Genomic DNA, 55,641 nt, shown 5'->3' on the forward strand with positions numbered 1-55,641 from the left:
TCTGCCCTGGCCCGAGTTGCCCTCCTCCTGGGAGAGCAGGGCGCCCGCGACCTCGGGCTGGAGCAGGATGTGGCCGGCGTGCACGGAGCGGATGGCGCCCGCGAGGGCGTCGGGGTCGACGTCCTTGTAGACGTATCCCGCCGCTCCGGCGCGCAGGGCCGGGACCACGGTGCGCTGCTCGGTGAAGCTGGTGACGATCAGCACGCGCGCGTGGTTGTCGAGCTCACGGAGTCTGCGCAGCGCCTCGACGCCGTCCATGCCCGGCATCTTGACGTCCATGAGGATCACGTCGGGCTTCAGTTCCTCGGCGCGGTCGACCCCTTCGGCGCCGTCCGCGGCCTCGCCCACCACCTCGATGTCGTCCTGCACCTCCAGGAAGGTGCGCAGGCCCCGGCGGACCACCTGGTGGTCGTCGACGAGCAGCACCTTGATTGCGTCAGCCACCTGGGACCTCCATCTCGATCGTGGTGCCCTTGCCGGGCGCCGATTCGACGGTCAGCGTGCCCCCGGCGCCGTTCGCCCGGTCCCGCATCGAGACCAGGCCCAGGTGGCGTCCGGCGCGGCGGGCCGTGCGCGGGTCGAAGCCGCTGCCGTCGTCGGTGACGCGCAGCACGGTCGCGGCGCCTCGCCGGTGCAGGGTCACGGCGACGTGTTCCGGCGAGGAGTGCCGCAGGGCGTTGTGCAGCGCTTCCTGGGCGACGCGCAGCAATGCCTCCTCCTGGGCGGCGGGCAGGGCCTTGACCCCGTGGCCGGCGAAGGTGACGCGCGCGCTGTGGGCGCGGTCGAGGACCTGTATCTGGGTGCGGAGGGTGGCGACGAGGCCGTCCTCGTCCAGGGCGGCGGGACGCAGCTCGACGACGGCGGCGCGCAGCTCCTCGGCGGCTTCCGCGGCGAGCGCGGCGACCTGCTGCAGTTCGCCCTTGGCGCGCGCGGGGTCGCGGTCGACCAGGGTCGCGGCGGCCTGGGCGGTCAGGCGCAGTGAGAACAGCTTCTGGCTGACGGCGTCGTGCAGTTCGTGGGCGAGGCGGGAGCGTTCCTCGGCGATGGTCAGCTCGCGGCTGCGTTCGTACAGGCGGGCGTTGGTGAGGGCGATGGCGGCGTGCTGGGCGAGGATGCCCAGCAGTTCCTCGTCGTCCGCGGTGAAGCCGCAGCCGCCCTCGGGCTTGGGGCAGTTCTTGTTGGCGAGGAAGAGGGCGCCCATGACCTCCTCGCCGTCGCGGATCGGCAGCCCCAGGAAGTCGACGAGGTCGGGGTGGGCGGAGGGCCAGCCCTCGAAGCGGGGGTCCTTGCGGACGTCGCCGAGGCGCTCGGGCCTCGCCTCGCGCAGCATCGAGGCGAGGATGCCGTGCTGGCGGGGCAGCGGGCCGATGGCCTTCCACTGCTCGTCGCTGACGCCGTCGACGACGAACTGGGCGAAGCCTCCGTGGTCGTCGGGGACGCCGAGCGCCGCGTACTGCGCGTCGAGCAGCTCGCGGGCCGAGGCGACGATCGTCTTGAGGACGTCGCGCACCTCGAGGTGCCTGCTCATGGCCAGCAGCGCGGAGCTCACCGCGGCGAGGCCGGACCGGGGGCCGTGACTCATGTCCTCACGGTACCGGCGGGGGGTGACACCGGGATCGGACCTGTGGCCGCCGTCGCCTAGGGCGGTGGGCCTAGGCCGGAGGTCCCGTCCGCCGGTCCTAGGGCGAAGGCCCCCGCACGGTTGCGGCCCCTGCCCGAGGCGGCCGGTGCGGCCCGGTCCCTACGTTGAGGATCACGCCGGACCGACCGGGAGGGCGTGGACGACGAGGGGACGTGGATCATGCCGGTTGCGATCATCACGGGGGCTTCGAAGGGGCTGGGCCGCGCGCTCGCCGAGGCCCTGGCGGAACGGGGCTGGGACCTGGTGCTGGACGCCAGGACGCCGGAGGTGCTCAAGGAGGCCGCGACGGCGCTGGAGGCGTACGGCACGCGCGTGACGGCGCTGCCGGGGGATGTCACCGACGCGGGGCACCGGGCCGCTCTGGTCTCGGCGGCCTGGCGGCTGGGCGGGGTGGACCTGCTGGTCAGCAACGCGAGCGCGCTGGGCGCGGAGCCGCTGGTACGGCTGGAGGAGCTGCCGCTGGACGGGCTGCGGCGGGCCCTGGAGGTGAACGTCGTGGCCGCCCTGGGCCTGGTCCAGGAGGCGCTGCCGTTGCTGCGGGTGGCTCCGGCGGGCGCGGTGCTGACGGTCAGCTCGGACGCCGCGGCGGAGGCGTACGAGACCTGGGGCGGCTACGGGGCCTCCAAGGCGGCCCTGGACCAGTTGGCGGCGGTGCTGGGCGCCGAGGAGCCGGGGCTGCGGGTCTGGGCGGTCGATCCCGGGGACATGGCCACCGACCTGTACGCGGCGGCCGTACCGGACGACGACGATCCGCGGCCCGATCCGGTGCGTGTCGTGCCGGCGCTCCTGCGGCTGCTGGACGAGCGGCCGGCCGGCGGGCGGTACGGGGCTGTGGCGCTGCTGGAGGGAGTGCGATGACCCTCGTGCTGCGCGTACCGGAGGAATTGTCGGCCCGGGTGCCCGTCGAGCAGCGGGGGCCGGGGCTGGACCGGGACGGCGTACGGCTGCTGGTGTCGCGCGGCACCGAGGTGTCGCATCACGGGTTCCGGGAGCTGCCCGGGCTGCTGCGGGCCGGGGACCTGCTCGTCGTCAACACGTCCGTGACGCTGGCCGCCGCCGTCGACGGGCACATCGGGCGCGCGCCCGTGGTGGTGCACTTCTCGACGCGAGGGGACGACGGCCGGTGGGCGGTGGAGCTGCGGGACCCCGATGGCAGGGGCACCACGCGTCCCCGCGCGCGTGCGGGGACGCGCGCGGGGAAAGAGCGACAGGCGCCTCCTCCGGCGGACGGCGGCGGGGGCCGCGCCGGCTCCCTGCGGGGGACGGAGGTGCGGCTGCCGGAGGGGGCGCGTCTGGTGCTGGAGGAGCCGCTGAGCGCGCGTGGGGAGCGGCTGTGGTGGGCGCGGGTCTCGGGGGCCGACGTGCCCGTGGTGCTGCGGGAGCACGGGCGGCCCATCCGCTACTCCTACACGGAGCGGGACCAGCCGCTGTCCGTGTACCGGACGGTCTTCGCGCTGCCGTCCGAGGACGGGGCGGGCAGCGCGGAGATGCCGAGCGCGGCGCGGCCCTTCACGGCGCGGCTGGTGGCGGAGCTGGTGAGCCGCGGGGTGCAGTTCGCGCCGGTGACGCTGCACACGGGGGTGGCCTCGGCCGAGGCGCACGAGCCGCCGTATCCGGAGCGGTTCGTGGTGCCGGAGGCGTCGGCGCAGCTGGTCAACGCGGCCAGGGCGGGCGGCGGGCGGGTCGTGGCCGTGGGGACGACGGCCGTGCGGGCGGTGGAGTCGGCGGCCGGCGCGGACGGGGTCGTACGGGCCCGGGCCGGGTGGACCGACCTGGTCGTGACGCCGGAGCGCGGGGTGCGGGCGGTGGACGGTCTGCTGACGGGGCTGCACGACCCCGAGGCCTCGCATCTCCTGATGCTGGAGGCGGTGGCGGGGCGGGCGGCGATCGACCGGGGGCACGAGGCCGCGATGAAGGGGCGCTACCTGTGGCACGAGTTCGGCGACGCCCATCTCCTCCTGCCGTAGGAGGGCGCCACCAAGCCCCTCACGCACTGCATTGCTTCAGCAACCAATCGTGAGAACGGCGGGGGGTGGATGTGAGCCCTCGCATAGGGCGCACGTCACGTACGAAGGGGAGTAGGAGAACGACTCGTCCGTTTTGAGCGGGGCAGACGGTCCAGTCTGCCCCGTTTTGCCCTTCCCTGATCCACTACCCGGGATCGTACGTCACACCTTTGCCTCCGGATTTTGCGGCCGCTAAGAATTGCTCTCGTCGCTCAGCGCCGTGGGTTGTCGCCCCGCGGCGTTTGTGCCGGAAGCATCCCTGTCCCCACCGGACGAGAGCGACCTCCGCGCTATTCGAAGAGGTCTATCCCGCCATGCCCAAGAACATCTTCACCCGTGGTCATAGTCGTCCCCTGAACCGCACCCACAAGCTCGCGATCGCCGGTGTCGGCACGCTCGGCGCCGCCGCCGTCGCGCTCACCGCGGTCCCGGCCAGCGGGCAGACGACCACGAGCGAGGCCGCTCCGACGGCCAAGGTGGCGTACAGCACGAAGCAGATCCAGGACGTGCACGCCGGCGTCACCGGCCAGCTCGCCGGTGCCAGCCAGAAGGTCGCCTCCATCGAGGCGAAGAAGGAGGCTGCCGCGACCGCCAAGAAGGCCGCCGCGGCGAAGAAGGCGGCAGCCGAGAAGGCCGCCGCCAAGCGCGAGGCCAAGGAGACCGCCAGCCGGTCCGCCCAGCGCACCGAGGTCAAGAAGTCCTACCCGAACAACCTGGACGGCTGGATCCGCGAGGCCCGGGCCATCATGAAGAAGCACGGCATCCCCGGTTCCTACGAGGGCATCCACCGCAACATCATCCGGGAGTCCTCCGGCAACCCGAAGGCCATCAACGACTGGGACATCAACGCCATCAACGGCATCCCGTCGAAGGGCCTGCTCCAGGTCATCCCGCCGACGTTCGAGGCCTACCACGTGCCCGGCACCTCGAAGAACATCTACGACCCGGTCGCCAACATCGTCGCCGCGTGCAACTACGCCGCGGACAAGTACGGCACCATGGACAACGTCGACAGCGCGTACTGAGGTCAGCGCGGACCTCTTCACGCCGGCTCGAACCGGTACGCCGAAGGGCGGCACCCTCCTGACGGGGTGCCGCCCTTCGGGGCGTGGGATCGCGGTCTACTTGCGCATGACCTCCGGCTCGTGGCGGCGCAGGAAGCGCGCCACGAAGAACCCGCAGATCACGCCGAGGGCGATCAGCGCGGTCATGTCCATGGCCCAGGCGCCGACGGTGTGCTCCCACAGCGGGTCGTTCTCGGCCCCCTGCTCGGGCGGGCTGATCCGGTTGAAGTCCAGCGTGGCGCCGGCCGCGGCCACCGCCCAGCGCGAGGGCATCAGGTACGAGAACTGGTTGACGCCCACCGCGCCGTTCAGGGCGAAGAGGCAGCCGGTGAAGACGACCTGGATGATCGCGAACATCACCAGCAGCGGCATGGTCTTCTCGGCGGTCTTCACCAGCGCCGAGATGATCAGACCGAACATCATCGAGGTGAAGCCCAGCGCCATGATCGGCAGCGACAGCTCGACGAGGGTCAGGCCGCCGAGGACCAGCCCCTCCTCCGGGATCTCCCGGGTGGCGAAGCCGATGACGCCGACCAGCAGGCCCTGCAGCACGGTGATCATGCCGAGCACGAACACCTTGGACATCAGGTACGCCGAGCGCGACAGGCCGGTCGCGCGCTCCCGCTCGTAGATCACCCGTTCCTTGATGAGCTCGCGGACCGAGTTCGCGGCGCCCGCGAAGCAGGCACCGACCGCGAGGATCAGGAGCACCGTGGTCGCGGTGCCGTTCGGGATGATCCGGCCGGTCTGCGGATTGGCCGGGTTGGGCAGCAGACCCTTGTCGGCGTCGATGAGCAGGCTCACCGCCCCCAGCACGGCCGGCAGGATCACCATCAGGGCGAGGAAGCCCTTGTCGGACACGATCACCGAGACATAGCGGCGCACCAGCGTGACGAACTGCGACATCCAGCCCTGCGGCTTCGGCGGCTTCATCGCGTGCATGGCGGGCACCTGTACGGCCTGCGGCGCGACGGCGTCGATGTCCGCGGCGTACATCTGGTAGTGCTGCGAGCCCTTCCAGCGGCCCGCCCAGTCGTAGTCGCGGTAGTTCTCGAAGGCGGAGAAGACGTCGGCCCAGGTGTCGTAACCGAAGAAGTTCAGCGCCTCCTCCGGCGGACCGAAGTAGGCCACCGAGCCGCCCGGCGCCATCACCAGGAGCTTGTCGCAGATCGCCAGCTCGGCCACGGAGTGGGTGACGACGAGGACCGTACGGCCGTCGTCGGCCAGGCCGCGCAGCAGCTGCATGACGTCGCGGTCCATGCCCGGGTCGAGGCCGGAGGTCGGCTCGTCCAGGAAGATCAGCGACGGCTTGGTGAGCAGCTCCAGGGCGACGGACACGCGCTTGCGCTGGCCGCCGGACAGGGAGGTGACCTTCTTGTCCCGGTGGATGTCCAGCTTGAGCTCGCGCAGCACCTCGTCTATGCGGGCGTCGCGCTCGGCGGCCGTGGTGTCGGCCGGGAAGCGGAGCTTCGCCGCGTACTTGAGGGCCTTCTTGACGGTCAGCTCCTTGTGCAGGATGTCGTCCTGCGGGACCAGACCGATGCGCTGCCGCAGCTCGGCGAACTGCTTGTACAGGTTGCGGTTGTCGTAGAGCACTTCGCCCTGGTCGGCGGGCCGGTAGCCGGTGAGCGCCTTGAGCAGGGTCGACTTGCCGGAGCCGGAGGGGCCGATGACCGCGATCAGCGACTTCTCGGGTACGCCGAAGGAGACGTCCTTGAGGATCTGCTTGCCGCCGTCGACCGTGACGGTCAGGTGGCGGGCGGAGAAGGAGACCTCACCGGTGTCGACGAACTCCTCGAGCCGGTCCCCGACGATCCGGAACGTCGAGTGGCCGACGCCGACGACGTCGGTCGGACCGAGCAGCTGGGAGCCGCCCTTGGCGATCGGCTGACCGTTGACGTACGTGCCGTTGTGCGAACCCAGGTCGCGGATCTCCATGCGCCCGTCGGGCGTCGAGTGGAACTCCGCGTGGTTGCGGGAGACCTGCAGGTCGGAGACGACCAGCTCGTTCTCCAGGGCGCGGCCGATGCGCATCACGCGGCCGAGCGAGAACTGGTGGAACGTGGTCGGGCTGCGGTCGCCGTGCACCGGCGGCGCCCCCGCCGCGCCACCGGGTCCCTGCTGCTGGGGGAAGTGCGGCGCGCCCTGCTGCGGCTGCGGCTGCTGCTGCTGCCAGCCGGCCTGCTGCTGCGCGTGCGGCGCGGGCTGGTGGTGGTGCGGGGCCTGGTGCTGCGGAGCTTGATGCTGCGGCGTCTGGTGCTGCGGCGTCTGGTGTTGCGGCTCCTGCGCGGCGTACGGCTGCTGTTGCGGCTGGGCTTGCGGCGTGGCGGCGGCGGCCTGGGCGCCGGTCAGGCTCACGCGCGGCCCGTCGGTGGCGTTACCGAGGTTCAGCACCGAGCCGGCGCCGAGCTCCGTCCGCTGGATCCGCTGACCGTGCACGAACGTGCCGTTGGTGCTGCCGTGATCCTCGACGACCCAGACGCGGCCGTCGAAGCTGATCGTGGCGTGCCGCCAGGAGACCCTGGCGTCGTCGAAGACAAGTTCCCCCTGCGGATCGCGCCCGAGCGCGTATGACCGGGACGGATCGAGCGTCCAGGTCCGTCCATTTGATTCCAGTACGAGTTCCGGCACTCCATGCCCCACTGAGTTGTCCCCCGATGTACCCCCGTCGCGGGGAGTCTAGGGATGTCGAACATCGGGGGGAACTATTTCAGGCTCGGCCCCCTGACCGAAAGTCGGGCCTTGTGAAGACCGCGTAGGCGCCCAGCCCCCGTTTCCGCCGAGGGGGTTGAAACCTGTCCGGAGAGTGGTAATCCACGCGAGAGGGACATGCGCGGCAGCTCCGCCGCGTCGCGGATCGGGGGGTCTGCCCATGAGCGCGTCCACGAACACGACCGCCGAGGGGTACGGGACGAGGGTGCCCTGGGGTGACGTCCTGATGTCGGCGATCGCCTCTGTGAGCTGGGCGTTGATCGGGATGGCGGGTACGGCGGCCCTCGGGCTGCATCTGCTGGGGGCGGACGCCGCCGGTTCGCTGGGGCCGATGACCGCGGCGGTCGTGGCCCTGGGAGCGGGTGGCGCGGTGACGCCGGCCGGAGATGTGTCCGCCTTCGGACTGAAAGGGGCGGAGGCGCACACGGCCATCGAGATCACGCCACTGGGCGTCGGCCTGGTCGGTGCCCTGTTCCTGACCTTCTTCTTCCTACGGTCCCTGCGCCTGGCCGGAGTTGTGGTCGCGCCGGCCGAACTCCTCGCGCGCGCGGGTGCGGTGATCGCCCTGTTCGTGGCGATGACGGGCGGGCTGGCCTGGGTGGGGCACGACGTCGTCACGATCGACGGCGGCTCGCTGGGTCTCGACGACCTGCCTGGTGGTGACGGGAGCGGGGGTGGCGCTGGCGGTGGCGGTGGCGGTGGCGGTGGCGGTGGCGTCGAGATTCCGGGTGTCGGGGACATCGGGGACATCGGGGGGCTGCTGCCCGACCGGATCGGTGATCTCGTCGGCGCCGAGGCCGCGGTCGGCTTCACCGTCGACACGGTGCCGACGTTGCTGGGGGGATTGGTCTGGTCCGCCGGGGTTCTGCTGATCGCATTGCTGGCCTCGCGCCGCACTCCCCTGCCGCGTGGGTGTGAGGTCGTGCACCGTGTGGTGCGGCCGGCCGTGTCCGCCCTGGTCACGGTCGCGCTGACGGCGGTGGCGGCCGGCATCGCGGCGGCCGCCTACGCGGCGATCGGCGACGACCATCCGCGACGGATCGCCGGGGCGGCGCTGCTGGGCGCGCCGAACGGGGTCTGGCTGGGCGTTCCGATCGGCCTGCTCGTGCCGTGGGAGGGGCGGGCCACCGGTGAGCTGGTCCGGGTCCTGCCCGACCCGCTGGACGAGCTGCTGACCGCAGGCGCCGACGAGCCGGTCACGCTCGGGCGGCTGGCCGAGCTGGACGGACGGGTGTGGCTGCTGGGCGTGGCGGTGGTGCTGATGATGCTGCTGGCCGGGGTGCTGACGGCGGTACGGACACCGGTGGCACCGGACGACGCGCGCTCCCCCGGTCTCGCCGCGCGGTGCGCGCTGCGGCTGGGTCTGGCGACCGCGCCGGCCTTGCTCCTGCTGGCCCGGCTGACGGAGGTGTCCGTGGACGCCTCGCTGTCGGTCCTCGGCGTCGACGCCTTCGGTGCGGGCATCGACCTGCACGGCCATCTGGGCGCGGCACTGCTGCTGGGCGCCGTGTGGGGTGCGGCGGCGGGGTTCGCCGGGGCGCTGCTGGCACGGGCGACCGGGGCGACCGGGGCACGCGCCACGGCGTTGGCACGGGGTGCCGGGGTGTCCGGGGTGGGCGCGGCGGGCGCGGCAGGTGGGGTGAGCGGGGTAGGCGGGGCGGGCTGGGTGGGCGGGGGTGCGGGCGCTGTGGGTTACGCGGGGCCGCCCCTGGAGCCGTACGGGCCGGGTGTTCCGCACCGTCCGCCCGGTCCCGGCACCCCTCCGTATCCGCGGGCCCCGGAGGAGGCGCGCGGGCCCGAAGACGCGCGACCGCCCGGGTCCCCCACTCCGTCAGCGCCCGAGGGGGCGGGGTGGCCACCTGGTACCGGACGACCGGCTCCCCCGCGCCGGCCGAGCGGGGATACGGGGCCGGGGTCGCGCGACGCGTGGGGACAGGTGCCCGGCAGCGCTGGGCGGGGGCCCGGCAGCTCGGGGCAGGGGCCCGGCAGCTCGGGGCAGGGGCCCGGCAGCTCGGGGCAGGGGCCCGGCAGCTCGGGGCAGGGGTGGAGCGGTGCGCCGGGACCGTCGCCCGGCTACCCGGGGCAGGAGCCTCGCGGCACGCCGGGGCAGGGGCCCGGCCACGCCCAGCAGGAGCGGCGCGGTCCGTCAGGGCAGGGGCCCGGTGACGTCCGGCCGGGGCACGGGCCCTCGGGGCAGGGACCCGAAGGCGCAGGGCACAGCCGGGGTGGCTCGCAGGGGGGAGGCGGTGGCGAGGAGCAGCCCGACCACGGCGAGCGGCGGCCGGGTGACGGCGTCCACGACGCCCCCACCGTGGCCGGGGCACCGTCGCCGGAAACGCCGCGGCGTCCTCCGCGGCCCGGCGCGCGCCCGGGGGACCGTGCACAGGGCCGCTGGGGCGAGGACCCGCCTCCGCCGCCTCCCCCGCCTCCGGCGCCCCCGCGGCGCCCCAGGGGCGGGCGGTGAGAGCAACGGCCGAGCCGATCGGCCCGGCTGAGCCCGGCGGGCTGAGCTCGGTCGCTTCGACCGAGCTCGGCCCTGGCGCGGCCCAGCCCGACGCAGCTCAGCCGAGCCCGACCCAGCTCGGCGCAGTCCCGCTCGGCCCGACCCGGCCGGGCTCAGCCCAGCCCCGAGCAGCCCCGGCCCAGCGCGGCCCCGGTCCGGCCCCGGCCCGGCGTGGCGGCTCCGTCGAGGACCGCGTGCTGAGGATCTCGACGTCCTCCGACCCCCGGGCTCGTTCGGCGGACCGTCCACCGCCCCTAGCCCATCGCACACCGCCCGTGGGACGAAGGGCCGCCCCCGCCTGCGTCGGGCCCGGCGTCGGCCGCCCCGCGCTGTCCGTCAGGCGGACCTCAGCGGCGGGAGGCACCGAGTGCCGGATACGGTTGGACCACCATGAGCGCTTCGCAGACCTCTGACGTTCCCACGCTTCTCGTCAAGATCTTCGGCAAGGACCGACCGGGCATCACGGCCGGCCTGTTCGACACCCTCGCCGCCTACTCCGTCGACGTGGTCGACATCGAGCAGGTCGTCACCCGTGGCCGGATCGTGCTGTGCGCGCTCGTGACCGAGCCGCCCGAGGGTCTGGAGGGGGATCTGCGGGCGACCGTCCACAGCTGGGCGGAGTCGCTGAAGATGCAGGCGGAGATCATCTCCGGTATCGGCGACAACCGGCCGCGCGGTCTCGGCCGGTCCCTGGTCACGGTGCTCGGCCACCCGCTCACCGCCGAGGCGACGGCCGCCATAGCGGCCCGGATCACCGAGTCCGGCAGCAACATCGACCGCATTTTCCGGCTGGCGAAGTATCCGGTGACCGCCGTCGAGTTCGCGGTGTCCGGCGTGGAGACCGAACCGCTGCGCACCGCGCTGGCCACCGAGGCCGCGGCGCTGGGTGTGGACATCGCCGTCGTGTCGGCGGGGCTGCACCGGCGGGCGCAGCGCCTGGTCGTGATGGACGTGGACTCCACACTGATCCAGGACGAGGTCATCGAGCTGTTCGCCGCGCACGCCGGCTGCGAGGACAAGGTCGCGGAGGTCACGGCGGCCGCGATGCGCGGGGAGCTGGACTTCGAGCAGTCGCTGCACGCGCGGGTGGCCCTGCTGGCGGGGCTGGACGCCTCCGTGGTGGACAAGGTGCGCAGCGAGGTACGGCTGACGCCCGGTGCCCGCACCCTGATCCGTACGCTGAAGCGGCTCGGCTACCAGGTGGGGGTCGTCTCCGGCGGCTTCACCCAGGTCACCGACGACCTGAAGGAACGGCTGGGGCTGGACTTCGCCCAGGCCAACACGCTGGAGATCGTCGACGGGAAGCTGACCGGCCGGGTCACCGGGGAGATCGTGGACCGTGCGGGCAAGGCCCGGCTGCTGCGCCGGTTCGCCGCCGAGGCGGGCGTGCCGCTGTCGCAGACCGTGGCGATCGGTGACGGGGCCAATGATCTGGACATGCTGAACGCGGCCGGCCTCGGCGTCGCCTTCAACGCCAAGCCGGTGGTGCGCGAGGCGGCGCACACCGCCGTGAACGTGCCCTTCCTGGACACGGTCCTGTACCTCCTCGGCATCACCCGCGAGGAGGTCGAGGCGGCGGACACGCTGGACGAGGACCCCGGCGAGAACGTCGGCCTGCCGCTCGACCGGATCTGACCCGGAGCGGCCCGGTCCGCCTGGGGCCGACCGGGCCCTTTCGGGTGGGGACGGATCAGTCGGTGGGCGCCCAGTAGCCGGCCAGGGAGGCGATCCCCGGTTCCACGTCCTTCCAGGAGCCCGTGAAGGTCAGGACGGCGAAGGCGGCGGTCGGGAAGCCACGGTGGCCCATCCGCTCACGGACGTCTCCCTCGGCCGAGCCGGCCAGGATCTCGGCCAGTCCCTCCATGCCCGGGTTGTGCCCGATCACCAGCACGTTCCGCAGGTCGTCGGGGGTCTCGTTGAGCACGGCGATCAGTTCGCCGGGTGAGGCCTCGTAGACCCGCTCCTCGTAGACGGTTTTCGGCCGGTGCGGGAACTCCTGGACGGCGAGCTTCCAGGTCTCGCGGGTCCGGGTGGAAGTCGAGCACAGGGCCTGGTCGAAGGCGATGCCGGTGTCCGCCAGCCGGCGTCCGGCCTCTGCGGCGTCCTTGCGGCCCCGATCGGCGAGCGGCCGCTCGTGGTCGGTCACCTGTGGCCAGTCGGCTTTCGCATGCCGGAAAAGGACGATCCTGCGGGGTTCTGCGACGCTCATGTAATCCAGCTTCGCATGAAACAGGCCATGGGGCGCTGGGAGTTGACATGCCGATTCACCACCGGCCTCACCTGCGGACGTGCGACCGGCCGCCGATCCGCGTCAGCGCGCGGTCAGCTCCCGCAACCGCTCCAGAAGATGCGCGGTGGCGGGCTCACCGGCGGCGGCCGCGTGGGCGTCCACGGGATTGAGGATCATCAGGAGCAGCACGACGAAGGCCAGGACGGGCAGGGCCAGGGCCCACCAGGGCAGCCGTACCTCGACGCCGCCCCGGTTCACCTGGGGAGGCCGGGTGGGGGAAGGGGCCGACATGAGTGCCTCCGCTGGTTCGAGCGTCCCTGGTCCGGGCTCCGCGCCCGCCTGTCGCGGGCACAACTCGAAACTACGGAATCCGCGGGCTCCAACCCATCCGGAAGTCCACCCACTTGACCCTGACCCCTACCCCCTAGGGGATGGTGGGGTTAACCCCACCATCGGGCGGGCGGGGCCGGGGTCACGGCGAGGCGATCGTCGCGATGACGCCGATGATCACGAAGATCGCGAGGAAGGCACCGAAGACGATCAGCATTTTCTTCTGGCCGTGCTGGGGGTTCGGGTCGAGGACTGGCATACGGCAAGTCTCGCATCCGCCGCCGGGGCCGGGGCGGGCGGGCCGGTAACGGCACCCCGACCGGGGGACGCGGCCGACGGACCCGTACGTGATGGCCGAGGGGCCCGTACGCAGCGGCCGACGGGCCGGTGCCCGCGGCGACGGCCGGAGCACGGCACAGCGGATCGGCACCGGCACCCCGCACCACCGGCCGGTACGAGCGGGCCGGATCAGCGCGCCGCTTCCTCCTCCACCGTGCGGTCACGCCCCGCCAGGACGCCCACCACGATCTGCGGCACCATCAGGGCGCTCATCAGGGCGATCGGCAGACCCCAGCCGCCGCTGTGCTGGTAGAGCACGCCCACCAGCAGCGGACCCGGGATGGAGATCAGGTAGCCGGTGCTCTGGGCGAAGGCGGACAGCTGGGCGACGCCCGCGCCCGTCCTCGCCCGCATCCCGACCATGGTCAGCGCGAGCGGGAAGGCGCAGTTCGAGACGCCGAGCAGCAGGGCCCAGACCCAGGCGCCGCCGGCCGGGGCGAAGTACAGCCCGGCGTATCCGGCGAGTCCGCACACGCCCAGCACGACCACGATGGGGCCCTGGTGGGGCAGGCGCGTGGCCACGCGGGGGATGACGAAGGCGAGCGGCACGCCCATCATCATGATGACGGCGAGCAGCAGCCCGGCGGTGCCCGCGGAGACGCCCGCGTCCCGGAAGATCTGCGCCATCCAGCCCATGGTGATGTAGGCGGCCGTGGCCTGGAGGCCGAAGAAGACGGCGAGCGCCCAGGCCGTACGGCTGCGGGTGATCCGCAGCGGAGGCTGCTCGGCGGCCTGCCGCGCCGGCCCGTCCGCGTGCGCGGCCCCGGCCTCCCCGGCGCCGTCCCCGGACGCACCGGACGCGGTCCGCGGCGTGGTCGGCCCCGTCCGCTGCCGCACGAACGGGAGCCACGGCAGGACCGCCGCCGCCCCCAGCACGGCCCACACCGCGAGGCCGGGCTGCCAGTCGCCGCCCAGCGCGCTCGTCACGGGCACGGTCGCCGCGGCGGCGATCGAGGTGCCGAAGGCGAGGGCCATCGAGTACAGGCCGGTCATGGAGCCGACCCGGTCCGGGAAGAAGCGCTTGACGATGACCGGCATCAGGACGTTGCTGACCGCGATGCCCATCAGCGCGAGGGCGGTGCCGGCCAGGAAGCCCGCGGTGCCGCCGGCGAACGGACGTATCAGCAGGCCGGCGGTGATGGCGACCATGCCGGCGCAGACCACCGCGCCGGGGCCGAAGCGGCGGGCCAGCCGCGGGGCGGTGACGCCGAAGACGGCGAAGCAGAGCGGGGGCACGGAGGTGAGCAGTCCGGCCACGCTGCCGCTCATGCCGAGCCCGTCGCGGACCTCCTCCAGGAGAGCGCCCAGGCTGGTGATGGCGGGGCGCAGGTTGAGCGCGGCCAGCACGATGCCCAGGAGGAGCAGGCGGGTCGTCCACGTCGTCCACGGGCGCGTACCCGCCGCTTCGGGCGCCTCGCCGGGTGCTCGGGGGGCGCGCGTCGGCGACTCGCCGAGGGGCGTGGACCTGCGGGGTTTCGTCCGCGTCTCCGTCCGGGTTTCGTCACTAGCCATGAGACCCATCATAGAATCATGGGATGATTGGTTGTCCACTCGTGTGCGAAGGTGAGCCATGCCCCTGAGCCATCCCCGCCGTTCGGCGCTGTCCGAGCAGGTCATCGCGGCGCTGCGCCAGCAGATCGCCTCGGGCGAGTGGCCGGTGGGCTCCCGCATCCCGACGGAGCCCGAGCTGGTCGAGCAGCTCGGCGTCGCCCGCAACACGGTCCGTGAGGCGGTCCGCGCGCTGGCCCACAACGGCCTGCTGGACATCCGCCAGGGCTCCGGCACGTACGTCGTGGCGACCAGTGAGCTGGCGGGCGTGATGCAGCGCCGCTTCGCCGACGCCGATCCGCGCCACATCGCCGAGCTGCGTTCCACCCTGGAGTCCGCCGCGGCCCGGCTCGCCGCCGAGCGGCGCACGGAGAAGGACCTCAAGCAGCTCGACGCGCTGCTGGTGCGGCGTGAGGAGGCCTGGCACTCGGGCGACACGGAGGCGTTCGTGACGGCGGACGCGACCTTCCACCTGGCCGTCGTGGCCGCCTCGCACAACGACGTGATGACCGCCATGTACGCGGATCTGGGCGAGGTGATGCGGGACTGGCTGCGGGTGGACGTCGGCAGCGAGCTGACGCCGGAGACGCACATGGACCACACGCGCCTGGTCGACGCGATCCGCGCGGGGGACGCCGGGACCGCCGGGACGGAGGCGGCCGGCTACCCGTTCGTGTGCCGCCCGGGCCGGGTCAGCTCCCGCGAGCGTGGCTGACCCAGGCCGACCGGACCTCGTTCCAGCACCGTCCGTCCAGACGTACGGTCTGCGCGGGGCCCGCCGGGACCGCCGGACCGTCGCTGTCCAGGTCCCACCAGTCGGCGCACTCTATGTGCAGGCGCACGTGGTCGACCTGCGGGTAGGGATTGTGGCAGTGGGCGGTGACGTCGGAGTCGTCGACACGGACCCTGCACTCGGCCCCGAACGGCTCCGCCGACGCCGCGTCCCCGGCGTCCCCGGCGTCCCCGGTGTCCCCGGCGGGCAGGCGCGCGTAGGACACCGCTTCGTACGGCAGGAAGAGCACCCAGGCGAGGGCGACGGTCGCTGTGGCCAGGCGGTGGAGTGGACGCACAAGGGACCTCCTCGGCCGTACGGGGGGAGGGACAGCGCGTGGTGAACCCGTACCCCAGCGTGCGCCGCCGCCCGCCCGGCCGCCCGGCCGGCTGGGCCGAACGGGTGACATGCCGGGGGCCCGCACCCCGGTGGGATGCGGGCCCCGGAAGGACGACCGGTCAGGCACCGATGGCGTGCAGGCCGCCGTCGACGTGGACGATCTCGCCCGTGGTCTTCGGGAACCAGTCGCTCAGCAGCGCGACGACACCGCGGCCGGCCGGCTCCGGGTCCTTGAGGTCCCACTCCAGCGGGGAGCGGTCGTCCCACACCGAGGCCAGCTCGCTGAAGCCCGGGATGGACTTGGCGGCCATGGAGCCGAGCGGGCCGGCCGAGACCAGGTTGCAGCGGATGTTCTGCTTGCCCAGGTCACGGGCCATGTAGCGGCTGGTGGCCTCCAGGGCGGCCTTGGCCGGGCCCATCCAGTCGTACTGCGGCCAGGCGAACTGCGCGTCGAAGGTGAGGCCGACGACCGAGCCGCCGTTCTGCATCAGCGGCAGACAGGCCATGGTCAGCGACTTCAGGGAGTACGCCGAGACGTGCATGGCGGTGGCGACCGACTCGAACGGCGTGTTGAGGAAGTTGCCGCCGAGGGCGTCCTGCGGGGCGAAGCCGATGGAGTGGACGACGCCGTCCAGGCCGCCGAGCTCCTCGCCGACGATGTCGGCCAGGCGGCCGAGGTGCTCGTCGTTGGTGACGTCGAGCTCGATGACCTTGGTGGGCTTGGGCAGCTTCTTGGCGATGCGCTCGGTCAGCGTCGGCCGCGGGAACGCGGTGAGGATGACCTCGGCCCCCTGCTCCTGGGCCAGCTTGGCGGTGTGGAAGGCGATGGAGGCCTCCGTCAGCACACCGGTGATCAGGACGCGCTTGCCCTCGAGAATTCCGCTCATGGTGATCAGTGACCCATTCCCAGTCCGCCGTCAACGGGAATGACGGCTCCAGTGATGTACGAGGCGTCGTCCGAGGTGAGGAACCGCACCGTCGCGGCGATCTCCTCCGGCTGCGCGTACCGGCCGAGCGGCACCTGCGACACGATGCCGGCCCGCTGCTCGTCGGTGAGCACCTTGGTCATGTCCGTGTCGACGAAGCCCGGCGCGACGACGTTGAAGGTGATGTTGCGCGAGCCCAGCTCACGGGCGAGGGAGCGCGCGAAGCCGACCAGGCCGGCCTTGGAGGCGGCGTAGTTCGCCTGCCCCGCGGAGCCGAGCAGCCCGACCACCGACGAGATGAGCACGACGCGGCCCTTCTTGGCGCGCAGCATGCCGCGGTTGGCGCGCTTGACCACACGGAAGGTGCCGGTGAGGTTGGTTTCGACGACGGAGGTGAAGTCCTCCTCGGACATGCGCATGAGGAGCTGGTCCTTGGTGACGCCGGCGTTGGCGACCAGGACCTCGACGGGGCCGTGCGCGTCCTCGATCTCCTTGTACGCCCGCTCCACCTGCTCACTGTCGGTGATGTCGCACCTGACGGCGAGGCAGCCCAATTCGGTCAGGGCCTCCGGCGGCTCACCCGAGCGGTACGTGATGGCGACCTTGTCACCGGCGTCGGCGAATGCGCGGGCGATGGCGAGGCCGATGCCCCGGTTGCCTCCGGTGACGAGAACCGAGCGGCTCAACGGATCACCCTTTCCATAGCGTTCTGGTACCCGCCCGAAACACCCGGTCGACGGGCGGCGATGACAGGCGGCTTCCTCGAAAACCTATCGGTCCGCCCCTGTCCGCAGAGAATCGGGCACCCACAGTGGCTTACGGGGCTGACTGTCGGGTCCCTACAGAAAGGGCGCCGTGGTGGGCGTCCCGCCCGGCGCGAAAGGTGTGGTCCCCGTACGCCCTCACGCGACATGATGCGGCGCAGTCCCCGGTGTCGCGGCAGACGACCGGTCACGTCGACAGAAAGAGACGCAGGTGCCTCATAGCATCGACGAAGCCTTCACGGCACTCCCCCTACGCGCCCTCGCCGACGCCGCCCTGGCACGCGCGCGTGCCCTCGGCGCCGAGCACGCGGACTTCCGGCTGGAGCGGGTGCGCAGCGCCTCCCGGCGCCTGAGGGACGCCAAGCCCGCCGGGTCCTCGGACACCACCGACCTCGGGTACGCGGTGCGCGTGGTACACGGCGGTACGTGGGGCTTCGCGTCCGGCGTGGACCTGACGATGGACGCCGCCGCCAAGGTCGCCTCGCAGGCGGTGGCGATGGCGAAGCTGTCCGCGCAGGTGATCAGGGCGGCCGGATCGGACGAGCACGTGGAGCTGGCCGACGAGCCCGTGCACGCCGACCGGACGTGGATCTCGTCGTACGGGATCGATCCGTTCACCGTGCCCGACACGGAGAAGTCGGCCCTGCTGGCCGACTGGAGCGCCCGGCTGCTGGCGGCCGACGGGGTGGACCACGTGGACGCCTCGCTGCTCACCGTGCACGAGAACAAGTTCTACGCCGACACCGCCGGGACCGTGACCACCCAGCAGCGAGTGCGGCTGCACCCGGTGCTCACGGCCGTGTCGGTGGACGACTCCAGCGGGGAGTTCGACTCCATGCGGACGCTGGCGCCGCCCGCCGGGCGCGGGTGGGAGTACCTGACCGGCACCGGCTGGGACTGGGACGCCGAGCTGGCCGAGATCCCCGAGCTGCTCGCCGAGAAGATGCGCGCGCCGAGCGTCGAGGCGGGGCTGTACGACCTGGTGGTGGACCCGTCCAACCTGTGGCTGACCATCCACGAGTCGATCGGCCACGCCACCGAGCTGGACCGCGCGCTCGGCTACGAGGCCGCCTACGCCGGCACCTCCTTCGCCACCTTCGACCAGCTCGGCACGTTGCGCTACGGCTCGGAGCTGATGAACGTCACGGGCGACCGCACCGCCGAACACGGGCTCGCGACCATCGGGTACGACGACGAGGGGGTCGAGGGCCAGTCCTGGGACCTCGTGAAGGACGGCACGCTGGTGGGGTACCAGCTCGACCGGCGGATCGCGCGGCTGACCGGGTTCGAGCGGTCCAACGGGTGCGCCTACGCCGACTCCCCCGCCCATGTGCCCGTGCAGCGCATGGCCAACGTGTCGCTGCGGCCGGATCCCGGGGGACTGTCGACGGAGGACCTGATCGGCGGCGTGGACCGCGGGATCTACGTCGTCGGCGACCGGTCCTGGTCCATCGACATGCAGCGCTACAACTTCCAGTTCACCGGTCAGCGGTTCTTCCGGATCGAGAACGGGCGGCTCGCCGGTCAGCTGCGGGACGTGGCCTACCAGGCGACGACGACCGACTTCTGGGGGTCCATGGCGGCCGTCGGCGGCCCGCAGACGTACGTCCTGGGCGGTGCCTTCAACTGCGGCAAGGCCCAGCCGGGCCAGGTCGCGGCGGTCTCCCACGGCTGCCCGTCCGCCCTCTTCAAGGGAGTCAACATCCTCAACACCACCCAGGAGGCGGGTCGATGAGCGCGCGCACGAACAAGCCGCACGAGATCGTCGAGCGGGCCCTGGAGCTGTCCCGGGCGGACGGCTGCGTCGTCATCGCCGACGAGGAGTCCACGGCCAACCTGCGCTGGGCGGGCAACGCGCTCACCACCAACGGCGTCACGCGCGGGCGCACGCTCACCGTCGTCGCCACCGTCGACGGCCGGGAGGGCTCGGCCACCGGGGTCGTCTCGCGGTCGGCCGTGACGGTGGACGAGCTGGAGCCCCTGGTGCGCGCCGCCGAGTCCGCCGCGCGTGGCGCCGGACCGGCCGAGGACGCGCAGCCACTGGTCACGGACGTGCCCGCCTCGCCCGACTTCACCGACGCGCCCGCCGAGACCTCGTCCGCCGTGTTCGCCGACTTCGCGCCGGCCCTCGGGGAGGCGTTCGCCCGCGCGCGTGCGGGCGGCCGGGAGCTGTACGGCTTCGCCAACCACGAGCTGACGTCGACCTATCTGGGTACGTCGACCGGGCTGCGGCTGCGGCACGACCAGCCGAACGGGACGCTGGAGCTGAACGCCAAGTCGCCGGACCGCACCCGGTCGGCGTGGGCGGGGCGTTCCACGCGTGACTTCAAGGACGTCGACGCGGCGGCCCTCGACGCCGAGCTGGCCGTACGGCTCGGTTGGGCCGAGCGGCGCGTGGAGCTGCCCGCCGGACGGTACGAGACGCTGCTGCCGCCGACCGCGGTCGCGGACCTGCTGATCTACCAGTACTGGTCGGCCTCGGGGCGGGACGCGGCCGAGGGGCGCACGGTGTTCTCGAAGCCCGGCGGCGGCACGCGCGTCGGCGAACGGCTCGGCGAGCTGCCGCTGACCCTGCGCAGCGACCCGCACGAGCCCGGTCTCGAGTGCGCCCCCTTCGTGGTCGCCCACTCCTCGGGCGGTGACCAGTCGGTGTTCGACAACGGACTGCCGGCCGGGGCCACCGACTGGATCCGCGCGGGCGAGCTGCACCGGCTGACGACCACCCGGCACAGCGCCGGGTTGACCGGGCTGCCGGTGGCGCCGGCGCTCGGCAACCTCGTCCTGGACGGCGGCACCGACCGCTCCCTGGAGGAGATGGTCGCCTCCACCGGACGCGGCCTGCTGCTCACCTGCCTCTGGTACATCCGCGAGGTCGACCCGGCGACGCTGCTGCTGACCGGGCTGACCCGGGACGGCGTCTACCTCGTGGAGGACGGCGAGGTCGTCGGCGAGGTGAACAACTTCCGGTTCAACGAGTCGCCGGTCTCCCTGCTGGGCCGGGCCACGGAGGCCGGGCGCACGGAGAAGACGCTGCCCAGGGAGTGGGGCGACTGGTTCACCAGGGCCGCGATGCCCGCGCTGCGCATCCCCGATTTCAATATGAGCTCTGTCAGCCAGGGCGTATAACCTCGTACCCGCACACGAGACCATTCGAGGAGACACGAGAACCGTGACGGACATCGTCGACGAGCTGAAGTGGCGTGGGCTGTTCGCCCAGTCCACCGATGAGGATGCTTTGCGCAAGGCGCTCGCGGACGGTCCCGTCACGTTCTATTGCGGGTTCGACCCGACCGCGCCCTCCCTGCACGTGGGGCACCTGGTGCAGGTGCTCACCGTGCGCCGGCTCCAGCAGGCCGGTCACCGGCCGCTGGCGCTGGTCGGCGGGGCCACGGGCCAGATCGGCGACCCGCGGCCGACCGCGGAGCGCACGCTGAACTCGCCGGAGACCGTCGCGGGCTGGGTCGAGCGGCTGCGCGGCCAGATCGAGCCGTTCCTGTCCTTCGAGGGCGAGAACGCGGCCGTGATGGTCAACAACCTCGACTGGACCGAGGGGCTCTCCGCCATCGAGTTCCTGCGGGACATCGGCAAGCACTTCCGGGTCAACAAGATGCTGACCAAGGACTCCGTCGCCCGGCGGCTGGAGTCCTCCGAGGGCATCAGCTACACGGAGTTCAGCTACCAGCTGCTCCAGGCGATGGACTTCCTCCAGCTCTACCGGAGGTACGGCTGCACGATGCAGCAGGGCGGCAGCGACCAGTGGGGCAACCTCACGGCCGGCCTGGACCTGCTGCACCGGCTGGAGCCGGACTCCACCGTCCACGCCTACGCGACGCCGCTGATGACGAAGGCGGACGGCACCAAGTTCGGCAAGACCGAGGGCGGCGCGGTCTGGCTGGACCCGGAGATGACGACGCCGTACGCGTTCTACCAGTTCTGGCTGAACGTGGACGACCGGGACATCTCGACGTACCTGCGCATCCTGTCCTTCCGCTCCCGCGAGGAGCTGGAGGAGCTGGAGCGGCAGACCGAGGAGCGTCCGCAGGCCCGGGCCGCGCAGCGCGCGCTGGCCGAGGAGCTGACGACGCTGGTGCACGGCGCCGACCAGACGGCCGCCGTGATCGCCGCCTCCAAGGCCCTCTTCGGCCAGGGCGACCTCGCGGAGCTGGACGACAGGACGCTGGCCGCGGCCCTCTCCGAGGTGCCGCACGTCAAGGTCACCGAGCTGGGCCCGGTCGTGGACCTGTTCGCCGAGGTCGGCCTGGTCGCCAGCAAGTCCGCCGCGCGCCGCACGGTCAAGGAGGGCGGCGCCTACGTGAACAACGTCAAGGTCGCCGGCGAGGACGCGGTCCCCGCCCGGGAGGACCTGCTGCACGGGCGCTGGCTGGTGCTGCGCCGCGGCAAGAAGAACCTGGCCGCGGTGGAGCTCGCCGGCGCCTGAGACCGGACGCGGGGGCGGCCTCCGGCGCCACGAGGCCGCCGGAGGCCGCCCCCGCGCCGTACGGCCGTCGGGCTCGTACGGGTCGCGCGGACCGTCAGGCCCGTTCGCGCCGCTTGTTGCCCCGTACCGCCATGTAGATCGCGTCGCCGACGGCGACGATGATGATCGCGGCCACCAGCTGGAAGATGTGCCGCCACCAGTCGATGCCGGAGGTCGCGTCCACGCCGGCCGCCCGGGCGATCGCGTTGCCGGCGATGGCGCCCAGCATGCCGAAGATGGTGGTCAGCCACAGAGGGCTGTGCTGCTTCCCGGGAATGATCGCCTTGGCGATCAGACCCAGCACGAATCCGACGATGATCGCCCACAACCAGCCCATGACTTCCTCCTCATACGGCTCAACGCGAGCATTAGCGCCAGTCTTCGGTCGTACCGCGATCGGCGCATGCCGGGTACGGCCGAACGGGGGACCGGACCGCGCGTGCCGCGCGGTCCTTGGGAGCGCAGTGGGGGGGTGCCCCGGTCTCGTGGACGGCGCAGGTGCGGCGTAACGTGGAGAGTCGTCCGGGACCGGAGTCCCCGAGCGGCCGCGGACGGAAGCGGGGCGGGGAGAGTCCGATGCGGGCGGATGGTGGAACGAGATGCGGAAGCAGAGTGCCGGCGGCAGCGCCGAGGTGTTCCGGATCACCGGGGCCCGGACGGGCCTCCAGGAGGACGTGCGCGGGCGACAGCGCCGCTACATCATCTCGATGTCCGTCCGGACGGTGTCGGTGGTCCTCGCGGCCTGCCTGTGGAACGTGGAACGGCACGTCGCGATCGTGGCCCTGGTCCTCGGCGCGGTCCTGCCGTACATCGCGGTCGTGATCGCGAACGCCGGGCGCGAGAACGCGCCATCGTTGCCGTCGACGTTCGTGACGATGCCGACGCCCCCGATGATCATGCCGCCCCGGCCCGACGAGGGTCCGGCGGAATCCGGACCGGAGGACGCCATGTCCGATCCGGCGCCGGGCGCGGCCGGTGAGCCGCGCGGCCGACCATGATCGCGGAGCGGCCTCGGACGGGGGCGTCGGTTCCGCGCCAGGCTCAAGAAGTGCTCAGATGAATCGTGTGGTTCCGGTGCCGGGTCATGGGTGACCCATGACATACTTCGTATGCGCTCCGCATCCCCCGTCGGAGCGACGGACCGACGCCGGGCAGCTCCCCCCGTGGCTGCTCGGCGTCGCCTTTTGTGCGGACTTGTGAGACGAACTGTGAGTGACGAGACCACCCCGATCTGCTCCGCCAAGGGCTGCCGCACCGCCGCCGTGTGGGTGCTCGCGTGGAACAACCCGAAGGTCCACACGCCCGAGCGGCGCAAGACGTGGATCGCCTGCGACGAGCACCGGGAGCACCTGTCCCAGTTCCTCGGGGTGCGGGGCTTCCTGAAGGACGTCGTCCCGCTGGCCGAGTGGGAGGCCCCTGCGGGCTCCCAGGGGTGACCTGGCCGCGTGCTCAGCCCCCGATGGCCGACATGGGCCGGTCGGGCTGCACGAAGGTCGGGTCGTCGAGGCCCGCGCCGGCCTTCTTCCCCCACATGGCCAGTCGCCAGATGCGGGCGATCTCCTCGTCGGGGGCGTCGGAGCGCAGGGCGGCGCGCAGGTCGGTCTCCTCCTGGGCGAAGAGACAGGTGCGCACCTGGCCGTCGGCGGTCAGGCGGGTGCGGTCGCAGGCCGAGCAGAACGGACGGGTGACGGAGGCGATGACGCCGACGCGGTGCGGGCCGCCGTCCACGAGCCAGCGCTCGGCGGGGGCGGAGCCGCGCTCCTCGGAGCCTTCGGCGGTCAGCTCGAAGCGGGTGCGCAGGGAGGCGAGGATGTCACCGGCGGTGATCATGCCGTCGCGCTTCCAGCCGTGCTGGGCGTCCAGCGGCATCTGCTCGATGAACCGCAGCTCGTAGTCGTGCTCGACGGCCCAGGCCAGCAGGTCGGGTGCCTCGTCGGCATTGAGGCCGGGCATCAGGACGCTGTTGACCTTCACCGGGGTGAGTCCGGCCTCGCGGGCGGCCTGAAGGCCCTCCAGGACGTCCTTGTGGCGGTCCCGGCGGGTGAGGGTCTTGAAGACGTCCGGGCGCAGCGTGTCCAGCGAGACGTTGACCCGGTCCAGGCCCGCGGCCTTGAGGGCGTCCGCCGTGCGCCTGAGGCCGATGCCGTTGGTGGTGAGGGACATCTGGGGGCGCGGCTCCAGGGCGGCGACGCGCTCGACGATGCCGACCAGACCGGGGCGCAGCAGGGGCTCGCCCCCGGTGAAACGGACCTCCTCGATACCGAGGGAGGTGACGGCGATGTCGATGAGGCGGACGATCTCGTCGTCCGTGAGCAGGTCGGGCTTGGCCAGCCACTGCAGGCCCTCTTCGGGCATGCAGTAGGTACAGCGCAGGTTGCAGCGGTCGGTCAGCGAGACCCTCAGGTCGGTGGCCACTCGGCCGTAGGTGTCGATGAGCACGTGGGCCCCCTCCCTCGACGCGGATCGGTGGAGCACTTCTCTCCTCCGACACCTGCGAGCCTACGTGACCGGTCCGACATCGACAGCGGCCCGATCCCACGACGTGCGGCGCGGCCGCGTCGTAGGGATCTACGAGCGGCCGCGTCACGGTTGTCCGGAGTTTCGTCTCTACGGGGGCTCAGTGCGCTCCGGTGCCGGTCAGGGACCGGACCTCCAGCTCCGCGTACTTCGCCTCGTCGGGCTTCTCCTTCGACAGGACCGTGCCGAGCCAGCCCATGAGGAAGCCGAACGGGATGGAGATGATGCCGGGGTTCTTCAGCGGGAACCAGGCGAAGTCGACGTCGGGGAACATCGCCTTCGGGTCGCCGGAGACCACGGGCGAGAAGAGCACCAGGCCGACGGCGACGATCAGGCCGCCGTAGATCGACCACAGGGCGCCCTGGGTGGTGAACCGCTTCCAGAAGAGGCTGTAGAGGATGGTCGGCAGGTTGGCGGAGGCGGCGACCGCGAACGCCAGGGCGACCAGGCCGGCCACGTTCAGGTCGCGGGCGAGGGCGCCGAGCGCGATGGAGACGACGCCGATGAGGACGGTCGACCAGCGGGCCGCCCGCATCTCCTCCTTCTCGGTGGCCTGGCCCTTGCGGATGACGTTGGCGTAGATGTCGTGCGCGAAGGACGAGGACGAGGCGAGGGTGAGGCCGGCGACCACGGCGAGGATGGTCGCGAAGGCCACCGCCGAGATCGTGGCGAGCAGGATCGCGCCCCAGGCCGAGTCGACGCCGCCCACGTGCAGGGCGAGCAGCGGCGCGGCCGTGTTGCCGGCCGGGTTGGACTCGGTGATCTCCTTCGGTCCGACGAGCGCGGCGGCGCCGAAGCCGAGCGCGATGGTCATCAGGTAGAAGGCGCCGATGATGCCGATCGCCCAGTTCACGGACTTACGGGCGGCCTTGGCGTTGGGCACCGTGTAGAAGCGGATCAGGATGTGCGGCAGGCCGGCCGTGCCGAGCACCAGGGCGATGCCCAGGGAGATGAAGTCGAGCTTGGTGGTGCCGGTCGCGCCGTACTGGAGGCCGGGCTCCAGGAACGCGGCGCCGTGGCCGCTCTTCTCGGCCGCGGTGCCCAGCAGGTCGGAGATGTTGAAGTCGAACTTCAGCAGCACCAGGAAGGTGATCAGGATGGTGCCGCCGATCAGCAGGACCGCCTTGACCATCTGGACCCAGGTGGTGCCCTTCATGCCGCCGATCGAGACGTACACGATCATCAGGATGCCGACGAGGGCGACGATGAGGATCTTGCCCGCGTCGGAGGTGATGCCGAGCAGCAGGGAGACGAGGATGCCGGCGCCCGCCATCTGGGCCAGCAGGTAGAAGATCGAGACGATGATCGTGGAGGTGCCGGCGGCCGTGCGCACGGGGCGCTGGCGCATGCGGTAGGCGAGGACGTCGCCCATCGTGTAGCGGCCGGAGTTCCTGAGCGGCTCGGCGACCAGGAGCAGGGCGACCAGCCAGGCGACCAGGAAGCCGATGGAGTACAGGAAGCCGTCGTAGCCGAAGAGGGCGATGGCTCCGGCGATGCCGAGGAAGGAGGCGGCGGACATGTAGTCGCCGGAGACGGCGAGTCCGTTCTGGAAGGCGCTGAACGACCGGCCGCCCGCGTAGAAGTCGGCGGCGTCCTTGGTCTGGCGGCCCGCCCAGACGGTGATGCCGAGCGTCGCGAGGACGAAGAGCGCGAAGAGCGTGATGATCAGCGGCCGGTGCTCGCTGGCCTCGTTGGCGGCCAGTTCGGCGGCGAGAACGGTCTGTGCGGGGCTCATGCGCCGCCCTCCATCCGGGACTTGATGGCCTCGGCCTTGGGGTCGAGCTTCGCGGCCGCGTGCCGCGAGTACCACCAGGCGATGAGGAACGTGGTGACGAACTGGGCGATACCGAAGACGAAGGCGACGTTGATGTTGCCGAACAGCTTGGTGCCCATGAAGCCGCCGGCGTAGTTCGACAGCAGCACGTACAGCAGGTACCAGGCGACGAAGGCGATCGTCAGCGGGAACGCGAAGGAGCGGAAGGAGCGGCGCAGGTCGGCGAACTCGGCGCTCTGCTGGACTTCGGAGAACTCCTCGGCGGACGGAAGCGGGCGTTCCCCTTTCGCGGGGGGTGGTGCGTCGGTGGCCACGGAGTCTCCTCGTACGACGGACATGACGGCTGGGACCTCGGTTTCTCGCGGGGGCCTGGACGTGCTCGGGCTCCCTGTCCAACGACACGGCGCGTCCCCGGGACCGGTTCAACACGCGGGGCACTTTCCGAAGTCACCGGCGGTGGGTCATTGCTGGCCAGCGGGTGCGGGGGATAGCTTCGCCCTGCACCACTCCGTCATGTACCTGCCCGAGCACCACCTGTGACTCGGGCCGGTTTCGTTTCAGGATGATGTGGAGACCCCATGGCTCATCTGCCCACGCCGCGTTCCCCGCGGTCCCCGCGTTCCAGACGGCGCCTGGCTCTCGCCGTGCCGGTCGTGCTCTCGCTCACCGCGTCGCTCGGTTTCCTGCCGGCGGCCGCCTCGGCCGCCCCGCGCGCGGAGGCCCCCGCCGACGCGGCACGGGCCGGCCAGGCCTCGGACGCGCCCCGTCTCGCCTATGTCGTCAACACCAGGACGGACCACCGCACGATCGCGTCGGTGAAGCGGGCGATAGCCGAGGCCGACGGCAGCGTCGTCGCCACCTACCAGAAGATCGGCGTGATCGTCGTCCACTCGGCGAACCCGGACTTCGGCAGCGAGATACGCAAGGCCCGCGGGGTCCAGTCGGCGGGCGCGACCCGCACCGCGCCGCTGACCGCCGCCGGGACCACGGACCAGGGCGCCGCCCAGACGCTCTCCGCCGAGCAGGCCGCGCGGACCGCGAAGGCGTCCGAGGCCGCCGGTGCGAGCGAGCCGCTGGAAGCGGACCAGTGGGACATGCGCGCGATAGGCGCCGACCAGGCCGCGAAGATCAACCCGGGCAGCTCCCGGGTCACCGTCGCCGTGATCGACACCGGCGTCGACGACACCCACCCCGACCTCGCCCCGAACTTCTCCGCGGCCCAGTCGGCCAACTGCGTGGGCGGCAAGGCGGACACCAGCGAGGGCGCCTGGCGGCCGTACACCGCCGAGGACTACCACGGCACCCATGTGGCCGGTGAGATAGCCGCCGCCCGCAACGGCATCGGCGTCGCCGGTGTCGCGCCGGGCGTGAAGGTGTCGAGCATCAAGGTGAGCGACCCGGACAACGGCCTGTTCTACCCCGAGAACGTGGTGTGCGCGTTCGTGTTCGCCGCCGACCACGGCGTGGAGATCACGAACAACAGCTACTACGTGGACCCCTGGCTGTACAACTGCATGGACGACCCGGACCAGCGCGCGATCGTCGACGCGGTCAACCGGGCCCAGCTGTACGCCCAGCGCAAGGGCACCCTGCACCTCGCCTCGGCCGGCAACTCCAACCACGACCTGGACTCCGACGCGATCGTCGACGACTCCAGCCCCGACGACTCCACGCCGGTGCCGCGGACCATCGACCCGCACGAGTGCTTCGACGTGCCGACCCAGCTGCCGGGCATCGTCACGGTCAGCGCGACGGGCGTCGACGAGGACAAGTCGTACTACTCCTCGTACGGCAAGGGCGTCGTCGACGTCGCGGCGCCGGGCGGCGACGGGCGCTACCAGATCCCGGACACGCCGTCGAAGAACGGCCGCATCCTGTCGACCATGCCGAACAACGAGTACGCCTGGCTCCAGGGCACCTCGATGGCCTCGCCGCACGCCGCGGGCGTCGCCGCGCTGCTGAAGTCGAAGTACCGGCACGCCTCCCCGGCCGCGCTCCAGGCGCTGCTGAAGGCCCAGGCGGACAACCCGGGTTGCCCGGCCTCCTACGACCAGGACGGCGACGGCGCCCAGGACGCCACGTGCGAGGGCGGCGAGCGGGTCAACGGCTTCTACGGCTTCGGCATCGTGAACGCGCTGCGCGCGGTGAAGTGACCGGCTCCGGCCGCTTCCTCAGCCCTTCCGGAACGAACTGGAGACATCGCACATGACAGCGCACCACCCGCGTCACCGCCGCGCCCTCGTGATCCCGGCCGGCCTGGCCGTGGCCGCGTCCCTCGCCGTGCTGCCCGCCGTCCCGGCCGGTGCCGCCGAGGCCGCTCCCCCGGTCGCGGCCGACGCGTCGTCCCCGCTCAGCTACGTCGTCAACGTCCGCGCCGGGCACGGCCCCTCGGCGCAGGTGAAGCAGGCGATAGCCAAGGCCGGCGGCACGATCGTGACGTCGTACGACCGGATCGGCGTGATCGTCGTCCACTCCTCGAACCCCGACTTCGCCAAGAGCGTGCGCAAGGTGCGGGGCGTGCAGTCGGCCGGTGCCACGCGCACCGCTCCGCTGCCCTCGGCCGCCACGACCGACGTGGGCACCCCGAAGGTGCTCAGCGGCCGTGAGGTCGCCGCCGCGGAGGCCGCCGAGGGCCAGGACCCGCTGGAGTCCCTCCAGTGGGACCTGCCCGCCATCAAGGCGGACCAGGCGCACAAGAAGTCGCTGGGCAGCGAGAAGGTGACCGTCGCGGTGATCGACACCGGCGTGGACGACACCCACCCGGACATCGCCCCGAACTTCGACCGGGACGCCTCCGTCAACTGCGTCTCGGGCAAGCCGGACACCGCCGACGGCGCCTGGCGGCCGGGCGCGGCCGAGAGCCCGCACGGCACGCACGTGGCCGGCGAGATCGCCGCCGCGAAGAACGGCGTCGGCATGACCGGCGTGGCGCCCGGGGTGAAGGTCTCCGGCATCAAGGTGTCCAACCCGGACGGCTTCTTCTACACCGAGGCCGTGGTGTGCGGCTTCGTGTGGGCGGCCGAGCACGGCGTGGACGTGACCAACAACAGCTATTACACCGACCCCTGGTACTTCAACTGCAAGGACGACCCGGACCAGAAGGCGCTCGTCGAGGCCGTCACCCGGGCCTCGCGGTACGCGGAGAAGAAGGGCGCGGTCAACGTCGCCGCGGCGGGCAACGAGAACTACGACCTCTCCTCCGACGAGATCACCGACCCGTCGTCCCCGAACGACACGACGCCGGGCGACCGGGTGGTCGACCCGTCCGAGTGCCTCGACATCCCGACCCAGCTGCCCGGTGTCGTCACGGTCGCGTCGACCGGTGCGAAGGGCCTCAAGTCGTCCTTCTCCAACCACGGCCTGGGCGTCGTCGACATCGCCGCGCCCGGCGGCGACTCGACGGCCTACCAGCCCCCGGCGCCGCCCGCCACCAGCGGGCTGATCCTGGGCACGATGCCCGGCGGCAAGTGGGGCTACATGGCCGGTACGTCGATGGCGTCGCCGCACGTCGCGGGCGTCGCCGCCCTGATCAAGTCGACGCACCCGTACGCCTCCCCGGCGATGGTCAAGGCCCTGCTGTACGCCCAGGCCGACGCCACGCCGTGCACCAAGCCGTACGACATCGACGGCGACGGCAAGGTCGACGCGGTGTGCGAGGGCTCGAAGAACCGCAACGGCTTCTACGGCTGGGGCATGGCCGACGCGCTGGACGCGGTGACCTGGTGACCGTCGCCTGAGCAGTCACCACACGCGTGTGTGAAGCGGGCCGGGGAGCAATCCCGGCCCGCTTCGTGCGTGGGGGAAGGTGTGAGAGACGTGGGAGACGTGGGAGACGTGTAAGGCATGGCAGGCACTGCGGGCGAGACGGGCGGGGCGGACATGGCGGGCGGGGTCGACACCGGGCACGTGTGGTCCGCGTTGGGCGGCGATCCCGCCCTGGTGGACGCGGTGTCGGAGGTCGTACGCCCCGGGGTGCTCGACGCGCGGCTTCCGGTGCGGGACCTCGCGCGGGCGTGCGTCGGCGCGTGCGCGCTGGCCGCGGCCGAGCTGGCGGCGCGGCGGGCGGGGTGGCCCGAGGTGCCGGGCGTGCGGGTGGACGACGGCGCCGTCGCCGCGGCCTTCACCAGCGAGCGGCACCTGCGGGTCGGCGGGCGGGAGCCGGTGGCGTTCGCGCCGCTGTCCCGGCTGTGGCGGACGGCCGACGGGTGGGTGCGCACCCACGCCAACTACCCGCACCACCGGGAGCGGCTCCTGGCCGCGCTGGGCGCGCCGGGGGACGTGGACGCCCTGGAGGCGATGCTCGCGGGGCGGTCGGCCGCGGAGGTCGAGGAGAGCGTGTACGCGGCCGGCGGGCTGGCCGTCGCGCTGCGCACGCCCGGGCAGTGGGCGGCGTCCGGACAGGGGGCGGCGGTGGCCCGGCGGCCGTTGGTCGAGCGGGGTCGGCTGGACGCGTCACCCGCGCGGGTGCTCTCCTCGCCGGCCCCCCGGTCCCCCTCGGCCTCCCTGCTGCCCGCCGCCGGGCTGCGCGTCCTCGATCTGACCCGCGTCATCGCGGGACCGGTCGCCACCCGTGTGCTGGCGCTGCTCGGCGCCGACGTGCTGCGCGTGGATCCGCCGGGGATGCCGGAACTGCCGGACCAGCACGCCGACACGGGCTTCGGGAAGCGGTCCGCGACGCTGGACCTGGCGGCCCGTCAGGACGTGTTCGAGGATCTGCTCGGCTCGGCCGACGTGGTCGTCACCGGATACCGGCCGGGCGCGCTGGACCGGTTCGGGCTGTCCCCCGAGGCGCTGGCGGAGCGCCGGCCGGGGCTGGTCGTGGCGCAGTTGTCGGCGTGGGGGGCGTACGGCCCGTGGGCCCGTCGGCGCGGCTTCGACAGCCTGGTGCAGGTGGCCACCGGGATCGCCGCGATCGAGGGGGCGGCCGGACGGCCGGGTGCGCTGCCCGCGCAGGCCCTCGACCACGGCACCGGGTACCTGCTGGCGGCCGGGGTGCTGCGGGCGCTGACCGAGCAGTCGTACGAGGGCGGCGGCCGGTACGTCCGGGTGGCACTGGCCCGGACCGCGACCTGGCTGACGGACGGCCTCCGGCCGGACGACGAGGATGGCGCGGCGGCCCAGGCTGCCGACGCCGGCGGGGCCGGCGGGGTCTGCGGGACCGGCGGAGCACGACAGGCGGGCAGGGCCCGGGAGGCAGGCGAGGCGCGGGAGGCGGACACCGCGCGGGAGGCGGGCAGCACGCCGAAGACGGACACCACGCCGAAGACGAGCAGCACGCCGGAGACGGACACCGCACAGGAGACGAGCAGCACGCCGAAGACGGACACCACACAGGAGACGAGCAGCACGCCGAAGACGGACACCACACAGGAGGCAGACAGCACGCCGAAGACGGACACCACGCGGGAGACGAGCAGCGCGCCGAAGACGGGCACCGCGCCGGAAGCGGCAGGTTCGGGGCCGGAGCCCTGGCTCGCCGAGCGGGACAGTCCGCTGGGGCGGCTGCGGTACGCGCTGCCGCCGGTGTCGTTCAGGGGCGGGCCGACCGACTGGGCGCGGCCGCCGGGACCGTGGGGCGCGGACACCGCGCGGTGGACGTGACGCGTCGTCCACCCGCTCCCCGGCCCGCCCGTCGGGCCTCCCTCGGCCCTTGCTCCGGCCTCCCGAACCGTACGGCCGCCACGTACGTCTTCCGGTACGGAGCACCGGGCCGCCCGGAGTTCTCCGGAACTTGCCCGGATCCGGGGGAGCTGGTGAAGATCTCGAGGTGACCTTGATGAAACCCCCGTCCCGGGCCGCCGAACCCGGGCGGCACGCGCGGCCCTCCGGCACCGGCCGGACCGCGGCCGTGCTCGTGCTGGTGGTGCTGGGCGCGTCGATACCCGTCCTCGGCCCCTCCCCCGCCCTGCACGGCACCGGAGAGGCGGAGGCGCCCGGGGCGGGCGGCATAGCCCTGCTGCGCACGGTGCTCTTCGCCGCGCTGAGCGTCCCGCTCGGCGAGCTCTTCGTGAACCGGCTGGCCCGGTCGCTGCCCGGTGCTCCCCCGCAGCGGCCCCGCAGTTGGGCGCCGTACGCCGCCACCGTCGGCTTCGTCGCCGCGCTGGGCCTGGCGTCGGTCGTGGCCACCGGCAACCTGGTGCCGGACAGTGCCGCCGACATCGACGTGGGCGGCCTCTACGAGTCCCGCGACGGCAAGCTCGCGCTCCTGGAGGTCAACGGGTTCCTCGCGGCCGGCCTCTGCGCCACCTCGCGCCGGCCGGGCCTGCAGGTGTGGCCGCTGGCCGCGGTCGTCGTCGCGGAGGCGCTGCGCGCGCACCCCACCACCGAGTACAGCCCGCTGATCGGCTCGGGCCTGACCCTCGTCCATCTGACGTGCGCGTCCCTGTGGGTGGGTGGTCTGCCGTACGCGCTGCGGACCCTGCGGCGGTGGCGGGGCGCCGGGGCGGGACCGGCCCTGCTGGGGCTCTACGCGCGCGTGGCGGCCGTGCTGCTGGCGGCCATCACCGCGACGGGGGTGTGCAGTTCGCTGCGGCGCATGCCGCCGGGCACGATCGCGGACCAGTTGACGGACACGGCGTACGGGCGGGTCCTGCTCGCCAAGGTGGTCCTCGTGGCCGCCGTGGCCGCCCTCGCCCTGTGGGCCAGGGTCCGGCTGTGCCGCGCGCCCGACCCGCTGGACGCCTGCTCCCCCGCGCGCGCGGAGGTCGTCGCCCTCGGCGTGGTGGTCGCGGTGTCGGGACTTCTGACGGCCCTTCCGGTGCCGATCCGGTGGTGAGCCGGCGCCCGTGACCGACCGCGCGCACGGGCGGCCGGGGAACTCACGACGCGTGGGCCGCGTCACACCGCCGCGAACCCCCGGCCGGGGGACCGAAGTTGACGGAGGAACCGTTTCGCCGGGCGCCGCGGGGCACCTGTGGGACCTGAGTGTCAGTCGCGGCCCGTATCCTCGTGAACCATGCTCGAAGACCGTACGACCGCAGCGTCGACCGCCACGGTGTGGCCGGCCGCGTATCCGCAGGGGTACGCGGTCGTCGACGTGGAGACCACCGGCCTGGCCCGCGACGACCGCATCATCTCCGCGGCCGTCTACCGACTGGACGCCCGCGGTGAGGTCGAGGACCACTGGTACACGCTGGTCGATCCCCAGCGCGACCCGGGCCCGGTGTGGATACACGGTCTGACGAGCGAGGCGCTCCGGGGCGCGCCGCTCTTCCCGGACGTCGCCGAGGAGTTCGCGGCCCGGCTCGACGGACGGGTGCTGGTCGCGCACAACGCGGTCTTCGACTGGCAGATGATCGCCCGCGAGTACGCGCGCGCGCAGCGCGAGGCCCCGGTGCGTCAACGGCTGTGCACCATCGCGCTCGCCAAGGCGCTGGACCTGCCGCTGCCCAACCACAAGCTGGAGTCGCTGGCCGCCCACTTCGGCGTCGTGCAGCAGCGGGCGCACCACGCGCTCGACGACGCGCGGGTGCTGGCGGAGGCGTTCCGGCCGAGCCTGCTCGCGGCCGCGGCGGGCGGCGTACGGCTGCCGCTGCACGAGTGCCGCCCGCTGACCGAGTGGTCGGACCGGCCCGCGCCGAGGATCGGACAGCAGGCCGGCTACGGCGGCTACCGGCAGAGCAGTTGGCGCCCCTCCCGCAAAAGGCCCGCATGCCCCTATCCCAACCCGGGACGGTACGAAGAGGGCAAACGACTCAAGCAGGGCATGCGGGTCGCCTTCTCGGGTGACACCTCCGTGGAGCGGGACCTGCTGGAGGACCGCGCGACCGAGGCCGGGCTGCACGTGGCCGGCAGCCTGTCCCGGCTGACCAGCCTGCTGGTCACCAACGACCCCGACTCGGGCACGTCCAAAGTGGTCAAGGCCCGCCAGTACGGCACGCCGGTGGTGGACGAGGCGGCGTTCGGGCAGCTCCTCGCGGATGTGGAGCCCGCGGACGGCTGAGCCGCGCGCACCCGCGACGTACGGACGGGTGATTCCGGGCGACTCGCCCGGCGCCCGCTCGCCCGCGTCGCGACGACGGCCCACCCTGTGGCGCATGGCGACATGTGAAGTCTGCGGCAACAACTACGGAATGACCTTCGAGGTCCACGCCCAGGGAGCGGTGCACGTCTTCGACTGCTTCTCCTGCGCGATCCACCGGATGGCCCCCATCTGCGAGCACTGCCGGGTGCAGATCATCGGCCAGGGCGTCGAGGTCGAGGGTCACTGGTACTGCGGCGCCCACTGCGCCCGTGCCGAGGGAAGGGCGGGGATCGTCGACAAGGTCTAGTCCCGTCGGCCCGCGGCCGACGGCGGCGCAAGGCGTACCCGCCGCATCGCACCCCACGACCGAGTTGTACCGTCGTGGGGTGTACCGCTTCCTGTTGTCCCGCCAGTGGGTGATCCTCACGCTGGTCGCCGTGCTGCTCGTCCCCACGATGATCCGGCTGGGCTTCTGGCAGATGCACCGCTACGAGGAGCGCACCGCCCGGAACGACCTGGTCGCGCGGGCGCTCGACGCGGCCCCCGTGCCCGCGCAGTCGCTGACCGCACCCGGCAGGAAGATCACATCGGACGAGCGGTACCGCACCGTCACCGCGCAGGGCCGCTTCGACACCGACCGCGAGGTCGTCGTCCGACGCCGCACCGACTCCGACGACAACATCGGTTACCACGTGCTGACCCCGTTCGTGCTGAACGACGGCAAGGTCCTGCTGGTCAACCGGGGCTGGATCCCCGCGGACAGCGCGAGCCAGACCGAGTTCCCCGAGGTCCCGGCGCCGCCCCGCGGAGAGATCACCGTCACCGGGCGCCTGATGCCCGACGAGACGACCGAGGCGAGTGGCATCAAGGATCTCGCGGGCCTGCCGGACCGGCAGATCATGCTCATCAACAGCGAGCAGCAGGCCGAGCGTCTGGGCGCGCCGGTGCTCGGCGGGTACGTCGTCCTCCTCGAGCCGGCGCCGAAGGGCGACACCCCGGAGCGGATCGGCAGGCCCGGTGACGAGGACGCCGCGCTGAACTTCGCGTACGCGATCCAGTGGTGGCTGTTCGCCGCGGCCGTACCGGTCGGCTGGTGGTTCCTGGTCCGGCGCGAGAAGCGCGAGCGGGAGAGCGCCGAGGACGTGGAACCGGCGCGGGCACAGCCGGCAGCGGTGTAGCGGCCCGTCGTGAGCGCGGGGGCGGAGCCGATTGCTCCGCCCCCCGTCGGGAAGACGGCAACCGTGCACTCCGACATCGAGGACTACGCGCTCATCGGCGACGAGCAGACGGCGGCCCTGGTCTCCACGGACGGTTCCGTGGACTGGCTCTGTCTGCCCCGCTTCGACTCCGCCGCCTGCTTCGCCAAACTCCTCGGCGACGAGGACAACGGCCACTGGCGCATCGCCCCCAAGGGCGCCGAGCGCTGCACCCGGCGCGCCTACCGGCCGGACACCCTGGTCCTGGACACCGAGTGGGAGACCGAGGGCGGCTCGGTGCGGGTCACCGACTTCATGCCCCAGCGCGACCGCGCCCCGGACCTGGTGCGGGTCGTGGAAGGGCTCAGCGGAGAGGTCACCCTGCACAGCGTGCTGCGGCTGCGGTTCGACTACGGCTCGGTCGTCCCGTGGGTGCGCCGGTCCGACGGGCACCGGGTGGCCGTGGCCGGACCGGACTCGGCGTGGCTGCGCAGTGAGCCGGAGGTGCCCAGCTGGGGGGAGGACTTCGGGACGCACGCCGAGTTCACCGTCGCCGCGGGCGAGAAGGTCGCCTTCGTCCTCACCTGGCACCCCTCGCACGAACCCCGCCCCCCGCTGATCGACCCGTTCGTCGCCCTGGAGCACAGCGTCGAGGACTGGCGGGCCTGGGCCGCGCACTGCACCTACGACGGCCCGTACCGGGACGCCGTCGTGCGCTCCCTGATCACCCTCAAGGCGCTGACGTACAAGCCCACCGGCGGGATCGTGGCGGCCCCCACCACCTCGCTGCCCGAGGAGCCGGGCGGGGTGCGCAACTGGGACTACCGGTTCTGCTGGCTGCGCGACTCCACCCTCACCCTGGGCGCCCTGCTGTCGGCCGGGTACCTGGAGGAGGCCGAGGCGTGGCGCGACTGGCTGCTGCGCGCGGTCGCGGGAAACGCCTCCGACCTGCAGATCATGTACGGCCTGGCGGGCGAGCGGCGGCTGCCCGAGTTCGAGCTGCCCTGGCTGTCGGGCTTCGCCGGGTCGACGCCGGTACGGATCGGCAACGACGCGGTCAACCAGCTCCAGCTCGACGTGTACGGCGAGGTCATGGACTCGCTGTCGCTGGCCCGGCTGGCGGGCATGCACCCCCAGCCGCAGATGTGGGAGTTGCAGTGCGCCCTGATGGACTTCCTCGCCACGGCGTGGCGGGAGCCCGACGAGGGGCTGTGGGAGGTGCGCGGCGGGCGCCGGCAGTTCGTGCACTCGAAGGTGATGACGTGGGTGGCCCTGGACCGGGCGGTGGGCACCCTGGAGGACCATCCCGAGCTGGGCGGAGGCGACCTGGACGGCTGGCGGGCGCTGCGCGACGAGGTGCACCGGGAGGTGTGCGAGAAGGGCTACGACCCCGCGCGCAACACCTTCACCCAGTCCTACGGCTCCGCCGAGCTGGACGCGTCACTGCTGCTCATCCCGCGGGTGGGCTTCCTCCCCCCGGACGACCCGCGGGTCGTCGGCACGGTCGACGCGATCGGCGCGGAGCTGACCCGGGACGGCCTGGTGCGCCGCTACAGCACCGAGGGGGATCCCGTCGACGGGTTGCCGGGCGGCGAGGGGACCTTCCTGGTGTGCTCGTTCTGGTACGCGGACGCCCTGCACGCGACCGGCCGGACGAAGGAGGCCCGGGAGCTGTTCGAGCGGCTGGTGGGGCTCGTCAACGACGTGGGCCTGCTGGCCGAGGAGTACGACCCGGTGGCCGGCCACCAGCTCGGCAACTTCCCGCAGGCGTTCAGCCATATCGGCCTGGTGAACACGGCTCTCGCCCTGTTCGGGGAGGAGGAGGCAGGATAGGGCCATGGATCTTGGACTGAAGGACCGCGTGTACGTCGTCACGGGAGCGACCCGGGGGCTGGGCAACGCCTCCGCGCGCGAGCTGGTCGCCGACGGGGCGAAGGTGGTCGTCACGGGGCGGGACGAGGAGAGCGTCGCGCTGGCCGCCGAGGCGCTGGGCCCGGGCGCCGTCGGGGTGGCCGCCGACAACGCCGACCCCGGGGCCGCGGATCGGCTGATCACGACGGCCCGTGAGCGCTTCGGCCGCTTCGACGGCGTACTGATCAGCGTGGGCGGCCCGCCCCCCGGGTTCGTCGCCGACAACACGGACGACCAGTGGCAGACGGCGTTCGAGTCGGTGTTCCTCGGCGCGGTCAGGCTGGCCCGCACGGCGGCGGCCGAGCTGGAGCCGGGCGGCGTCATCGGCTTCGTGCTCTCGGGCTCGGTGCACGAGCCGATCCCGGGTCTGACCATCTCCAACGGCCTGCGGCCCGGTCTGGCCGGCTTCGCCAAGTCCCTCGCCGACGAGCTGGGCCCGCGCGGGATCCGGGTCGTCGGGCTGCTCCCGGGCCGGATCGACACCGACCGGGTCCGCGAACTGGACGGCCTGTCCGCCGACCCCGAGGCGACCAGGGCGGCGTCCGAGTCCCGCGTCCCGCTGCGCCGCTACGGCACCCCCGAGGAGTTCGGCCGCGCGGCGGCGTTCCTCCTCTCCCCCGCGGCCTCCTACGTGACGGGCGTGATGCTGCCGGTGGACGGCGGGGTACGGCACGGCTTCTAGGCCGTCCCCAGGCCGCGCGTCCGCCGGGCGAGCGGTGCGCGCGGCACCGGCACCCACCGCGCCTCGGCCGGCAACTCCGGGCGGGCGCGGGGGCGCGGGGCGGGCGCGGGGGCGCGGGGCGCGCGCCGAGCGGTCCGCGCGGTTCAGTTGACCCGCTCCGCACGGTGCTTGACGCCCTGGAGGTGGACCTCCGCCGGGAGGGCCGGGAGGCTCGCGGAGGTGCGGGCGTGGCTCAGGGCGTGGGTGGTGAGGTCGCCCAGCGCGGTGCCGGGGTCGACGTGGGGGGCCAGCAGCAGCCGGACACGGGCCGCCGGGGCGTCGCGACGGCCGATGAGCCTGACCTTGGCCCGTTCGACCCCGTCCACCCGGTCCGCCTCCCCGGCGAGGGCGGCCCGCAGGGCCCGGCCCCGCAGTACGGCGCCCTCTCCGTCGCCGGTGTCGACGAGGACTTCGTCCAGCCGGCGGCGGCGCAGCACGGCCACGAGCCACCACAGGGCGAGCAGCAGCAGGACGGCGAGCACGGCGATGACGACCGGCCACCACCAGCCGGCGTCCCGCCACCGGGTCCGCTCGGCGGTGCTCAGCAGCACGTCGTGCGGACCGTCGTGGAGCCACCAGGAGGGTGCGGTGGCGCCGAGGCCGATGGCGAGGACCGAGCCGCCGAGGGCGACCAGGACCAGACCCGCCAGGCCCAGCAGGACACGGTCGACGGTCCTCAGCACCGCCCTCACCCCTTTCGTCCGGGTCGCGCCACCCGTACCGACACGGCGGGCCGCCGGGCCAGTCCCAGCCCGTCCACCGCGTCGTCGAGCACGCCGTCCAGTTCGGTCCGTACGTCGTCCAGTTCCCGGAAGTGCGACAGCGCGCGCACGCGGGCCTTCCGGCGGCGCACCCGCACCCGTGCGGACTGCACTCCGGCGACCTCCATGGCCCGGTCCCGCAGCGCCGTGGCGGCGGCGTCCCGGTGGAGCCCCGCTCGTACGTCCGGGTGGGTGCGCCGCATGGGCAGCACCTTGCGCAGGCCGGGGGTGAGGGCCAGCACGAGCAGCCACAGTCCCAGCGCCGCGGCGACCCCCGCGCCGACCAGCACCCAGGTGTCGTCGAGGGGACGGTCGGCGAGCTGCCGGGCCAGGTCGCGGCGCCAGCCGAGGGCGGACCGGCCGGTACGCACGGCGACGACGTCGTAGAGGAAGGCGCCCGCCGCGAGCAGGAGCAGCAGCGCGACGATGCCCGCGGGGATCCTGCGGGCGGACCAGAAACGGCCGTCCGGTCCGCTCCCGGCATCGGAGGCGGGCGGAGACGGGGCTCCGTCGCCGGACGTCTCCTGCTCCGTGGCGGGCTCCATGACGGGCATGCGCCGGGTGCTGCCGTCCGTGCCCTGGGGCTCGCTCATCGCGTCCTCCCCTGTCTCTCGCCGTACTCCGCCGCCAGGTGCAGCCGTTCCACCTGGACGGCGACCTCCGGCACCGCCATGCCCACCAGCGCGCGCACCCGTTGGACGACCTGGTGACGCACCCGCCCGCAGCGGGCGCCGATGTCGCAGGGGTAGTCGAGTTCGAGATGGACCCGGACGTGGGCGGTGTCGTGGTGGACCACCACGGTGGCGTGCGGGCGCTCCGCGTCCGGGTGAAGCGGGCCGACCGCCTCGCGCGCCGCCTGTGCGGCGACCTTGGCGACGACCCGGTCGGCGATCCGTGTGGCGCCGCGCTCGCCCGGCTCCACCACGGCCAGGGGTTCGAGGAGCTCACCGGCCCCCTCGCTCACGCCGGTCACCGTCGCCGGTCGTCGCGGGCGCGGAAGAAGTCGCCGAGTTCCATGTCCCCCTCCAGAAGGCGGCCGACGACGAAGCCGACGGCCCCCAGGGCCGCCACCAGCAGAAAGGCACCGAAGCCGCCGAAGTACCCGGCGAAACCCAGTGCCATGCCGGCGATCATGCCGACCACAGCCATGTTCATGGTGCGCTCTCCTCGGTCCGCGTCACTTGATCCGGGGCTCCGGCTCCTCGTCCTCCTCGTCGGGCAGCTTCACGTCGCTCACCGCGATGTTGACCTCGACGACCTCGAGGCCGGTCATCCGCTCCACCGCCGCCACCACGTTCTCTCGCACATCCCGGGCGACGTCCGAGATCGACACGCCGTACTCGACGACGATCTCGAGATCGAGCGCGGTCTGCGTCTCGCCGACCTCGGCCTTGACGCCGCGCGACACCCCCGACTTCGTCCCGCCGGGCACCCGGTCGCGCACGGCGCCGAAGGTGCGGGACATCCCGCTGCCCATCGCGTGCACACCGGCGACGTCGCGTGCCGCCATTCCGGTGATCTTCTCCACGACGCCGTCGGCGATGGTGGTCCGCCCCCGGGTCCCCGGGTCCCCTCCGCCGCGCCGCGCCGTCTGGCCCTTGACCGTCCCGGTGGGTTCCGTGATCCCCTGTCCGGTGCGGCCGCTCTCCATGTCACTCATCGCCGTACGTCCCTTTCGGTCGTAGTCCTGAAACCACCGTAGGCGGGGTTGCGGCGTCCCGCGCCGTGGATGCGGCAGGCTGGAGCAATGACGACGGCGGACCGATGGACGCGGACGGTGCGGGAGCAGTTGGGGCTCGGCAGGCTGCTGCCCCTGGGCGGCCGGCGGGACGGCGCCTGGATCGCCGAGCGGGCGGCACGCGAGGTTCTGCTGACCGCGGCCCGGCGGGTCGCGGGCGTGCGTCCGGGCGGGCTGCGGATCGCGCCCGCCGACCCCGGGGAGTTCGAGGAGGCGGCCGTACCGGCTCCGCCGAGCGCGCTGCCGCCCGGGCCGCTGCGGGTCACGGCCGACTTCGCGGCGACCGTCGACTCCCCGGCGGCGGAACCGCTGCCCGCGACGGCCGCGCGGCTGCGCGCCGCACTGGCGGCGGCGACGCGGGAGCTCGGCCTCACGGTGACGGACGTGGACCTGCGGGCGACGGCCCTGCTGGACGCGGCCACGGAGCCGGCGCCCGCGCCGGGGCCCGAACCGCGGCCTCGCGCCGCCGTGGACCGGGGGGAGGGTGACGAGGGCCGTGCGGCCGACGTCGCGCTGGGTGTCCCGGGCGTGACCAGGCTGACGGCCACGCTGGGCCGTGCGGTCGTCATCACGGAGCCGGCGGCGGCGGAAGCCCTGCCGCGCCGCCATGTCCGGGTGGAGCTGGCGGTGGGCGCGGGCCACCGGGCCGTGGAGGTCGCCCGGCAGGTCCGCGCGGCGGTGTCGGACGCCCTGTCCGACCGTCCGTCGGTGGCGGTGGTGGTGACGGCGGTGGACTGAGGGCGTCCGCGCCCGGGTTACTCCCCGAGGCCGGCCAGGTCGCGCAGGCGGCGTGCCTGGGCGGCGCGTTCGGCGGCGCGCTGGGACTCGTAGTCCCGGTGCTGGGCGCCCTGGAGCAGCGCCTTGGTCTCGATGACCGCGTCGCGCGGCGCGGCGAGGACGGCCGACACCAGGTCGTGCACGGCGCCGTCGAGTTGGCCGACGGGCACCGCGATGTTGGCCAGCCCGGTGGCGACCGCCTCCTCGGCCGCGACGAAGCGGCCGGTCGCGCAGATCTCCAGCGCCCGGGCATAGCCGACCAAGGACACCAGGGGATGCGTGCCCGTCAGGTCCGGCACCAGGCCGAGGCTGGTCTCGCGCATGGCGAACTGCACGTCCTCCGCGACGACCCGCAGGTCGCAGGCGAGGGCCAGCTGGAAGCCCGCCCCGATGGCGTGCCCCTGCACGGCGGCGACCGACAGGATGTCGCTGCGCCGCCACCAGGTGAACGCCTCCTGGTACTCGGTGATGGTCGCGTCCAGCTCGGCGTCACCACCCCGTGCGAGGTCGATGAACGACGGTTCGCCGTCGAAGCCCTCGGGCGTGAACGCCTGCCGGTCGAGCCCGGCCGAGAAGGACTTGCCCTCGGCCCGCAGCACCACGACGCGGACGGAGCCCGGCAGCAGCCGGCCGGCCTCGGCCAGCGCCCGCCACAGGGCGGGGCTCTGCGCGTTGCGCTTGGCCGGGTTGGTGAGCGTCACCGTGGCGATCGCGTCGTCGACGGTGAGCCGCACGCCGTCCTGGTCGAGTACGGGACCGAGGTCGTGGGCGGGCGAAGCCATGGGGCGCCTCCGAAAGATGCGGTCGTCGTCCCCACCGTGCGGCGGCCCGGGGGCCGGACGACGGCAGAGCTAAGTGACTGCACAGTAACCACCCGGACGGTCTGTCGACCGGCCGGGTGGCCACCTTCACTTTCGGAGTCGAGGGGCCGCCCGGGGAATCAGGCCGTTGTGGCCTTTTTGCCCCGGGTAGCCCCGCCACGCCCTCGCAGCGTGACACCCGACTCACTGAGCATGCGGTGCACAAAGCCATACGAGCGGCCGGTTTCCTCGGCCAACGCCCGGATGCTCGCACCGGCGTCGTACTTCTTCTTCAGGTCTGCCGCGAGCTTGTCGCGCGCGGCGCCGGTCACCCGGCTGCCCTTCTTCAGAGTCTCGGCCACCCGTGCCTCCTCATGGGAAGTGCGCTCTGGTCTCCTCATGATCACCCCTCGCGGCCCTCATGGCCACCCATTCGGCAAGGTCGATGAGACAGGGATGTGACGACAGGAGCGGGCCCCCACATACGGAACGCTTGATTCCGGAGCATCGTGTCCGTACGGCCGAACGAGTCTTCCCGCGAAGTTCCAGGTCAGAAAGGCGAAACGGCCGGACCCCCGGCGATGGGGGTCCGGCCGTGAAATCCGTGTATGACACACCTCGTGATGAGGAGATCTCACACAGATGGTGGATCACGGATCGGCCGAATGATCCATACCCAGTGGATCATCCATTCGATCAAGCCAGGGCGACGAGATCCGCGTAGTCGGCACCCCAGAGGTCCTCGACGCCGTCCGGAAGCAGGATGATCCGTTCCGGCTGGAGCGCCTCGACGGCGCCCTCGTCGTGGGTGACCAGGACGACGGCGCCCTTGTAGGTGCGCAGCGCGCCGAGGATCTCCTCGCGGCTGGCCGGGTCGAGGTTGTTGGTCGGCTCGTCGAGCAGCAGCACGTTCGCCGACGACACCACGAGGGTGGCCAGCGCGAGGCGGGTCTTCTCGCCGCCGGACAGCACGCCGGCCGGCTTGTCGACGTCGTCGCCGGAGAAGAGGAAGGATCCCAGCGTCTTGCGGACCTCGACGAGGTCGAGGTCGGGATTGGCCGAGCGCATGTTCTCCAGGACGGTGCGCTCGGGGTCGAGGGTCTCGTGCTCCTGCGCGTAGTACCCGAGCTTGAGGCCGTGGCCCTCGACGACCTGGCCGGTGTCGGGCTTCTCGACGCCGCCGAGGAGCCTGAGCAGGGTCGTCTTGCCCGCGCCGTTGAGGCCGAGGATGACCACGCGGGAGCCCTTGTCGATGGCCAGGTCGACGTCGGTGAAGATCTCCAGCGAGCCGTACGACTTGGAGAGGCCCTCGGCGGTCAGCGGGGTCTTGCCGCAGGGCGCGGGCTCGGGGAAGCGGAGCTTGGCGACCTTGTCGGACTTCCGCTCGGCCTCCAGACCGGCCAGCAGCTTGTCGGCCCGGCGGGCCATGTTCTGCGCGGCGACGGTCTTGGTCGCCTTGGCGCGCATCTTGTCGGCCTGCGAGTGCAGCGCGGACGCCTTCTTCTCCGCGTTCTGGCGCTCGCGCTTGCGGCGCTTCTCGTCGGCCTCGCGCTGCTGCTGGTAGAGCTTCCAGCCCATGTTGTAGACGTCGATCTGGGAGCGGTTGGCGTCCAGGTAGAACACCTTGTTGACGACCGTCTCGACCAGGTCGACGTCGTGGGAGATCACGATGAAGCCGCCGCGGTAGGTCTTCAGGTAGTCGCGCAGCCAGACGATCGAGTCGGCGTCGAGGTGGTTGGTCGGCTCGTCGAGCAGCAGGGTGTCCGCGTCCGAGAACAGGATCCGGGCCAGCTCGATCCGGCGGCGCTGTCCGCCGGAGAGCGTGTGCAGGGGCTGGCCGAGCACCCGGTCGGGCAGGTTGAGCGCGGCGGCGATCGTGGCGGCCTCGGCCTCGGCGGAGTACCCGCCCTTGGTGAGGAACTCCGTCTCCTGACGCTCGTACTGCTTGAGCGCCTTCTCACGGGTGGCGCCCTGGCCGTTGGCGATGCGCTGCTCGTTGTCGCGCATCTTGCGGATCAGGGTGTCGAGGCCGCGCGCGGACAGGATGCGGTCGCGGGCCAGCACGTCGAGGTCGCCGGTGCGCGGGTCCTGCGGGAGGTAGCCGACCTCGCCGGAGCGGGTGACGGCACCGGCGGCGGGCTGGCCCTCGCCGGCGAGGACCTTGGTGAGGGTGGTCTTGCCGGCGCCGTTGCGTCCGACGAGGCCGATGCGGTCGCCCTTGGCGATGCGGAAGGTGGCGCTCTCGATGAGGACACGGGCACCGGCGCGCAGCTCGATGCCGGAGGCGGAGATCACGGTCAGACTCCTGGGCGGGTGGTTGGCGGGGCGGGCGGCTGGAGGACGTTCCCGCCGTCTAATGCGCGAGGAGAATGGCCATGGGGCCAGTCTAACGGGGCCGTGCAACCACTTTTCCCGGGTTCCGGTGTCCGTGGGGTCCCTTGTTCGGGGTCCCGGTGTTCGACGGCACAGCTCCGGGGCGTTGTCGGTGGGCGGTGCGAGACTGGGCGACAGGGCCGGATTCCGGGAACCTCCGGGTCGTGCGGATCTTCGCGGCGTCCCGTCCTCCGGCACCGACTCACAAGGGAGTGATCGGCATGGCAGGCATCGACGGCGGCCGTCCGAGCGTCTACCCGACGCTGCTGTACGCGGACGCCAAGGCGGCGGTCGGCCAGCTCACGCGGGCCTTCGGATTCACCGAGCTGGCGGTGTACGAGGGCGAGGGCGGCACGGTGGCCCACGCCGAGCTGGCCCAGGGCAACGGCGCGATCATGCTCGGCTCGAAGGGCACGGGCAGCCGCTTCGACGAGGCGATGAAGAGCGCCGGCCCGACGGGCGTCTACGTCGTGGTGGAGGACGTCGACGCCCATCACCGGCGGGCCGTGGAGCAGGGCGCGGACATCCTGATGCCCCCCACGGACCAGGACTACGGGTCGCGGGACTACATGGCCCGAGACCTGGAGGGCAACATCTGGAGCTTCGGGACGTACGCGCCGGAGGTCCCCGGGTAGGGCTCCGCCGCCGCTCGGGTCAGCTGCCGCCGGTGTGCACCTGGAAGGCCGCTCTGCGCACGGCCTTGGCCAGGGCGGGATCGGGGTGCGCGGCGGCGAGGGCGACCAGGACCTGCACGGTACGGGGGTGGCCGACGGCCCGGACCTCGTCGAGGAGGGCCGGGACGGTGGGCTGCACGGCGGACTCGAGGTGCCTGACGAGCAGCGGGGCCTCACCGTGGTCGGCGACGGCGGCGGCGGTGTCCACCCACAGCCACGTCGCCTCGTGCCGGGTGAGGACCTCGTGGGCGTCCTCGGGATCGACACCGTCGTGCTCGGCCAGCCACAGCAGGGCGTACGGCCGCAGCGTCGGCTCGTCGACGACGGCACGGACGTCGGGCTCGGCGGGCGCGCCGACGACGCGCAGCGCCTCGAAGGCGAGGCCGCGCAGCAGGGCGTCGTCGCCGCGGGCGGCACCGAGCAGCTCGGCGACGGCGCTGCCGACGGGGCGGGCGGCGAGCCAGGCGCGGTACTCGGCGCGGGCGGCGTTCGGGCGGAGCTGGGCGCAGCCGCGGAGCATGTCCTCGGCCGGCTGCTCGATGTTGCCGGCGGGGCTCTGCGCGGCGACGCAGATCTGCTCCAGCTTGACCCAGACCGCCCAGTTGCCGAGCGGCGTGAGCGTGGCGTGTCCGTCGCCGCAGGTGAGGGCGCCGACGGAGGCGAGGGCGCGCAGGGCCCAGTCGAGGAGGGGGGCGAGCGCGGTGCCGAGGCCGGTGTCCGGGGCCGGTGCGGCGGCGGGGGTCTGCGGGATCCCCGGCTCCAGGCGGGGGCCGTAGGGCACCTCGCAGCGCTCGGTGCGCAGTTCGGTGACGCGCTGCTCCAGCAGGTCGAGGAGCTGCGCCACCGGAACGGGGCCCGCGGACAGCTGGAGGAAGGAGAGCAACTGGGGCATCGCGGAGATGACCTCGGCCACGGCGGCGGGCTCCTGCCCGGCGGGCTCGGGGTGGGCCAGCGACCAGGCGTCGAAGAGGGCGACCCAGCCGCGCAGCACGGCGCTGTCGTCGCGGTTCCAGGCACGCAGCCGCCAGCCGGGGCGGGCGCTGCCGCCGTGCACCTCGATCAGTCCCGCGAGCCGGGCGGTGTCCCAGTCGGCGCGGACCTGGGCCACGGTCAGGCCCAGCTCCCGGGCCGCCTGCTCGGCGGTCGCGTCGGAGAGGGTGGCCTTGCCGTCGGCGGTCGCGCTGCCGCGGCCGGGACCGAGGGCGCTGTCGGCCCAACGGGCCACACGGGCCGCGCCCGCCAGGCCGGAGCGTGCCATTCTGGCCAGTTCCGACCGGACCGGTGTGCCCTCCGGGGGTCGCGGCGCGGCGCGGCGCGGACGCCGCTGGTTCATCACTGGTGGGGCGGCGGCCAGGGGTCGCGGGCGGACGAGTCGGAGCCTGGAGTCGCGCGGGATACGGGACGTCACGGGTGCAGTCTTCCGGTTGACGGTCCGAAAACCCAAACGGAATGCCCCACCGGGCTCCGGGGACGGCGCAGGTGCGGTGCCTGAACCGGGTCGGGGACGGGAACAGGCCAGTGGTACGACGCTAAACGGAACCTGAGTGGCGGGCGGTGGGACACAGGGCCGCCGGGGTCAGACCAGCGGGGTCATGAAGCGGCGCAGGGTCTCCTCGTAACGGTCGGGGTCGGCGTTCCACATGGCGCCGTGCGGGGCGTCCTCGACCGTGTGGAGGGCGACCAGGCGCGGGTGGGTGTCGGCGAGGCGGCGCGAGAGCCGCCAGGGGGCCACCGCGTCGTCGGGGCCGTGGAAGATCAGGGTCGGGACCGCCGGGCGGTACAGGCCGGCGGTCCCGGCGTCGTGGTCGGCGCGCAGTCCGGCACGGCCCTGGGCGGCGCGGACGGCGAGCGGCAGGAACGCGCCCGGGGTGCGGCGGGCCGCGGCCAGGGCGCGCAGCGTGGTCTCCCAGCTGAGGACCGGGGAGTCCAGGACGAGGCCCGCGATGCGGTCGCGCACGCCGGAGAGCGCGGCGGTGCGCAGGGCCATGGTGGCGCCGGTGGACCAGCCGAGCAGGACGACCTGGCGGGCGCCGTGGTCGAGGGCGTAGCGGACGGCCGCGTCCACGTCCCGCCACTCGGTCTCACCGAAGTGGTGCAGGCCGTCCGGCGAGGAGGGGGCGCCGACGTCGCCGCGGTAGGCGAGGGCGAGCACCGGGACCTGCCGGCGGTTCAGGGGTGCCATGAGATTCATGGCGTGTTCGCGGGTGGCGGCCAGTCCGTGCACGGCGATGATCCAGGTCGGCCGGGAGCCGGGCAGGAACCAGGCCGGCAGGGGGCCGAGTTCGCCGGGGACCTCGACGTCGGCGTGTTCGAGGTCGAGGGCGGTGCCCGGGTTGCCGACGTACAGGTTCGGGGTGAACCACGCCCGGTCGCCGGCCACGAGGGTGCCGTGCGTGACCCGTTCGAGGCGGCGGACGACGGTGTCGGCGCCGTGTTCGACGGTGCCGAGGACCGGTCCGACCACCGCGTGGGTGCCGTCGCCGGCGAGGCCGTACCGGCCGGGGCGCAGCGCGGCCAGGTGCCGGGTGAGGGTGATCTGCCCGGCGGCGGTGCCGTGCACCGTGAGCCGGGGTTCGGTGGGCAGGGGGCGGCCGGGCGGCGCCTTGAGCGCGGCGTCGCTGGCGAGCCGTCCGGCGGCGACGCTCGCCGCCCCTGCGGCCAGGGCTGCGGTGACGGCAGCGGCCGTCGCGGGGAGGATGCGCACGTTTCCCAGTTTCCCGAGGGACCGCGGAGTAAGCCACCGGGACGGCGGACGCGCGGTGCCGTTCGGGTCAGCCGGGGGCCGTGACGCGGGGCCCGGGGGACGCGGGGGCCGGGACCGTGGCGGGGGGCCCGGGCCGTGACGCGGGGCCTGGCGCCGTAGGCCGTGGCGCGGGGTCCGGGGGCGCGGGGCCTGCTGCCGTAGGCCGGGGCCCGGGGCCCGGGGTCCGGGGGCGCGGGGTCTGCTGCCGTGGCCCGGGGCCCGGGGGCGCGACGCGGGGCCCGAGGCCGTGACGCGGGGCCCGAGGCCATGACACGGGGCCCGTGGCCCGTGGCCCGAGGCCCGGGGCTGTGGCGCGAGGCCCGGGCCCCAGGGCCGTGGCGCGGGTAGGAGCGCGTGCGGACGGACCGCGCAGCCGCCTGGACCGGTACGGTCCGGTCAGGCCCGCCCGGACCGCTCAGGACCGCCTGGACCGCTCAGGCCCGCCCGGACCGTTCAGGACCGCTGGCCGTACCCCCGGAGGCGCTCCGCCACCTCGGCGAGCTGCTCCTCGGTCAGCAGGGACGGGGACCGGCCCGGTACCGCGGAGGCCGTCAGCCAGAGGCGGCACATCCACTCCAGCTGGGCGGTGCGGTCGTAGGCCTGGTCCAGGGAGGCGCCGTAGGTGATCGTGCCGTGGTTCTGGAGGAGGCAGCCGGTGCGGCCGGTGAGGGCGTCGAGCATGGTGCGGGCCAGTTCGTCGGTGCCGTAGGCCGCGTAGCGGGCGACCCGGACCGGGCCGCCGAGCGCGGCGGTCATGTAGTGGACCGGCGGCAGTTCGGGCACGAGCAGCGAGACCGCCGTCGCGTGCACGGCGTGGGTGTGGACGACGGCCCGGGCGTCGGTGGCCCGGTACACGGCGAGGTGCATGGGCAGTTCGCTGGTGGGGACCAGCGTGCCGAGGACCTGCCGGCCGTCGAGGTCGACGCCGGTCGCGTCGGCCGGGGCCAGACGGTCGTACGGCACCCCCGAAGGAGTGACCAGCACCGTGTCGCCGACGCGCACCGAGACGTTGCCGGAGGTGCCGACCACCAGCCCGTCCGCCACCGTCCGCCGGGCCGTCGCGACGAGGGCCTCCCAGGCCTCGGCCACCTCCGATTCCGCCCGTCCGCCCATCGATCGCGTCACAGTCACCAGCTCCTCCCCGAAGGCCTCCTGCGCCTCCGTCGTCCCACCGGGCGCGGATCCCGGCGATCCTGCCAGGCACGTCTCCGCAGAGCATCGGCGCGGGCACGGAGCGGAAGGTGGTGTCCCTCGTTCCGGTCACTGCGACGCCCTTCTCAGTTCATCTTCCGTTCACTCTGGTTACCTACGTTCGACCAGCCAATGACCTCGAACGATTGCCTGGGTAAATGGAAAGCTTCTCGCTGATCCTCGCGATTGTGGTGGTAACCGCACTCGCGTTCGATTTCACGAACGGTTTCCACGACACCGCGAACGCGATGGCAACGACCATTTCGACCGGTGCGCTCAAGCCCAAGGTGGCGGTGGCGATGTCCGCCGTCCTCAACCTTGTCGGCGCCTTCCTCTCGGTGGAGGTCGCGAACACGATCTCCAAGGGTCTCGTCGACGAGACCGGCATCCGTCCCGAGGTCATCTTCGCCGCCCTGGTCGGCGCGATCCTCTGGAACCTGCTGACCTGGCTGGTCGGGCTCCCGTCCAGTTCCTCGCACGCCCTGATGGGCGGCCTGATCGGTGCCGCCATCGCCTCGGCGGGCGTCGGCGCGGTCCACGGCGACGTGCTCGTCACCAAGGTGCTCCTCCCGGCGATCGCCGCCCCGCTCGTCGCGGGCATCGCGGCGATGCTCGGCGCGCGGCTGACGTACCGGCTCGGCCGCAAGGCCGACGGCAAGGCCGCCGCCAAGGGCTACCGTGCCGGGCAGATCGCCTCCGCCGGACTCGTCTCGCTGGCCCACGGCACCAACGACGCCCAGAAGACGATGGGCATCATCACCCTCGCCCTGGTCGCGGGCGGCGCCCTCGCCCCCGACTCCGACCCGCCCATGTGGGTCATCCTGTCCGCGGGCATCGCCATCGCGCTCGGCACCTACCTCGGCGGCTGGCGCATCATCCGCACCATGGGCAAGGGGCTGACCGACCTCCAGCCGCAGCAGGGCTTCGCGGCGCAGACCAGTGCCGCCACGGTCATCCTGGCCTCCTCCCACCTCGGCTTCTCCCTCTCCACCACGCACTCGGTCTCCGGTGCGGTGATGGGCGCGGGCCTCGGCCGCAAGGGCGGCGTGGTGCGCTGGTCCACGGCCACCCGGATGTTCGTCGCCTGGGGCCTGACCCTGCCCGCCGCGGCCCTGGTCGCCGCGATCGCCGAGTGGGTCTGCGGCCTCGGTGACTGGGGCACCGGCCTCGTCCTGGTCTTCCTGATCGCCTCCAGCGCCGCCATCTGGAAGATCTCCCGGCGCGAGGTCGTCGACCACACCAACGTGATCGACGAGCCCGAGCCGTCCGGCGTGGTGACCACGGCGATGGCCGCCGTCTCCCCGCCGCCGACCGGGGTGACCGAGGAACTGGCCGCCGCCGTCCCGGCCGCCGCGCCCGACGCCAAGGCCCCCTCGGCCACCACCACCGTCTGAGCCCGCCCCCCGGGTACGAAGGAAGCGAACCTCCATGAGCATCGACTGGGCAGCTCTCGGCTCCGTCTTCGGGGTCAGCCTCGTGGCCACCGTGGTCCTGGTGGGCCTGTTCACCCTCGGCATCGTCGGCCTCTCCCGCCAGGAGCGGGCCACCGCCCAGGGCGGCTCCGCGGCCCTCGCGGTCACCGGCGCGTACGCGTGCTTCGCGGCCTGCGCGGCGGCGGTGGCGTACGGCATCTACCTGATCGTCGCCTGACGATCGCCGCACACCCGTGAGGCGGGGTGCGGGACGGACTCCAACCGTCCCGCACCCCGCCTCTTCCCGTGCCGGCGCACACCGCCCGTGTGTGGGCCTTCGCACACTCCCCCGCCGCAGGTCAACGCCAGGTTGACGGGTGTTCGCGGGCCGTGGTGGACTTCCGGAGCCAGTACGGCGGCAGGAGAGGAAGCCCGGTGCGAATCCGGCGCGGTCCCGCCACTGTGACCGGGGAGCTGATCCCCGGGAGCCAGGAACTCTCACCGCCGGTCTCTTCCAACCAGGGCGCGGACACCCTGAGTGAGGACGTATCGCCATGCGCGGCTGCTCCTGCAGGTACCCCGGCGGGTCCCGGTATCCCGGGCACTCCGCCCACCCCGGGTACTCCGCCCCTCCCGGCGACACCCGCTGCCCCGGTGACTCCGGCCACCCCGGTGACTCCGGGAACGCCGGTCCCACACCTCCCCGCCCCGCGGCCGGCTGAGCCGTGCGCGCCGAACGCGTCTTCGCGTACGGCGCCGCCGCCGGCCTTCTCGGCGACCTCCTCCTCGGCGATCCGCGCCGCGGGCACCCGGTCGCCGCGTTCGGCCGTGCCGCCGGTGCCGTGGAACGGGTGCTGTGGCGTGACCACCGGGGCCGGGGCGCGCTGCACACCGGCGTGTGCGCCGGTGGCGCCGTCGCCCTGGGGGCCGCCGCCGCACGCGCCGTACGCCGCTCCCCCGCCGCTTCCGTCGCGCTGACCGGCGCCGCCACCTGGGCCGTCGTCGGCGGGACCTCGCTCGCCCGGGAGGCCCGCTCGATCGGGCGGGCCCTGGAGGCCGGGGACGTCGAGACGGCCCGTGCGCGGCTGCCGCACCTGTGCGGACGGGATCCGCAGGCCCTGGACGCCGACGGAATCGCCCGGGCCGTCGTCGAGTCCGTCGCCGAGAACACCTCGGACGCGGTGGTGGGCGCCCTCGTGTGGGGCGCCGTCGCCGGAGTGCCCGGGCTCCTCGGCTTCCGGGCGGTGAACACCCTGGACGCCATGGTCGGCCACAAGTCCGCCCGGTACCGGCGCTACGGCTGGGCCTCGGCCCGGCTCGACGACCTCGCGGGCTGGCCCGGCGCCCGTCTGACCGCCGTCCTGGCCACCGTGGCCGGCGGCGACCCGCGGGGCGCCGTGCGGGCGTGGCGTGCCGACGCCGGACGGCATCCGAGCCCCAACGCGGGTCCCGTGGAGGCATCGTTCGCGGGCGCCCTCGGCGTGCGGCTCGGCGGCACGCTCTCCTACGGCGGGCGGGTGGAGCACCGGCCCGTCCTCAACGGGGCGGCCGGTCGCGCCGTCCTGGCCGGTTCCGGCGACATCGACCGGGCCGTCCGGCTCTCCCGGCGCGTGGGCTGGCTGGCGCTGGGCGTGTGCGCGGGCGCGCGGCTGCTCGCCCGCCGGGCACTCACGAAGGGACGTGACTCATGAGCGGTGGCCTCCTCGTCGCCGGTACCACCTCCGACGCCGGCAAGAGCGTCGTCACCGCCGGGATCTGCCGCTGGCTGGTGCGCCAGGGCGTCAAGGTGGCGCCGTTCAAGGCGCAGAACATGTCGCTGAACTCCTTCGTGACCCGCGAGGGCGCGGAGATCGGGCGGGCGCAGGCCATGCAGGCGCAGGCGTGCCGGGTGGAGCCCACCGCGCTGATGAACCCGGTGCTGCTGAAGCCGGGCGGGGAGCGCAGCAGCCAGGTCGTGCTGCTCGGCAAGCCGGTCGGTGAGATGAGCGCCCGCGGCTACCACGGCGGGCGGCAGCGGCAGTTGCTCGGCACGGTGCTGGACTGTCTGGCCGAGCTGCGGGGCACGTATGACGCGGTGATCTGCGAGGGGGCGGGCAGTCCGGCCGAGATCAACCTGCGCCGGACCGACATCGTGAACATGGGGATCGCCCGGGGCGCCGGGCTCCCCGTCGTGGTCGTCGGCGACATCGACCGCGGCGGCGTCTTCGCCTCCTTCTTCGGCACGGTGGCCCTGCTGTCGCCCGAGGACCAGGCGCTGGTCGCCGGGTTCCTCGTCAACAAGTTCCGGGGCGACGTGTCGCTGCTGGAGCCCGGCCTGGACATGCTCCACGGGCTCACCGGGCGGCGGACGTACGGCGTGCTGCCCTTCCGGCACGGGCTCGGGATCGACGAGGAGGACGGACTGCGCGTCTCCCTGCGCGGGACGGTGCGGGAGTCCGTCGTCGCGCCGCCGGTCGGCGAGGACGTGCTGCGGGTCGCCGTCTGCGCGGTTCCGCTGATGTCCAACTTCACGGACGTGGACGCGCTGGCCGCCGAACCGGGGGTCGTGGTGCGGTTCGTGGACCGGCCGGAGGAACTCGCCGACGCCGATCTCGTGATCGTGCCGGGGACCCGCGGAACGGTCCGGGCCCTGCGGTGGCTGCGGGAGCGCGGGCTCGCGGACGCGCTCGTCCGAAGGGCCGCGGCGGGCCGCCCGGTGCTCGGGATCTGCGGTGGCTTCCAGCTGCTCGGCGAGCACATCGAGGACGAGGTCGAGTCGCGCGCCGGGCACGTGGACGGGCTCGGACTGCTGCCCGTGCGGGTGCGGTTCGCCCGCGAGAAGACCCTCACCCGGCCGGTGGGCGAGGCCCTCGGCGAGCACGTCGAGGGGTACGAGATCCACCACGGGGTCGCCGAGGTCCTGGGTGGCGAGGCCTTCCTGGACGGCTGCCGGGTCGGCCCGACCTGGGGCACGCACTGGCACGGTTCGCTGGAGTCGGACGGTTTCCGGCGGGCGTTCCTGCGCGAGGTGGCCGCCGCCGCGGGCCGCCGCTTCGTGCCGGCCCCCGACACCTCGTTCGCCGCGCTGCGCGAGGAGCAGCTCGACCTGCTCGGCGACCTGATCGAACACCACGCGGACACGGACGCGCTGTGGCGGCTCATCGAGTCCGGCGCGCCGCAAGGACTGCCCTTCATTCCACCGGGAGCACCCGCATGAGCACTGTGTTGTTGTTGTCGACCGCCGACACGGACCTGCTGGCGGCCCGTGCCTCCGACGCCGGGTACCGGATCGGCAACCCCACCCGGGTCGACGTACGCGAGGAGCTGCCCGCGCTCGTCGAGGGCGCCGACCTCGCCGTCGTCCGGCTGCTGGGCGGCAAACGCGCCTGGGAGGACGGGCTCGCCGCGCTGAAGGCCGCCGGTGTCCCCACGGTCCTGCTGGGCGGCGAGAGCGTGCCGGACGCGGAGCTGATGGCCGAGTCGTCGGTGCCGGCCGGGGTGGTGGCGGAGGCGCTGCGCTACCTGGTCGAGGGCGGGCCCGACAACCTCACCCAGCTCGCCCGGTTCCTCTCCGACACCGTGCTGCTGACCGGCGAGGGCTTCGACGAGCCGCGGAAGATGCCGGAGTACGGCGTCCACGGGGAGCGCCCGTTCACCGAGGGCCGCCCGACGGTCGGCGTGCTCTTCTACCGCGCCCACCAGCTGAGCGGCAACACCGCCTTCGTGGACACGCTGTGCGACGCGATCGAGACGCACGGCGCCAACGCGCTGCCCGTGTACTGCGGTTCGCTGCGCGGCGCGGACGGCGGGCTGTACGAGTTGCTGGGCCGGGCCGACGCCCTGGTCGCCACCGTCCTCGCGGCCGGCGGCACGCACGCCTCCCAGGCCTCGGCGGGCGGCGACGAGGAGGCCTGGGACATCGGAGCGCTGGCCGACCTGAACGTCCCGGTGCTGCAAGGGCTCTGCCTGACCTCGTCGAAGGCCGCCTGGGAGGCCTCGGACGCCGCCCTCTCCCCCATGGACGCGGCGATGCAGGTCGCGATCCCGGAGTTCGACGGGCGGCTGGTCACCGTGCCGTTCTCCTTCAAGGAGCAGGGGCCCGACGACGTCCCCGTCTACGTCGCCGACCCCGAGCGGGCCGGGCGGGTCGCCGGCATCGCCGTGCGGCACGCCGCGCTCAGGCACAAGGCGAACGCGGACAAGAGGCTCGCCCTGGTCTTCACCGCGTACCCGACCAAGCACTCCCGCGTCGGCAACGCGGTGGGGCTGGACACGCCGGCGTCGGCGGTCCGGGTCCTGGACGCGCTGCGGGAGGCGGGGTACTCGCTCACCGACTACCCGTCCGGCGGCGACGAGTTGATCCACCGGCTGATCGAGGCGGGCGGCCACGACGTCGAGTGGCTGACGGAGGACCAGCTGGCCGCGGCGCCGGCGCGGGTGCCGCTGGCCGACTACCGGGCGTGGTTCGAGAAGCTGGACCCGGAGCTGCGGGACGCGATGACCGAGGCGTGGGGCGAGCCGCCGGGTTCGCTGTACGTCGACGGGGACGACATCGTGCTGGCGGCCCTCCGGTTCGGGAACGTCGTCGTCATGATCCAGCCGCCGCGCGGGTTCGGCGAGAACCCGATCGCGATCTACCACGACCCCGACATGCCGCCGTCCCACCACTACCTGGCGGCCTACCGGTGGCTCGACGACAGCTTCGGCGCCGACGCGATCGTGCACATGGGCAAGCACGGCACGATGGAGTGGCTGCCCGGCAAGGGCCTCGGGCTGAGCGCGGGGTGCGCGCCGGACGCCGTGCTGGGCGACCTGCCGCTGGTCTACCCGTTCATCGTCAACGACCCCGGCGAGGGCACCCAGGCCAAGCGGCGCGGCCACGCCACGGTGGTCGACCACCTCGTCCCGCCGATGGCGCGGGCCGACACCTACGGCGACCTGGCCAAGCTGGAGCAGCTGCTCGACGAGTACGCGCTCGTCTCCGACCTGGACCCGGTCAAGGCGCCGGCGGTCCGGGCGCAGATCTGGACGCTGGTGAAGGCGGCCGAACTCCACCACGACCTGCACGTGGACGACCAGCCGGACGACGACGCGTTCGACGAGTTCGTCATGCACATCGACGGCTACCTGTGCGAGATCAAGGACGTGCAGATCCGTGACGGCCTGCACATCCTCGGCGGCGGCCCGGTCGGCGAGCCGCGCGTGAACCTCGTCCTCGCGGTGCTGCGCGCCTCGCAGGTGTGGGGCGGGCAGGCGAACGCGCTGCCGGGGCTGCGGGCGTCCCTCGCCGAGCACTTCGGGCTGGTGGAGAAGGAACTGCTGGCCGAGCCGGGCGCCCCGGCGAAGGTGCCGGTGGAACTGACCGGCCTGGTGGACGGTCCGGCGCGCTCGGCCGCCGACGCGGTCGACCTGCTGGAGCAGCTGTGCCGGCGGTGCGCGGAGGGGATGGAGTCCCGGGA

The 55,641-nt window shown here is 73.1% G+C and carries 52 protein-coding genes and 1 riboswitch (2 of these 53 running past the window's edge); of the genes, 27 read left to right on the forward strand and 25 right to left on the reverse strand.

All coding sequences use genetic code 11. From position 1 onward, the window contains the following. On the reverse strand, nt 1-444 hold the 5' portion of the coding sequence (locus SAM23877_RS08710) for a response regulator (RefSeq protein ID WP_053128599.1). It extends 198 nt beyond the left edge of the window; the window shows 444 of its 642 coding nt (coding positions 1-444); it begins with the start codon at nt 442-444; the stop codon falls past the left edge of the window. Continuing rightward, nucleotides 437-1,582 (reverse strand): GAF domain-containing sensor histidine kinase, encoded by a 1,146-nt coding sequence (locus tag SAM23877_RS08715; RefSeq protein WP_053128601.1) that lies wholly within the window; start codon nt 1,580-1,582, stop codon nt 437-439. Before SAM23877_RS08715 ends, SAM23877_RS08710 begins: the two co-directional genes overlap by 8 nt. A gap of 219 nt (nt 1,583-1,801) precedes the next feature. On the opposite strand from SAM23877_RS08715, the gene SAM23877_RS08720 reads away from it, so the two are divergent. The 3 genes from SAM23877_RS08720 (at nt 1,802) to SAM23877_RS08730 (ending at nt 4,673) form a co-directional block, all read left to right on the forward strand. Continuing rightward, entirely contained in the window at nt 1,802-2,500 is a 699-nt protein-coding gene (locus SAM23877_RS08720) for an SDR family NAD(P)-dependent oxidoreductase (protein WP_053142300.1), read from the forward strand. Then, complete coding sequence (locus SAM23877_RS08725) at nt 2,497-3,609, forward strand: S-adenosylmethionine:tRNA ribosyltransferase-isomerase (protein WP_053128603.1); 1,113 nt, start codon at nt 2,497-2,499, stop codon at nt 3,607-3,609. The genes SAM23877_RS08720 and SAM23877_RS08725 overlap by 4 nt, the downstream gene beginning before the upstream one ends. A 353-nt stretch (nt 3,610-3,962) precedes the next feature. Continuing rightward, nucleotides 3,963-4,673: a transglycosylase SLT domain-containing protein gene (locus SAM23877_RS08730; RefSeq protein WP_053128604.1), complete on the forward strand. Its 711-nt coding sequence runs from the start codon at nt 3,963-3,965 to the stop codon at nt 4,671-4,673. A gap of 96 nt (nt 4,674-4,769) precedes the next feature. Here the strand turns inward: SAM23877_RS08730 and SAM23877_RS08735 are convergent, their stop codons facing one another. Continuing rightward, nucleotides 4,770-7,343 (reverse strand): ABC transporter ATP-binding protein/permease, encoded by a 2,574-nt coding sequence (locus SAM23877_RS08735; protein WP_174532201.1) that lies wholly within the window; start codon nt 7,341-7,343, stop codon nt 4,770-4,772. Between the two features lie 241 nt (nt 7,344-7,584). On the opposite strand from SAM23877_RS08735, the gene SAM23877_RS08740 reads away from it, so the two are divergent. Together SAM23877_RS08740 and serB are read left to right on the forward strand one after the other, a co-directional pair. Next, complete coding sequence (locus SAM23877_RS08740) at nt 7,585-9,888, forward strand: streptophobe family protein (protein WP_053128608.1); 2,304 nt, start codon at nt 7,585-7,587, stop codon at nt 9,886-9,888. A 429-nt stretch (nt 9,889-10,317) separates the two neighbouring features. Beyond that, nucleotides 10,318-11,562, forward strand: coding sequence for a phosphoserine phosphatase SerB (gene serB, locus SAM23877_RS08745; RefSeq protein ID WP_053128610.1), 1,245 nt, complete (start codon nt 10,318-10,320; stop codon nt 11,560-11,562). Between the two features lie 55 nt (nt 11,563-11,617). Here the strand turns inward: serB and SAM23877_RS08750 are convergent, their stop codons facing one another. From SAM23877_RS08750 to SAM23877_RS08760, 4 genes are all read right to left on the reverse strand, one after another. Then, nucleotides 11,618-12,136: a SixA phosphatase family protein gene (locus SAM23877_RS08750; RefSeq protein WP_053128612.1), complete on the reverse strand. Its 519-nt coding sequence runs from the start codon at nt 12,134-12,136 to the stop codon at nt 11,618-11,620. A gap of 102 nt (nt 12,137-12,238) precedes the next feature. Beyond that, nucleotides 12,239-12,448 carry a hypothetical protein gene (locus SAM23877_RS08755; RefSeq protein ID WP_053128613.1) on the reverse strand — a complete coding sequence of 70 codons (210 nt, stop codon included), beginning with the start codon at nt 12,446-12,448 and terminating at the stop codon, nt 12,239-12,241. A 181-nt stretch (nt 12,449-12,629) separates the two neighbouring features. Further along, a complete protein-coding gene (locus SAM23877_RS41760) occupies nt 12,630-12,746 on the reverse strand; it encodes an SGM_5486 family transporter-associated protein (protein WP_037922852.1) in 117 nt (38 codons plus the stop codon). A 209-nt stretch (nt 12,747-12,955) separates the two neighbouring features. Beyond that, a complete protein-coding gene (locus tag SAM23877_RS08760; RefSeq protein ID WP_174532202.1) occupies nt 12,956-14,350 on the reverse strand; it encodes a CynX/NimT family MFS transporter in 1,395 nt (464 codons plus the stop codon). Between the two features lie 46 nt (nt 14,351-14,396). Between SAM23877_RS08760 and SAM23877_RS08765 the strand changes: the two genes are divergently transcribed. Next, a complete protein-coding gene (locus SAM23877_RS08765; RefSeq protein ID WP_053128615.1) occupies nt 14,397-15,089 on the forward strand; it encodes a FadR/GntR family transcriptional regulator in 693 nt (230 codons plus the stop codon). Here SAM23877_RS08765 and SAM23877_RS08770 read toward each other — a convergent pair. The 3 genes from SAM23877_RS08770 to fabG form a co-directional block, all read right to left on the reverse strand. Further along, entirely contained in the window at nt 15,067-15,444 is a 378-nt protein-coding gene (locus SAM23877_RS08770) for a hypothetical protein (protein ID WP_053128617.1), read from the reverse strand. The genes SAM23877_RS08765 and SAM23877_RS08770 overlap by 23 nt on opposite strands. Nucleotides 15,445-15,604: 160 nt before the next feature. After that, the gene (gene fabI, locus SAM23877_RS08775; protein WP_053128619.1) at nt 15,605-16,372 is read right to left on the reverse strand and encodes an enoyl-ACP reductase FabI; all 768 of its coding nucleotides are present in this window, start codon (nt 16,370-16,372) and stop codon (nt 15,605-15,607) included. Between the two features lie 5 nt (nt 16,373-16,377). Beyond that, the gene (gene fabG, locus SAM23877_RS08780) at nt 16,378-17,097 is read right to left on the reverse strand and encodes a 3-oxoacyl-[acyl-carrier-protein] reductase (protein ID WP_053128621.1); all 720 of its coding nucleotides are present in this window, start codon (nt 17,095-17,097) and stop codon (nt 16,378-16,380) included. A 289-nt stretch (nt 17,098-17,386) separates the two neighbouring features. Between fabG and SAM23877_RS08785 the strand changes: the two genes are divergently transcribed. The 3 genes from SAM23877_RS08785 to tyrS are packed head-to-tail and all read left to right on the forward strand — an operon-like array spanning nt 17,387 to nt 21,613. Next, the gene (locus SAM23877_RS08785) at nt 17,387-18,910 is read left to right on the forward strand and encodes a TldD/PmbA family protein (RefSeq protein WP_053128623.1); all 1,524 of its coding nucleotides are present in this window, start codon (nt 17,387-17,389) and stop codon (nt 18,908-18,910) included. Beyond that, nucleotides 18,907-20,301, forward strand: a complete 1,395-nt coding sequence (locus SAM23877_RS08790; protein ID WP_053128625.1) for a metallopeptidase TldD-related protein — start codon at nt 18,907-18,909, stop codon at nt 20,299-20,301. The genes SAM23877_RS08785 and SAM23877_RS08790 overlap by 4 nt, the downstream gene beginning before the upstream one ends. A gap of 43 nt (nt 20,302-20,344) precedes the next feature. After that, nucleotides 20,345-21,613 carry a tyrosine--tRNA ligase gene (gene tyrS / locus SAM23877_RS08795; RefSeq protein WP_053128627.1) on the forward strand — a complete coding sequence of 423 codons (1,269 nt, stop codon included), beginning with the start codon at nt 20,345-20,347 and terminating at the stop codon, nt 21,611-21,613. 94 nt (nt 21,614-21,707) lie between these two features. Here tyrS and SAM23877_RS08800 read toward each other — a convergent pair whose 3' ends face one another. Next, nucleotides 21,708-21,989, reverse strand: coding sequence for a GlsB/YeaQ/YmgE family stress response membrane protein (locus tag SAM23877_RS08800; protein ID WP_053128629.1), 282 nt, complete (start codon nt 21,987-21,989; stop codon nt 21,708-21,710). Nucleotides 21,990-22,251: 262 nt separating this feature from the next. On the opposite strand from SAM23877_RS08800, the gene SAM23877_RS08805 reads away from it, so the two are divergent. Both SAM23877_RS08805 and SAM23877_RS08810 read left to right on the forward strand, forming a co-directional pair. Beyond that, entirely contained in the window at nt 22,252-22,650 is a 399-nt protein-coding gene (locus SAM23877_RS08805) for a DUF3099 domain-containing protein (protein ID WP_053128631.1), read from the forward strand. 210 nt (nt 22,651-22,860) lie between these two features. Further along, nucleotides 22,861-23,088, forward strand: coding sequence for a hypothetical protein (locus SAM23877_RS08810; RefSeq protein WP_053128633.1), 228 nt, complete (start codon nt 22,861-22,863; stop codon nt 23,086-23,088). Nucleotides 23,089-23,101: 13 nt separating this feature from the next. Here SAM23877_RS08810 and moaA read toward each other — a convergent pair whose 3' ends face one another. The 3 genes from moaA to SAM23877_RS08825 form a co-directional block, all read right to left on the reverse strand. Next, the gene (moaA, locus tag SAM23877_RS08815; protein WP_053128637.1) at nt 23,102-24,091 is read right to left on the reverse strand and encodes a GTP 3',8-cyclase MoaA; all 990 of its coding nucleotides are present in this window, start codon (nt 24,089-24,091) and stop codon (nt 23,102-23,104) included. A gap of 178 nt (nt 24,092-24,269) precedes the next feature. Further along, complete coding sequence (locus SAM23877_RS08820) at nt 24,270-25,904, reverse strand: solute symporter family protein (RefSeq protein WP_053128640.1); 1,635 nt, start codon at nt 25,902-25,904, stop codon at nt 24,270-24,272. Next, on the reverse strand, nt 25,901-26,257 hold the full coding sequence (locus SAM23877_RS08825) for a DUF485 domain-containing protein (RefSeq protein ID WP_053128642.1): 357 nt from the start codon (nt 26,255-26,257) through the stop codon (nt 25,901-25,903). Before SAM23877_RS08825 ends, SAM23877_RS08820 begins: the two co-directional genes overlap by 4 nt. A 264-nt stretch (nt 26,258-26,521) precedes the next feature. Here SAM23877_RS08825 and SAM23877_RS08830 point away from each other — a divergent pair, with 264 nt between their 5' ends. From SAM23877_RS08830 to SAM23877_RS08870, 9 genes are all read left to right on the forward strand, one after another. After that, complete coding sequence (locus SAM23877_RS08830) at nt 26,522-28,096, forward strand: S8 family peptidase (protein ID WP_053128645.1); 1,575 nt, start codon at nt 26,522-26,524, stop codon at nt 28,094-28,096. Between the two features lie 52 nt (nt 28,097-28,148). Beyond that, on the forward strand, nt 28,149-29,669 hold the full coding sequence (locus SAM23877_RS08835; RefSeq protein WP_053128647.1) for a S8 family peptidase: 1,521 nt from the start codon (nt 28,149-28,151) through the stop codon (nt 29,667-29,669). 117 nt (nt 29,670-29,786) lie between these two features. Beyond that, nucleotides 29,787-31,544: a CoA transferase gene (locus SAM23877_RS08840; protein ID WP_244902924.1), complete on the forward strand. Its 1,758-nt coding sequence runs from the start codon at nt 29,787-29,789 to the stop codon at nt 31,542-31,544. A 175-nt stretch (nt 31,545-31,719) separates the two neighbouring features. Further along, nucleotides 31,720-32,718 carry a CopD family protein gene (locus SAM23877_RS08845; RefSeq protein WP_425314752.1) on the forward strand — a complete coding sequence of 333 codons (999 nt, stop codon included), beginning with the start codon at nt 31,720-31,722 and terminating at the stop codon, nt 32,716-32,718. Nucleotides 32,719-32,898: 180 nt separating this feature from the next. Beyond that, nucleotides 32,899-33,885 (forward strand): DEDDh family exonuclease, encoded by a 987-nt coding sequence (locus SAM23877_RS08850; protein WP_053128650.1) that lies wholly within the window; start codon nt 32,899-32,901, stop codon nt 33,883-33,885. Nucleotides 33,886-33,979: 94 nt separating this feature from the next. After that, complete coding sequence (locus SAM23877_RS08855) at nt 33,980-34,213, forward strand: hypothetical protein (protein ID WP_071528763.1); 234 nt, start codon at nt 33,980-33,982, stop codon at nt 34,211-34,213. Nucleotides 34,214-34,292: 79 nt separating this feature from the next. Then, nucleotides 34,293-35,084: an SURF1 family cytochrome oxidase biogenesis protein gene (locus tag SAM23877_RS08860; RefSeq protein ID WP_053128653.1), complete on the forward strand. Its 792-nt coding sequence runs from the start codon at nt 34,293-34,295 to the stop codon at nt 35,082-35,084. 63 nt (nt 35,085-35,147) lie between these two features. Beyond that, nucleotides 35,148-36,935, forward strand: a complete 1,788-nt coding sequence (locus SAM23877_RS08865) for a glycoside hydrolase family 15 protein (RefSeq protein ID WP_053128654.1) — start codon at nt 35,148-35,150, stop codon at nt 36,933-36,935. A 4-nt stretch (nt 36,936-36,939) separates the two neighbouring features. Next, complete coding sequence (locus tag SAM23877_RS08870) at nt 36,940-37,695, forward strand: SDR family oxidoreductase (protein WP_053128656.1); 756 nt, start codon at nt 36,940-36,942, stop codon at nt 37,693-37,695. Between the two features lie 143 nt (nt 37,696-37,838). On the opposite strand, the gene amaP is transcribed toward SAM23877_RS08870, so the two are convergent. The 5 genes from amaP to SAM23877_RS08895 are packed head-to-tail and all read right to left on the reverse strand — an operon-like array spanning nt 37,839 to nt 40,155. After that, on the reverse strand, nt 37,839-38,426 hold the full coding sequence (gene amaP / locus SAM23877_RS08875; RefSeq protein ID WP_053128658.1) for an alkaline shock response membrane anchor protein AmaP: 588 nt from the start codon (nt 38,424-38,426) through the stop codon (nt 37,839-37,841). Then, nucleotides 38,423-39,088 carry a DUF6286 domain-containing protein gene (locus SAM23877_RS08880; RefSeq protein ID WP_053128659.1) on the reverse strand — a complete coding sequence of 222 codons (666 nt, stop codon included), beginning with the start codon at nt 39,086-39,088 and terminating at the stop codon, nt 38,423-38,425. Before SAM23877_RS08880 ends, amaP begins: the two co-directional genes overlap by 4 nt. Further along, nucleotides 39,085-39,468, reverse strand: a complete 384-nt coding sequence (locus tag SAM23877_RS08885; protein ID WP_053128663.1) for an Asp23/Gls24 family envelope stress response protein — start codon at nt 39,466-39,468, stop codon at nt 39,085-39,087. Before SAM23877_RS08885 ends, SAM23877_RS08880 begins: the two co-directional genes overlap by 4 nt. Further along, complete coding sequence (locus tag SAM23877_RS08890; protein WP_053128665.1) at nt 39,465-39,650, reverse strand: hypothetical protein; 186 nt, start codon at nt 39,648-39,650, stop codon at nt 39,465-39,467. The genes SAM23877_RS08885 and SAM23877_RS08890 overlap by 4 nt, the downstream gene beginning before the upstream one ends. Nucleotides 39,651-39,672: 22 nt before the next feature. Further along, a complete protein-coding gene (locus SAM23877_RS08895; RefSeq protein ID WP_053128667.1) occupies nt 39,673-40,155 on the reverse strand; it encodes an Asp23/Gls24 family envelope stress response protein in 483 nt (160 codons plus the stop codon). An 87-nt stretch (nt 40,156-40,242) separates the two neighbouring features. On the opposite strand from SAM23877_RS08895, the gene SAM23877_RS08900 reads away from it, so the two are divergent. Next, nucleotides 40,243-40,971, forward strand: coding sequence for a hypothetical protein (locus tag SAM23877_RS08900; RefSeq protein WP_053128668.1), 729 nt, complete (start codon nt 40,243-40,245; stop codon nt 40,969-40,971). Between the two features lie 17 nt (nt 40,972-40,988). Here SAM23877_RS08900 and SAM23877_RS08905 read toward each other — a convergent pair whose 3' ends face one another. The 3 genes from SAM23877_RS08905 to SAM23877_RS08915 all read right to left on the reverse strand — a co-directional run bounded on the left by SAM23877_RS08905 (nt 40,989) and on the right by SAM23877_RS08915 (nt 44,105). After that, nucleotides 40,989-41,792 (reverse strand): enoyl-CoA hydratase/isomerase family protein, encoded by an 804-nt coding sequence (locus SAM23877_RS08905; RefSeq protein ID WP_053128670.1) that lies wholly within the window; start codon nt 41,790-41,792, stop codon nt 40,989-40,991. Between the two features lie 158 nt (nt 41,793-41,950). After that, nucleotides 41,951-42,172, reverse strand: coding sequence for a helix-turn-helix domain-containing protein (locus tag SAM23877_RS08910; RefSeq protein ID WP_053128672.1), 222 nt, complete (start codon nt 42,170-42,172; stop codon nt 41,951-41,953). 334 nt (nt 42,173-42,506) lie between these two features. Next, nucleotides 42,507-44,105 carry an ABC-F family ATP-binding cassette domain-containing protein gene (locus SAM23877_RS08915; RefSeq protein WP_053128674.1) on the reverse strand — a complete coding sequence of 533 codons (1,599 nt, stop codon included), beginning with the start codon at nt 44,103-44,105 and terminating at the stop codon, nt 42,507-42,509. Nucleotides 44,106-44,404: 299 nt separating this feature from the next. On the opposite strand from SAM23877_RS08915, the gene SAM23877_RS08920 reads away from it, so the two are divergent. Next, the gene (locus SAM23877_RS08920; RefSeq protein WP_053128680.1) at nt 44,405-44,818 is read left to right on the forward strand and encodes a VOC family protein; all 414 of its coding nucleotides are present in this window, start codon (nt 44,405-44,407) and stop codon (nt 44,816-44,818) included. A gap of 19 nt (nt 44,819-44,837) precedes the next feature. Here the strand turns inward: SAM23877_RS08920 and SAM23877_RS08925 are convergent, their stop codons facing one another. The 3 genes from SAM23877_RS08925 to SAM23877_RS08935 form a co-directional block, all read right to left on the reverse strand. Beyond that, nucleotides 44,838-46,115 carry a hypothetical protein gene (locus tag SAM23877_RS08925; RefSeq protein WP_053128682.1) on the reverse strand — a complete coding sequence of 426 codons (1,278 nt, stop codon included), beginning with the start codon at nt 46,113-46,115 and terminating at the stop codon, nt 44,838-44,840. Nucleotides 46,116-46,433: 318 nt separating this feature from the next. Then, nucleotides 46,434-47,561, reverse strand: a complete 1,128-nt coding sequence (locus SAM23877_RS08930) for an alpha/beta hydrolase family protein (protein ID WP_053128684.1) — start codon at nt 47,559-47,561, stop codon at nt 46,434-46,436. 492 nt (nt 47,562-48,053) lie between these two features. Further along, entirely contained in the window at nt 48,054-48,713 is a 660-nt protein-coding gene (locus SAM23877_RS08935) for a class II aldolase/adducin family protein (protein ID WP_053128688.1), read from the reverse strand. A 236-nt stretch (nt 48,714-48,949) separates the two neighbouring features. On the opposite strand from SAM23877_RS08935, the gene SAM23877_RS08940 reads away from it, so the two are divergent. From SAM23877_RS08940 to cobN, 5 genes are all read left to right on the forward strand, one after another. Continuing rightward, entirely contained in the window at nt 48,950-50,185 is a 1,236-nt protein-coding gene (locus SAM23877_RS08940) for an inorganic phosphate transporter (RefSeq protein WP_053128691.1), read from the forward strand. 34 nt (nt 50,186-50,219) lie between these two features. Then, entirely contained in the window at nt 50,220-50,441 is a 222-nt protein-coding gene (locus SAM23877_RS08945; protein ID WP_053128693.1) for a hypothetical protein, read from the forward strand. 139 nt (nt 50,442-50,580) lie between these two features. Then, nucleotides 50,581-50,720, forward strand: a riboswitch (cobalamin riboswitch). Nucleotides 50,721-50,928: 208 nt separating this feature from the next. Further along, nucleotides 50,929-51,894 carry a cobalamin biosynthesis protein gene (locus SAM23877_RS08950; protein WP_053128695.1) on the forward strand — a complete coding sequence of 322 codons (966 nt, stop codon included), beginning with the start codon at nt 50,929-50,931 and terminating at the stop codon, nt 51,892-51,894. After that, nucleotides 51,891-53,399 carry a cobyric acid synthase gene (locus SAM23877_RS08955; RefSeq protein WP_053128697.1) on the forward strand — a complete coding sequence of 503 codons (1,509 nt, stop codon included), beginning with the start codon at nt 51,891-51,893 and terminating at the stop codon, nt 53,397-53,399. The genes SAM23877_RS08950 and SAM23877_RS08955 overlap by 4 nt, the downstream gene beginning before the upstream one ends. Further along, nucleotides 53,396-55,641, forward strand: the 5' portion of a protein-coding gene (cobN, locus tag SAM23877_RS08960) for a cobaltochelatase subunit CobN (RefSeq protein ID WP_053128699.1). The gene runs 1,420 nt beyond the window's last position; the window shows 2,246 of its 3,666 coding nt (coding positions 1-2,246); its start codon is at nt 53,396-53,398; its stop codon lies off the right edge, out of view. Before SAM23877_RS08955 ends, cobN begins: the two co-directional genes overlap by 4 nt.

The organism is Streptomyces ambofaciens ATCC 23877 (genome assembly GCF_001267885.1).
GTDB classification, from domain to species: Bacteria; Actinomycetota; Actinomycetes; order Streptomycetales; family Streptomycetaceae; genus Streptomyces; species Streptomyces ambofaciens.

What these genes read in the sequence shown, in the direction of transcription:
- SAM23877_RS08715 (WP_053128601.1), bottom strand. Translation starts at nt 1,582, where the DNA reads ATGAGTCACGGCCCCCGGTCCGGCCTCGCCGCGGTGAGCTCCGCGCTG.
- SAM23877_RS08720 (WP_053142300.1), top strand. Translation starts at nt 1,802, where the DNA reads ATGCCGGTTGCGATCATCACGGGGGCTTCGAAGGGGCTGGGCCGCGCG.
- SAM23877_RS08725 (WP_053128603.1), top strand. Translation starts at nt 2,497, where the DNA reads ATGACCCTCGTGCTGCGCGTACCGGAGGAATTGTCGGCCCGGGTGCCC.
- SAM23877_RS08730 (WP_053128604.1), top strand. Translation starts at nt 3,963, where the DNA reads ATGCCCAAGAACATCTTCACCCGTGGTCATAGTCGTCCCCTGAACCGC.
- SAM23877_RS08740 (WP_053128608.1), top strand. Translation starts at nt 7,585, where the DNA reads ATGAGCGCGTCCACGAACACGACCGCCGAGGGGTACGGGACGAGGGTG.
- serB (WP_053128610.1), top strand. Translation starts at nt 10,318, where the DNA reads ATGAGCGCTTCGCAGACCTCTGACGTTCCCACGCTTCTCGTCAAGATC.
- SAM23877_RS08750 (WP_053128612.1), bottom strand. Translation starts at nt 12,136, where the DNA reads ATGAGCGTCGCAGAACCCCGCAGGATCGTCCTTTTCCGGCATGCGAAA.
- SAM23877_RS08755 (WP_053128613.1), bottom strand. Translation starts at nt 12,448, where the DNA reads ATGTCGGCCCCTTCCCCCACCCGGCCTCCCCAGGTGAACCGGGGCGGC.
- SAM23877_RS41760 (WP_037922852.1), bottom strand. Translation starts at nt 12,746, where the DNA reads ATGCCAGTCCTCGACCCGAACCCCCAGCACGGCCAGAAGAAAATGCTG.
- SAM23877_RS08760 (WP_174532202.1), bottom strand. Translation starts at nt 14,350, where the DNA reads ATGATGGGTCTCATGGCTAGTGACGAAACCCGGACGGAGACGCGGACG.
- SAM23877_RS08765 (WP_053128615.1), top strand. Translation starts at nt 14,397, where the DNA reads ATGCCCCTGAGCCATCCCCGCCGTTCGGCGCTGTCCGAGCAGGTCATC.
- fabI (WP_053128619.1), bottom strand. Translation starts at nt 16,372, where the DNA reads ATGAGCGGAATTCTCGAGGGCAAGCGCGTCCTGATCACCGGTGTGCTG.
- SAM23877_RS08790 (WP_053128625.1), top strand. Translation starts at nt 18,907, where the DNA reads ATGAGCGCGCGCACGAACAAGCCGCACGAGATCGTCGAGCGGGCCCTG.
- SAM23877_RS08800 (WP_053128629.1), bottom strand. Translation starts at nt 21,989, where the DNA reads ATGGGCTGGTTGTGGGCGATCATCGTCGGATTCGTGCTGGGTCTGATC.
- SAM23877_RS08805 (WP_053128631.1), top strand. Translation starts at nt 22,252, where the DNA reads ATGCGGAAGCAGAGTGCCGGCGGCAGCGCCGAGGTGTTCCGGATCACC.
- SAM23877_RS08820 (WP_053128640.1), bottom strand. Translation starts at nt 25,904, where the DNA reads ATGAGCCCCGCACAGACCGTTCTCGCCGCCGAACTGGCCGCCAACGAG.
- SAM23877_RS08830 (WP_053128645.1), top strand. Translation starts at nt 26,522, where the DNA reads ATGGCTCATCTGCCCACGCCGCGTTCCCCGCGGTCCCCGCGTTCCAGA.
- SAM23877_RS08835 (WP_053128647.1), top strand. Translation starts at nt 28,149, where the DNA reads ATGACAGCGCACCACCCGCGTCACCGCCGCGCCCTCGTGATCCCGGCC.
- SAM23877_RS08840 (WP_244902924.1), top strand. Translation starts at nt 29,787, where the DNA reads ATGGCAGGCACTGCGGGCGAGACGGGCGGGGCGGACATGGCGGGCGGG.
- SAM23877_RS08845 (WP_425314752.1), top strand. Translation starts at nt 31,720, where the DNA reads ATGAAACCCCCGTCCCGGGCCGCCGAACCCGGGCGGCACGCGCGGCCC.
- SAM23877_RS08850 (WP_053128650.1), top strand. Translation starts at nt 32,899, where the DNA reads ATGCTCGAAGACCGTACGACCGCAGCGTCGACCGCCACGGTGTGGCCG.
- SAM23877_RS08855 (WP_071528763.1), top strand. Translation starts at nt 33,980, where the DNA reads ATGGCGACATGTGAAGTCTGCGGCAACAACTACGGAATGACCTTCGAG.
- SAM23877_RS08870 (WP_053128656.1), top strand. Translation starts at nt 36,940, where the DNA reads ATGGATCTTGGACTGAAGGACCGCGTGTACGTCGTCACGGGAGCGACC.
- SAM23877_RS08880 (WP_053128659.1), bottom strand. Translation starts at nt 39,088, where the DNA reads ATGAGCGAGCCCCAGGGCACGGACGGCAGCACCCGGCGCATGCCCGTC.
- SAM23877_RS08890 (WP_053128665.1), bottom strand. Translation starts at nt 39,650, where the DNA reads ATGAACATGGCTGTGGTCGGCATGATCGCCGGCATGGCACTGGGTTTC.
- SAM23877_RS08895 (WP_053128667.1), bottom strand. Translation starts at nt 40,155, where the DNA reads ATGAGTGACATGGAGAGCGGCCGCACCGGACAGGGGATCACGGAACCC.
- SAM23877_RS08900 (WP_053128668.1), top strand. Translation starts at nt 40,243, where the DNA reads ATGACGACGGCGGACCGATGGACGCGGACGGTGCGGGAGCAGTTGGGG.
- SAM23877_RS08905 (WP_053128670.1), bottom strand. Translation starts at nt 41,792, where the DNA reads ATGGCTTCGCCCGCCCACGACCTCGGTCCCGTACTCGACCAGGACGGC.
- SAM23877_RS08920 (WP_053128680.1), top strand. Translation starts at nt 44,405, where the DNA reads ATGGCAGGCATCGACGGCGGCCGTCCGAGCGTCTACCCGACGCTGCTG.
- SAM23877_RS08925 (WP_053128682.1), bottom strand. Translation starts at nt 46,115, where the DNA reads ATGGCACGCTCCGGCCTGGCGGGCGCGGCCCGTGTGGCCCGTTGGGCC.
- SAM23877_RS08935 (WP_053128688.1), bottom strand. Translation starts at nt 48,713, where the DNA reads ATGGGCGGACGGGCGGAATCGGAGGTGGCCGAGGCCTGGGAGGCCCTC.
- SAM23877_RS08940 (WP_053128691.1), top strand. Translation starts at nt 48,950, where the DNA reads ATGGAAAGCTTCTCGCTGATCCTCGCGATTGTGGTGGTAACCGCACTC.
- SAM23877_RS08945 (WP_053128693.1), top strand. Translation starts at nt 50,220, where the DNA reads ATGAGCATCGACTGGGCAGCTCTCGGCTCCGTCTTCGGGGTCAGCCTC.
- SAM23877_RS08955 (WP_053128697.1), top strand. Translation starts at nt 51,891, where the DNA reads ATGAGCGGTGGCCTCCTCGTCGCCGGTACCACCTCCGACGCCGGCAAG.